The 45,853-nt window shown below is 70.1% G+C and carries 41 protein-coding genes and 2 pseudogenes (1 of these 43 only partly in view); 21 read left to right on the top strand and 22 right to left on the bottom strand.

Translation table 11 applies throughout. The features are described 5' to 3' along the window. Nucleotides 1-206: 206 nt before the first annotated feature. The 9 genes and pseudogenes from ltrA to ACFLIM_RS40455 all read left to right on the top strand — a co-directional run bounded on the left by ltrA (nucleotide 207) and on the right by ACFLIM_RS40455 (nucleotide 10,634). Nucleotides 207-1,448: a group II intron reverse transcriptase/maturase gene (gene ltrA / locus ACFLIM_RS40495; protein WP_393174296.1), complete on the top strand. Its 1,242-nt coding sequence runs from the start codon at nucleotides 207-209 to the stop codon at nucleotides 1,446-1,448. 585 nt (nucleotides 1,449-2,033) lie between these two features. After that, nucleotides 2,034-2,813: an IclR family transcriptional regulator gene (locus tag ACFLIM_RS40490; RefSeq protein ID WP_393174294.1), complete on the top strand. Its 780-nt coding sequence runs from the start codon at nucleotides 2,034-2,036 to the stop codon at nucleotides 2,811-2,813. Continuing rightward, nucleotides 2,810-4,114: an aspartate aminotransferase family protein gene (locus ACFLIM_RS40485; RefSeq protein WP_393174292.1), complete on the top strand. Its 1,305-nt coding sequence runs from the start codon at nucleotides 2,810-2,812 to the stop codon at nucleotides 4,112-4,114. Before ACFLIM_RS40490 ends, ACFLIM_RS40485 begins: the two co-directional genes overlap by 4 nt. Beyond that, nucleotides 4,111-5,154 carry an ABC transporter ATP-binding protein gene (locus ACFLIM_RS40480; RefSeq protein WP_393174290.1) on the top strand — a complete coding sequence of 348 codons (1,044 nt, stop codon included), beginning with the start codon at nucleotides 4,111-4,113 and terminating at the stop codon, nucleotides 5,152-5,154. Before ACFLIM_RS40485 ends, ACFLIM_RS40480 begins: the two co-directional genes overlap by 4 nt. A gap of 15 nt (nucleotides 5,155-5,169) precedes the next feature. After that, on the top strand, nucleotides 5,170-6,267 hold the full coding sequence (locus ACFLIM_RS40475) for an ABC transporter substrate-binding protein (RefSeq protein WP_393174288.1): 1,098 nt from the start codon (nucleotides 5,170-5,172) through the stop codon (nucleotides 6,265-6,267). A 13-nt stretch (nucleotides 6,268-6,280) separates the two neighbouring features. After that, the gene (locus ACFLIM_RS40470) at nucleotides 6,281-7,987 is read left to right on the top strand and encodes an ABC transporter permease subunit (RefSeq protein WP_393174286.1); all 1,707 of its coding nucleotides are present in this window, start codon (nucleotides 6,281-6,283) and stop codon (nucleotides 7,985-7,987) included. Then, a complete protein-coding gene (locus tag ACFLIM_RS40465; protein WP_393174284.1) occupies nucleotides 7,984-8,907 on the top strand; it encodes a succinylglutamate desuccinylase/aspartoacylase family protein in 924 nt (307 codons plus the stop codon). Before ACFLIM_RS40470 ends, ACFLIM_RS40465 begins: the two co-directional genes overlap by 4 nt. A gap of 238 nt (nucleotides 8,908-9,145) precedes the next feature. After that, nucleotides 9,146-9,350: pseudogene (locus ACFLIM_RS40460) on the top strand (helix-turn-helix domain-containing protein); the annotation flags it as partial. A 201-nt stretch (nucleotides 9,351-9,551) separates the two neighbouring features. Further along, complete coding sequence (locus ACFLIM_RS40455; protein ID WP_393174282.1) at nucleotides 9,552-10,634, top strand: hypothetical protein; 1,083 nt, start codon at nucleotides 9,552-9,554, stop codon at nucleotides 10,632-10,634. On the opposite strand, the gene ACFLIM_RS40450 is transcribed toward ACFLIM_RS40455, so the two are convergent. The 4 genes from ACFLIM_RS40450 to ACFLIM_RS40435 all read right to left on the bottom strand — a co-directional run bounded on the left by ACFLIM_RS40450 (nucleotide 10,624) and on the right by ACFLIM_RS40435 (nucleotide 13,413). Then, a complete protein-coding gene (locus tag ACFLIM_RS40450; RefSeq protein ID WP_393174280.1) occupies nucleotides 10,624-10,875 on the bottom strand; it encodes a hypothetical protein in 252 nt (83 codons plus the stop codon). The genes ACFLIM_RS40455 and ACFLIM_RS40450 overlap by 11 nt on opposite strands. Next, complete coding sequence (locus tag ACFLIM_RS40445; RefSeq protein WP_393174278.1) at nucleotides 10,866-11,033, bottom strand: hypothetical protein; 168 nt, start codon at nucleotides 11,031-11,033, stop codon at nucleotides 10,866-10,868. Before ACFLIM_RS40445 ends, ACFLIM_RS40450 begins: the two co-directional genes overlap by 10 nt. Nucleotides 11,034-11,113: 80 nt before the next feature. After that, on the bottom strand, nucleotides 11,114-12,085 hold the full coding sequence (locus ACFLIM_RS40440) for a phosphotriesterase family protein (RefSeq protein WP_393174276.1): 972 nt from the start codon (nucleotides 12,083-12,085) through the stop codon (nucleotides 11,114-11,116). After that, complete coding sequence (locus ACFLIM_RS40435; protein ID WP_393174274.1) at nucleotides 12,082-13,413, bottom strand: FAD-dependent oxidoreductase; 1,332 nt, start codon at nucleotides 13,411-13,413, stop codon at nucleotides 12,082-12,084. The genes ACFLIM_RS40440 and ACFLIM_RS40435 overlap by 4 nt, the downstream gene beginning before the upstream one ends. 94 nt (nucleotides 13,414-13,507) lie before the next feature. On the opposite strand from ACFLIM_RS40435, the gene ACFLIM_RS40430 reads away from it, so the two are divergent. Further along, nucleotides 13,508-14,701, top strand: coding sequence for a Gfo/Idh/MocA family protein (locus ACFLIM_RS40430; RefSeq protein ID WP_393174272.1), 1,194 nt, complete (start codon nucleotides 13,508-13,510; stop codon nucleotides 14,699-14,701). 66 nt (nucleotides 14,702-14,767) lie between these two features. Here the strand turns inward: ACFLIM_RS40430 and ACFLIM_RS40425 are convergent, their stop codons facing one another. Genes ACFLIM_RS40425 through ACFLIM_RS40395 form a run of 7 tightly spaced genes read right to left on the bottom strand, consistent with a single transcriptional unit; the run spans nucleotide 14,768 to nucleotide 22,214 of the window. Then, a complete protein-coding gene (locus ACFLIM_RS40425; protein WP_393174270.1) occupies nucleotides 14,768-15,685 on the bottom strand; it encodes a sugar phosphate isomerase/epimerase family protein in 918 nt (305 codons plus the stop codon). Next, nucleotides 15,682-16,848 carry a Gfo/Idh/MocA family protein gene (locus tag ACFLIM_RS40420; RefSeq protein ID WP_393174268.1) on the bottom strand — a complete coding sequence of 389 codons (1,167 nt, stop codon included), beginning with the start codon at nucleotides 16,846-16,848 and terminating at the stop codon, nucleotides 15,682-15,684. The genes ACFLIM_RS40425 and ACFLIM_RS40420 overlap by 4 nt, the downstream gene beginning before the upstream one ends. Beyond that, nucleotides 16,845-17,813 (bottom strand): ABC transporter permease, encoded by a 969-nt coding sequence (locus tag ACFLIM_RS40415; RefSeq protein WP_393174266.1) that lies wholly within the window; start codon nucleotides 17,811-17,813, stop codon nucleotides 16,845-16,847. The genes ACFLIM_RS40420 and ACFLIM_RS40415 overlap by 4 nt, the downstream gene beginning before the upstream one ends. Continuing rightward, complete coding sequence (locus ACFLIM_RS40410; protein WP_393174264.1) at nucleotides 17,810-18,796, bottom strand: ABC transporter permease; 987 nt, start codon at nucleotides 18,794-18,796, stop codon at nucleotides 17,810-17,812. The genes ACFLIM_RS40415 and ACFLIM_RS40410 overlap by 4 nt, the downstream gene beginning before the upstream one ends. Continuing rightward, nucleotides 18,796-20,280, bottom strand: coding sequence for a sugar ABC transporter ATP-binding protein (locus ACFLIM_RS40405; protein WP_393174262.1), 1,485 nt, complete (start codon nucleotides 20,278-20,280; stop codon nucleotides 18,796-18,798). The genes ACFLIM_RS40410 and ACFLIM_RS40405 overlap by 1 nt, the downstream gene beginning before the upstream one ends. Continuing rightward, nucleotides 20,280-21,368: an ABC transporter substrate-binding protein gene (locus ACFLIM_RS40400; RefSeq protein WP_393174260.1), complete on the bottom strand. Its 1,089-nt coding sequence runs from the start codon at nucleotides 21,366-21,368 to the stop codon at nucleotides 20,280-20,282. The genes ACFLIM_RS40405 and ACFLIM_RS40400 overlap by 1 nt, the downstream gene beginning before the upstream one ends. A 54-nt stretch (nucleotides 21,369-21,422) precedes the next feature. After that, complete coding sequence (locus ACFLIM_RS40395; protein WP_393174258.1) at nucleotides 21,423-22,214, bottom strand: sugar isomerase domain-containing protein; 792 nt, start codon at nucleotides 22,212-22,214, stop codon at nucleotides 21,423-21,425. 88 nt (nucleotides 22,215-22,302) lie between these two features. Between ACFLIM_RS40395 and ACFLIM_RS40390 the strand changes: the two genes are divergently transcribed. Beyond that, on the top strand, nucleotides 22,303-23,073 hold the full coding sequence (locus tag ACFLIM_RS40390; RefSeq protein ID WP_393174256.1) for a GntR family transcriptional regulator: 771 nt from the start codon (nucleotides 22,303-22,305) through the stop codon (nucleotides 23,071-23,073). On the opposite strand, the gene ACFLIM_RS40385 is transcribed toward ACFLIM_RS40390, so the two are convergent. From ACFLIM_RS40385 to ACFLIM_RS40375, 3 genes are read right to left on the bottom strand one after another with little or no spacing between them, the layout of a single operon-like run. Next, complete coding sequence (locus ACFLIM_RS40385) at nucleotides 23,066-24,013, bottom strand: ROK family protein (protein WP_393174254.1); 948 nt, start codon at nucleotides 24,011-24,013, stop codon at nucleotides 23,066-23,068. The two genes, ACFLIM_RS40390 and ACFLIM_RS40385, sit on opposite strands and share 8 nt — an antisense overlap. Then, on the bottom strand, nucleotides 24,010-24,702 hold the full coding sequence (gene deoC, locus ACFLIM_RS40380; protein ID WP_393174252.1) for a deoxyribose-phosphate aldolase: 693 nt from the start codon (nucleotides 24,700-24,702) through the stop codon (nucleotides 24,010-24,012). Before deoC ends, ACFLIM_RS40385 begins: the two co-directional genes overlap by 4 nt. A 22-nt stretch (nucleotides 24,703-24,724) precedes the next feature. Next, nucleotides 24,725-25,501: an SDR family NAD(P)-dependent oxidoreductase gene (locus ACFLIM_RS40375; protein ID WP_393174250.1), complete on the bottom strand. Its 777-nt coding sequence runs from the start codon at nucleotides 25,499-25,501 to the stop codon at nucleotides 24,725-24,727. A gap of 394 nt (nucleotides 25,502-25,895) precedes the next feature. On the opposite strand from ACFLIM_RS40375, the gene ACFLIM_RS40370 reads away from it, so the two are divergent. Next, nucleotides 25,896-28,511: an ATP-binding protein gene (locus ACFLIM_RS40370; RefSeq protein WP_393174308.1), complete on the top strand. Its 2,616-nt coding sequence runs from the start codon at nucleotides 25,896-25,898 to the stop codon at nucleotides 28,509-28,511. Between the two features lie 92 nt (nucleotides 28,512-28,603). Beyond that, the gene (locus tag ACFLIM_RS40365) at nucleotides 28,604-29,410 is read left to right on the top strand and encodes a class I SAM-dependent methyltransferase (RefSeq protein WP_393174248.1); all 807 of its coding nucleotides are present in this window, start codon (nucleotides 28,604-28,606) and stop codon (nucleotides 29,408-29,410) included. 250 nt (nucleotides 29,411-29,660) lie between these two features. Here the strand turns inward: ACFLIM_RS40365 and ACFLIM_RS40360 are convergent. The 4 genes and pseudogenes from ACFLIM_RS40360 to ACFLIM_RS40345 all read right to left on the bottom strand — a co-directional run. Next, nucleotides 29,661-30,413: pseudogene (locus tag ACFLIM_RS40360) on the bottom strand (ATP-grasp peptide maturase system methyltransferase); the annotation flags it as partial. Between the two features lie 32 nt (nucleotides 30,414-30,445). After that, on the bottom strand, nucleotides 30,446-30,922 hold the full coding sequence (locus tag ACFLIM_RS40355) for a LysR family transcriptional regulator (protein ID WP_393174306.1): 477 nt from the start codon (nucleotides 30,920-30,922) through the stop codon (nucleotides 30,446-30,448). Nucleotides 30,923-30,982: 60 nt separating this feature from the next. Then, on the bottom strand, nucleotides 30,983-31,825 hold the full coding sequence (locus ACFLIM_RS40350) for a methylenetetrahydrofolate reductase (protein ID WP_393174246.1): 843 nt from the start codon (nucleotides 31,823-31,825) through the stop codon (nucleotides 30,983-30,985). A gap of 314 nt (nucleotides 31,826-32,139) precedes the next feature. Next, nucleotides 32,140-32,415: a muconolactone Delta-isomerase gene (locus ACFLIM_RS40345; protein ID WP_393174244.1), complete on the bottom strand. Its 276-nt coding sequence runs from the start codon at nucleotides 32,413-32,415 to the stop codon at nucleotides 32,140-32,142. A 286-nt stretch (nucleotides 32,416-32,701) separates the two neighbouring features. On the opposite strand from ACFLIM_RS40345, the gene ACFLIM_RS40340 reads away from it, so the two are divergent. The 6 genes from ACFLIM_RS40340 (at nucleotide 32,702) to ACFLIM_RS40315 (ending at nucleotide 38,594) form a co-directional block, all read left to right on the top strand. Further along, nucleotides 32,702-34,345, top strand: a complete 1,644-nt coding sequence (locus tag ACFLIM_RS40340) for a sensor histidine kinase (RefSeq protein ID WP_393174242.1) — start codon at nucleotides 32,702-32,704, stop codon at nucleotides 34,343-34,345. A gap of 7 nt (nucleotides 34,346-34,352) precedes the next feature. Next, on the top strand, nucleotides 34,353-35,054 hold the full coding sequence (locus ACFLIM_RS40335) for a response regulator (protein ID WP_393174240.1): 702 nt from the start codon (nucleotides 34,353-34,355) through the stop codon (nucleotides 35,052-35,054). Between the two features lie 188 nt (nucleotides 35,055-35,242). Then, a complete protein-coding gene (gene desA / locus ACFLIM_RS40330) occupies nucleotides 35,243-36,643 on the top strand; it encodes a syringate O-demethylase (RefSeq protein ID WP_393174238.1) in 1,401 nt (466 codons plus the stop codon). A 25-nt stretch (nucleotides 36,644-36,668) separates the two neighbouring features. Next, the gene (locus ACFLIM_RS40325) at nucleotides 36,669-37,010 is read left to right on the top strand and encodes a hypothetical protein (RefSeq protein WP_393174236.1); all 342 of its coding nucleotides are present in this window, start codon (nucleotides 36,669-36,671) and stop codon (nucleotides 37,008-37,010) included. A gap of 3 nt (nucleotides 37,011-37,013) precedes the next feature. After that, entirely contained in the window at nucleotides 37,014-37,856 is an 843-nt protein-coding gene (locus ACFLIM_RS40320; protein ID WP_393174234.1) for a class III extradiol dioxygenase family protein, read from the top strand. Nucleotides 37,857-37,886: 30 nt separating this feature from the next. Beyond that, the gene (locus ACFLIM_RS40315) at nucleotides 37,887-38,594 is read left to right on the top strand and encodes an alpha/beta fold hydrolase (RefSeq protein WP_393174232.1); all 708 of its coding nucleotides are present in this window, start codon (nucleotides 37,887-37,889) and stop codon (nucleotides 38,592-38,594) included. A gap of 79 nt (nucleotides 38,595-38,673) precedes the next feature. On the opposite strand, the gene ACFLIM_RS40310 is transcribed toward ACFLIM_RS40315, so the two are convergent. Both ACFLIM_RS40310 and ACFLIM_RS40305 read right to left on the bottom strand, forming a co-directional pair. Further along, nucleotides 38,674-39,639: a phosphoglycerate dehydrogenase gene (locus tag ACFLIM_RS40310; protein ID WP_393174230.1), complete on the bottom strand. Its 966-nt coding sequence runs from the start codon at nucleotides 39,637-39,639 to the stop codon at nucleotides 38,674-38,676. A gap of 85 nt (nucleotides 39,640-39,724) precedes the next feature. Continuing rightward, a complete protein-coding gene (locus tag ACFLIM_RS40305) occupies nucleotides 39,725-41,185 on the bottom strand; it encodes an aldehyde dehydrogenase family protein (RefSeq protein WP_393174228.1) in 1,461 nt (486 codons plus the stop codon). 355 nt (nucleotides 41,186-41,540) lie between these two features. Here ACFLIM_RS40305 and mdlC point away from each other — a divergent pair, with 355 nt between their 5' ends. Then, a complete protein-coding gene (mdlC, locus tag ACFLIM_RS40300) occupies nucleotides 41,541-43,130 on the top strand; it encodes a benzoylformate decarboxylase (RefSeq protein ID WP_393174226.1) in 1,590 nt (529 codons plus the stop codon). Between the two features lie 161 nt (nucleotides 43,131-43,291). Further along, nucleotides 43,292-44,614 carry an MFS transporter gene (locus ACFLIM_RS40295; protein WP_393174224.1) on the top strand — a complete coding sequence of 441 codons (1,323 nt, stop codon included), beginning with the start codon at nucleotides 43,292-43,294 and terminating at the stop codon, nucleotides 44,612-44,614. Here ACFLIM_RS40295 and ACFLIM_RS40290 read toward each other — a convergent pair. Together ACFLIM_RS40290 and ACFLIM_RS40285 are read right to left on the bottom strand one after the other, a co-directional pair. Next, entirely contained in the window at nucleotides 44,611-44,928 is a 318-nt protein-coding gene (locus ACFLIM_RS40290) for a hypothetical protein (protein WP_393174222.1), read from the bottom strand. The two genes, ACFLIM_RS40295 and ACFLIM_RS40290, sit on opposite strands and share 4 nt — an antisense overlap. Nucleotides 44,929-45,019: 91 nt before the next feature. Then, nucleotides 45,020-45,853 carry the 3' portion of a hypothetical protein gene (locus ACFLIM_RS40285; RefSeq protein ID WP_393174220.1) on the bottom strand. It continues 423 nt past the right edge of the window, so 834 of the gene's 1,257 nt are visible here — the last part of the coding sequence; its start codon lies beyond the right edge, outside the window — the gene reads right to left on this strand; it ends in the stop codon at nucleotides 45,020-45,022.

Genomic DNA, 45,853 nt, shown 5'->3' with positions numbered 1-45,853 from the left:
CATGTTTGCTCACTGGAAATGGGTCTCGGGTGCCTGGGGACCAGGATGACAAGAGCCGTGTAAGTCGAGAGGTTTACGCACGGATCTGTGGGAGCCGGGAGGGGAGGTTCCTCCCGGCTACCCGACCCCGGTAACGCGGGTGGAGCGAAGGGGGCGGGTCATCCTGGTCTGTTTGGTGGTCAACCGGCGCTGCCGGGAGGAGTCAGGTGAGCGGACCGAAGTCGTTTGAGATTTCCAAGCACATGGTTTATGAGGCGTATCGGAGGGTGAGGGCGAACAAAGGTGTGGCGGGTGTCGACGGGCAGTCGATCGAGCAGTTCGAACAGGACCTGAAGGGGAATCTGTACAAGCTGTGGAATCGGATGTCGTCGGGGTGTTATTTCCCGCCGCCGGTGCGGATGGTGGAGATCTCCAAGCCGGGAGGTAAGGGGGTCCGGGTTCTCGGTGTGCCGACTGTTGCGGACCGGATCGCGCAGACGGTGGCGGCTATGGCCTTGGAACCGGAGGTGGAGAAAATCTTCCATCCCGATTCCTATGGGTATCGGCCCCGCAAGAGTGCGCTGGATGCGGTGGGGGCGTGCCGGGAGCGTTGCTGGCGGACCGACTGGGTGATTGATCTCGATATCAAAGGATTCTTCGATAATCTCGATCATGATCTGGTTCTCAAAGCGGTAGCCCATCACACCGACCAGAAGTGGATCTTGCTCTATGTGGAGCGATGGCTGAAAGCCCCGCTCCAACGGCAGGACGGCACCCTGGATGCCCGAGATCGCGGCAGCCCCCAGGGCTCGGCGATCTCACCGTTGCTCGCCAACCTGTTCATGCACTACGCGTTCGATGCCTGGATGGCCCGGGAGTATCCGGCCATCGCCTTCGAAAGGTACTGCGATGATGTGGTGGTCCACTGCCGTAGCGAAGCCGAAGCGCATCGGGTACGGCAAGCGATCGCGCGGCGATTGGACGAATGCGGGGGGTTGCAACTGCATCCCGACAAGACCCGCATCGTGTATTGCAAGGACGGCAGGAGGCGTGGCTCGTACGAACACACCTCCTTCGTCTTCCTCGGGTACGGGTTTCGAGTGCGGATGGTCCGGACGAAGCACGGAGTGTTCTTCTTCAGCTTCAACCCGGCCATCAGCGACGAGGCCGCCAAACGCATCCGCGCGCAAATCCGTTCCTGGCGGCTACACCGACGCAGCCGGGCAAGCCTGAAGGACCTGGCACACGAGATCAACGCTGTCGTGCGAGGGTGGATCAACTATTACGGGCGGTTCTATCCGTCCGCGCTGGTTCCCAGCCTCAACCGGATCAACGACTACCTGGTCCGGTGGATCGTGCAGAAATACAAGCGGTACCGCGGCCGATGGATGCGAGCGCGAGACGCACTGGGCAGGGCCGCAGCGCTCCACCCCGGGGGTTTCGTCCACTGGCAGCTCTGCCGGCCGTGACCCGCAAACGACCGGATGATGGGAGCCGGGTAAGCCGAGAGGCTTAAGCCCGGTTCTGCGAGAGCCGGGGGCTGAGATGCCTCCGGCTACTCACCAAGCCGCATGTGAGTACTCGTGGAGCACGCCGCCGAGCCGGTCTCGTCGGCATATGTTCAGGTCGATGATTCGCTCGGGATCCGTGATGGGATTTGGGACAGGACGCAGCGGGGCCGCTTGTGCCAGGGCTTGGTGGGCGCGGTGCTGGTTGTTCCCAGACCGTGGACGGCGCGACCTTGATGCCGAGCGTGGCAGCTCTCCGTGGACCCGCCGATACACTGCAGGCCGCCGGCGAGAAGGTGTACGTGAGCGCGGACACGTCGCCTCCAACGTCACCTCGCAACTCGGCGCCCAGCTCGCCATCGAGATGACGGCGCGCGCGGTGGAGAGCGCCGGTTACCTGCGTGAAGGGCCGCCTGGCGGCCTGAGACCGTACTTGCACATGGCGGGCATATGGGAGTAGTGGTTTGAAACGGGCATGTAACAGCTTGTTGCGAATTCCGGCCTGATCTTGACATCTCGATAGGGACGTTCCTAAATTGCCGTCCAATGAACGCAAAGACTGTTCCACTCAGTGGAACTGAGTCCCGAACCAGCTATCTCGCTCGACTGCTGGACGTGCTGGACGTCGCGGTCACCCATGACCACGCCCCCCTGCAACTCGGCGAGATCGCCACGGCGGCGGACGTTCCCCCGTCCACCGCGTCGAGGCTGGTCTCGCTCCTGGTTGAGCGCGGTTTCCTGGTGCAGATCAGCGGATCCGGCTACTCGGCAGGCCCCAGGCTGCTGCACCTGGCCGTGCGGACGCTCGACCAGGTGCACGCGGCCGACCGGCTGAAGGCGTCCGTAGAGGCGCTGGCCGAGCAGACCGGCGAAAGCGCGACCGCCGGGCTGCTGGTAGGCGATGAGATTGTGCTGGTGGCGCGGAAAGAGCCCGCGCACTCGTTGCGGGCCGTGGCACGCGTCGGTGACGTGCTCAACCCGTACACGTCGGCGATGGGCAAGGCCGTGCTGGCGATGCTGCCCGTCCAGCGGCAGCTCGAGATCCTGCGCACCGCGGTCGGAGACCAGGCCGAGCAGGCGCTGCGCGAGGTGGAGGCGGAGCTGGCGACCGCCTGCGCGGAGGGATTCGCCGTCGATGAGGAGAGTTACGCGATCGGCCTGCGGTGCCGCGCCACCGCGATTCTCGACCGGTCGGGGCACGCCGTGGGCGGCATCTCGATCGCGGGTCCTGCGGCGCGCTTCACCCGCGAGAACGCGAACGCCTGCGTGCCCGCGCTCCTGGCCGAGGCCAGGCGGCTCTCCCTGGAGATAAGGAGCAAAAGTTGACCACGTCGCAGGCGCTCTTCCAGCGTGCGAGCCGGTACGTGCCCGGCGGGGTGCATTCCAGCACCCGCTTCCAGGCGCCCCACCCCCTCTACTTCAGCCGGGCGGAAGGCCCGTACCTGTGGGACGTCGAAGGCGACCGCTACCTCGACTGCACCATGGGCAACGCGTCCGTGATGCTCGGCCACTCCCACCCGGACGTGGACGAGGCGGTCACGGCCGCGGTGCGCCAAGGGCTGACCACCGGGGTGGAAACCGAGGCCGCGGTGAACGCGGCAGAGCGGCTCGCCGGGATGATCCCGGATTTCGGCCGGGTCAAATTCGCCAACACCGGCACCGAGGCCCTGATGCACGCGCTCGCGATCGCCCGGCACACCACGGGCAGGGAGCGGGTGGCCAAGGCCGAGGGGGCCTACCACGGCTGGCTCGACCCGCTGTGGGTCTCGACCTGGCCGGCCCCCGACCAGCTCGGGCCCGCTGACCGGCCGGCGGCGCCGCCCAGCTCGGCGGGTCTGTCGCGGTCGGCCCAGGGCACCGTGGTCCTGCCGTTCAACGACCTGGCCGCCACCGAGCGGCTGCTGCGCAAGCACGCCTCCGACTTGGCCGCGGTCGTCGTGGAACCCATCCTCATCGACATCGGCTACATCCCGGCGACCGGCGAGTACCTCCGGCTGCTGCGCGACCTGACCGCCGAGCTGGGGATCGTGCTGATCTTCGACGAGCTGCTCACCGGCTTCAGAGTCGCCCCCGGCGGCGCCCGCCAGGTGTACGGGATCACCCCGGACCTGACCACGTACGGCAAGGCCATCGCCAACGGCTACCCGCTGGCCGCGGTCGAGGGCCGCGAGGACCTGATGGCCACCACCGACCCGTCGAAGGGCGGCCCGGTCGGCTGGGTCGGCACCTACAACGGCCATGGCACGGCGGTGGCCGCGGCGGCGGCGACCCTACCGCTGCTGGCCGATGGCTCGGCCCAGGCGTACCTGGACGTACTCGGCGCCCAGGTGCGGGAGGGCTTCGCCGAGCTGTCGCGCCGGTTCGGCATCCCCGCCGTGGTCGCGGGCGCGGGAGGCCACTTCCAGCCGTACTTCCTGACCGGCTCGCCCACCGGCTACCGCACCGCGATGGTCAGCCACGCGGCACGCTACGCGGCCCTGCACCGGGTCGCGCGCGAGCACCGCATCCTGCTACCCGCCAAGCCGCTGCTGCACGCGGCGCTCTCCACCGCGCACACCGAGACCGACGTCGCGGCCCTGCTGAAGGCGGCCGAGGAGGCGTTCGCGGAGATGAGGAGCATGACATGAACAGCAGCACGCCCGACGCGGAGCTCCGCGGCGTCCGCAAGGTCTACGACAACGGCGCCAGGGGCGTCGAGCAGGTGGACTTCACCGTGACCAAGGGGGAGTTCTTCTCCATGCTGGGCCCCTCTGGCTGCGGCAAGAGCACGACGCTGCGGGTCCTGGCGGGGCTGGAGGAGCCGACCTCGGGTGAGGTACTGATCCGCGGCGAGTCGATGCGGGGCCGTCCCTCGCACCGGCGGCCCACGAACATGGTCTTCCAGCGCCTGGCCCTGTTCCCGCACCTGACCGTGGCCGACAACATCGCGTTCGGGCCGCGGCTGCAGCGCAAGCCGGGCAAGCGGGTCGGCGAGATCGTCGGCTCGATGCTGGAGTTGGTGGGCCTGGCCGGGTTCGGCAGGAGGTACCCGGCCCAGCTCTCGGGCGGCCAGCAGCAGCGGGTGGCCATCGCCCGTGCGCTGGCCAACGAGCCGGCCGTGTTGCTGCTCGATGAGCCCCTGGGCGCGCTGGACCTGCGGCTGCGGGTGCAGATGCAGCAGGCGCTCAAGCGCATCCAGCACGATTCGGGCACCACGTTCGTCTACGTCACCCACGACCAGGTGGAGGCGCTGACGATGTCGGACCGGATGGCGGTGATGAATGAGGGCCGCATCGAGCAGATCGGGCTCCCGGCCGAGCTCTACCGGTCGCCCGCCACCACGTTCACCGCCACCTTCCTCGGCGACACGAACCTGTTCGAGGGCGACAGCCGGGGAGACCTGCTGGAGTCGCCCGGCATCAGCATCAAGGTCGCGGGCGGCGGGCGGGCGGTGTCCGTACGGCCCGAGCACGTCGCCATCGGAAAGGACCTGACGTGCGCCAACCGCTATCACGGGCGGCTCGAAGACGTGATCTTCCAGGGTGCGAGCACCCGCTATCACGTCCGGCTCACCTCCGGGGTCCTGGTGATCTCCGAGCGGCGCGAAGAGACCGGATCCCCCCTGGCCGTCGGCGATGACGTCGAAACCGGCTGGGACGTGGACGCAGGTGTCGTCCTCAACCAGTGAGGGAGTTAGATCGAAATGACCGCTATTTCACGACGCCGGTTCCTAGGCACCACAGTCGGAGCTGCCGGCCTGGCGCTCGCCACGGCCTGCGGCAGCGTATCCCCGAAGTCCACCGCGCCCTCGGCGTCGAAGGGCGGCAAGCTCACGCTGACCATGTTCGCCTTCCTCGGCGGCGACCTGGGCAAGATGCCCAAAGAGTTCGCCAAGGAGTACATGGCCTCCCACAACAACGTCGAGATCAAGATCTACGAGCAGTCGAACTCCGTCGGCTACACCAAGATGCTGGCTCAGAAAAAGGCCGCCCCCGACCAGCCGCTGGTCAACTTCGGCTTCTTCAACGCCCAGACCTCCATCCAGGGCGCCGACGACAAGATGTTCACCAAGCTCGACTACGCGGCGATGAGCAACGCGGCCGACATCGACGAGCGCTTCCGATACGACAACGGCATCGGCATCGGCATCGGGATCGATCAGCTCGGCCTGCTCTACAACAAGGACAAGATCTCCCAGGCGCCCGGTTCCTGGGCCGACCTGTGGAACCACGCCTACCGGGGACAGGTCTCGTTCTTCTCCTTCCCCTGGTACGCCGTCTACATGGCCGCCAAGCTGAGCGGCGGCGGGCTGGACAACATGGAGCCCGGCTGGGAGCTGTGGAAGCGCGAGGCCAAGCAGATCCGCCTGCTCGTGGAGTCCAACCCGCAGTACCTCAACGTGCTCAGCAACGGCACCGCGCCGCTGACCTCGTACTTCGCCGGGACCGGCCAGCAGTGGATCAACTCCGGCGCCCCGCTCTCGTACGTCGTGCCCAAGGAGGGCGCGATCCCGCTGCCGGTGAACCTCCAGGCCGTCGAGGGCCAGTCGCAGAGCCAGCTCGAAGCCATCCACGACATCATCAACGAGATGCTCTCGCCCAAGTGGTGCACCCGCTGGGCGGAGACCAGCGTCGAGGTGCCCGCCAACACCAAGACGGAGCTGCCGCAGAGCCTGGCCGGGCTGCCCGCCTTCAGCAAGGCGACCAGCGACGGGTTCCAGCAGATCGACTACACCATCGTGGGGCGCAACAACGCCGAGTGGCAGAAGCGCTGGGAAACCGACGTCGCCTCGAGCATTTGAGGGGCGCGGCGACATGCGCAGACATCGCACGGCATACCTGCTGGCGGCCCCCAGCGTCGTGCTGCTGGCCGGTGTGTTCGTCGGGGCCATGCTCACGCTGCTGGAGTACAGCTTCCACCAGTACCTGCCCGACGGCACCGACATCGCGGGCACCACCGTCACCTGGCAGGCGTTCCTAACCGGCGGCTACCACTGGCAGATTGTCAGGGAGACCGTCCTGCTGGGCCTGATCACCACGGTCGTCGCCGCCCTGATCGGCTATCCCACGGCCTATGCCCTGCACCGGGTACGGCGTTCTGGCTGGCGTTACGTCGGGCTGTTCATCATCTTCGCGCCGCTGCTGACGAGCGTCGTGTCCCGCACCTACGGCTGGGAGCTGATCCTGGGCGACAGCGGGGTGCTCAACAGCGTCCTCGGGACGATCGGGCTCGGCCCGGTGGAGGTGCTCTACCAGCGCGCCTCCGTGGTGATCGCGCTCGTGCACATCCTGCTCCCGTTCATGGTGTTCCCGATCACGCAGTCGCTCGGGCAGCTGGACCCGGCGTTCGGTGAGGCGGCAGGGGATCTCGGCGCGGGCTCGTTCCGGCGCTTCCTGAAGGTCACTCTGCCGCTGACCACGCCCGGCCTGATCGGCGGGGCGCAACTGGTGTTCGCGCTCTCGATCAGCTCGTTCTCCACGCCCAGCCTGCTCGGCGGCGGGCGGGTGAACGTGCTGGCCACCGAGATCTACGACAACGTCAACAACGTCGACTGGCCGATGGCGGCGGTCTCCTCGTACGTGCTGCTGGCCCTGGCCGTCGTCGCGCTCGGCGTCTTCGGCTGGCTGCAGCGCCGTGCCGGGCGGGCCGAGCAGGGCGGCGTGACGGCGGCGGGCGCCGCTCCGGCCGGCGCGCGCGGCTGGGGCGTCTGGCTCGCGGTCGTCTACGCGTTCGTGCTGCTGCCGCTGGTCATCATCATAATCAACTCGTTCTCTTCCGTCTCGTACGGTACGTGGCCGCCGCCGGGACTGTCGGTCAAGTGGTACGCCAACCTCTTCGAACAGGAAGGTCTGGGCGCGGCGACCTTGCTGAGCCTGGAGGTGGCGATCGCGGCCACGATCCTGGCCATGCTCATCGGTACGGCCGTCGCCGTGTCGCTGGTCCGGCACCGCATGCCGGGCCGCGGGCCGCTGCAGTCGTTCGTGCTCTCGCCCACCGTCGTGCCCAAGGTGGCCTTCGGCTTCGCCGGGTTCATCTACCTGCACAGGCTGGGCCTGTTCGGCGGGACCATCGGGCTCATCGTGACCCACACAGTGATGGTTCTGCCGTTCGTGGTCATCGTGGTGACCGCGGCGCTGATGCGGGCGGACGCCACGCTGGACTCGGCCGCCAAGGACCTCGGCGCCTCGCCGCTGCGGGCCTTCCGTCTGGCCACGCTGCCACAGATCAGGCCCGCGCTGATCGCCGCCGCCCTGTTCGCGTTCGTGGTCAGCTTCGACGAGGTCGACATGACCGTCTTTCTGCTCTCTCCCGACCAGAACACGCTGCCAGTCTGGATGTTCGTCTACATGCAGAAGTTCCAGGACCCGACGCTGGCGGCGCTGTCCACCCTGCTCATCGTTGCCGCGCTGGCGATCGCCGCGATCGTGGCGGTGCTGCTGGCCCGCTCCGGCGTCTTCTCCTCGCTGACCAACTCCGCAGAAGAACCCGTACAGAAAGTTAAGGAAGGAACCCCCGTATGACCGTCGAACAGATCCCGGTGACCACCCTGGCCAGCGGACACCGCCTGGAACTGACCGTGCGCACCTTGCGGGGCGCGTCCGAGGGCCCGCGCATGGTGATGTTCGGCGGCATCCACGGTGACGAGCCGATGGGGTCGGAGACGGTCCGCCGCCTCCTGGAGGCCATCGACCCGGCCGAGCTCACCGGCACCATCGTCGCGGTTCCCGTGGCCAACCCGTACGCGCACCAGGCGCTGACCCGCAACACGCCGCTCGACGGGGTCAACCTCAACCGCATCTTCCCCGGCTCCCGGGGCGGCAGCGTCACCGAGCAACTCGCCGCGGTGCTCTGCGAGATCCTGGACGGGGCCGACTACTTCATCGACTTCCACTCCGGCGGCAACTTCGCCACCGTGGAGTACGCCTACATCCACGACGCCGGCGCCGAGATGTCGCGGGCGTACGGCACGTCCCTGCTCTACCACGGCCACCCTTACATCGGGTCGGCCACCGGGTGGGCGCTGGACAAGGGCGTGCGCTGCATGGTCAGCGAGCTCGGCGGCGGCGGCCAGCGCATCGAGGAGTACCTCAAGCGGGGTATCGACGGCACGCGGAACGTCCTGCGCACCATCGGCATGCTGCCCGGCGAGCCGGTGCCCCCGCCGGCGGACCAGGTGATCGTCGAGACGCTGACCACGCTCAGCCCGTCCGTCGGCGGCACTGTGCTGTCGGACTTCGGCGCGGTGCGGCTCGGCGAGCGCGTCCCCAAGGGCACGATCCTCGCGAGGGTCGTCAGCCCGTACACCTCGGAGGAGCTCGAAGTGATCACCGCGCCGTACGAGCCGAGCATCCTGGTGCTCGGCCGCGAGCACCTGACCAACGTCGCCCCCGGCGACTACGGCTTCATGGTCGCCGACGGCGCCACCGCCAAGCCGGCCTGATCCCTGCCGCCGCTCGGCGGGTCACGCGCGATCTGTCGAGCGGCAGTTGCGCGGCCGCTACAGCGAGGATGTCCTTGTCCCGATCTCCCATCGGCAGCAATCGCAGCGCGGCGAAGGCATTCGTAACGGCGATATAGGCCAAGCGAAGGAGCACGGCCGATCATCCTGCCATGCCACACGCGGTTCCCCTCTCCTGGCGGGTGGAGATCACGCACGCCAGGAGAAGACCTACAAGGCCATGACCTGGGCGGATGGCATTATCGGCAGGCGCAGTGCCGAACGACGCTCCCGGTGGCGCAAGTTAGACCCGGCCCAGCAAGCTCTGCTGCTCCCGGTCCACCTGCGCAATGGCGGACACCTACGCCCGCCTGGCCGGCGGCTTCGCCATCGGCACCACCACAGCCTGGCGCAACATCCGCGAAGCCATCGATCTCCTGGCCGCCCCTGGCCGAAACCGCGCTCGTGCAGGCGATCCTCGTCCTGCAGCTCGTCGAAGAAGGCCGTTACCCAAGATGAAAGGGCTCAGAGTAGGCAGGGAGATCAGGGAGGGGAAGGAATTGCCCTGCTGAGGCTCCTTTTCGGCGATCATCATGTAGCTTCTGCCCATGACGCGGGGCTTGTCGAGGGCGATCAGGAAATGCCCGGTGTTGGTCCTGGCGTGCTTGGCGGCCTGCGCCTCCACCCCTCGGGCCGAGCGGCCGACTGCGGCGGCCGAGCAGGTCACAGCAAGCCCCGTTCAGAGCCGCTATGGCCCCTTCTCTGGACAGCCGCTCGGTCCCGGTAGCGGGATTCGTCTACTCGTCAGCGGCGACGGTCCGGCCGGCCTGGCCCCGGCAATACTGGATGTCGACACCGGCGCCTCGACGCCCGTCTCGGGCCTGCCGGATCTGGACCCGCGCGTCACCCTCTCGACCTTCGTCCACGGCAGACGCACCGTGATCGAGGTGAGCGGACCGGCGGTCAACCAAGGACGGCTGTACCTGCTCAAGGGCTACGAGGCACGGAAGCTGGCCACGGGCTGGTATGCGTTCCCCGCTTTCGACGACTCGGGCTTCTGGATCACGGACCAGCCGGTCTACGACGGTCCGTGCACGGTGCGGAAGCAGGCCGAGGACGGGAAGATCCTGCGTCGTCCCCGCTGGAGTTACTGCGGTGCGCTGCCGTTCGACGACACGCCGTACGGCCTGCACGCCAGGCACGGGGACGAGTCAATCCTCCTAGCTCATGACAGCCTGCGGAAGACCACCAGATACCCCCGGATTGTCGCGGCGACGTCGCAGGAACTTCTGGTGGAGCGACCGGGCAAGAAGCTCGCCCTGGTGGTCCCCGGCATCGAGAAGGAGCGGCCGACCGGCAGACCGACCGGCGCAGGCGAGGTCAACGACGGCGAGGTCAGCCCCGACGGCAGGTACATCGCTGTCCCGTTCCTCGCCCCCACCTCGGGGCCGCATGAGTATCTCGACGTCTGGGTGCTGGACACGAAGACCCTGGAATGGGCGCACGTGCCGTCGATGCCCGTGCCCGTCGACGTCAAGACCCGCAGGATGCGCTGGATGCCGGACGGGCGGCTGGTGTTCGCAGGCGCATTCGTCACGACTGCGGACGCCTATCCGCAGGAGGGCGGCTACGCCAGCATGATCGCCACCTGGAGGCCCGGCGAGCAGGTGCTGTCCCTCGGGCAACTCCCCGTGGACTGGCAGACCAGCCTGGCGATCATCATCCCGTAGGAAACGGGGCCGGTTCTCCACCGACGGGGGCGGTGCGCCTCCTGGGCTTGGCGGCATTGAGCCGCCCGATCACCGCGCGGGCCTGCCAGCGCAGCACCCGCACGTGATCCAGCCCCAGCAACGCCGCCGAGCGCCGGGTCGACCAGCCGCCTTCGCGGGACGCATGCGCGACCAGCTCCAGCAGACCGGCCTCGACGCTCGCATCGACTCGCGGCGGGACCAGGCCGGCGTTCAGCCCCAAAGCGATTTTCCCTGGTGCAGGTGGAACGCGACGGCCTGCTCGGTCACCGCGGCACGCAGCCGCTCGATCTCCTTACGGGCCAGCTCGATGGCCTCGGGGTTCTTGCCGGGACGGCCGACCGTCGAGGTCCCGGCGAGCGCGTCGAGAAGTATTGACACTCTTCAGGCTGCCGGCTCAGGAGCCGGGATTTTTTGGGCTATGTACCGTGTCGGAGCGGACGGGAACGAATGCGGAGCCGTTAGCGCGTGGATTCTCGCAGGACAAGGGCACGCGCCGGGTTGGTGACCAGGAGCCGCCGCAGGTCCGCCTCGTCCACGCCCCGCTCGCTCAGCAGGTCGCAGAAACCAGTGGCGAGCCAGGCCAGCCCCGGCCCGCCGCCGAGGCTGGACCACAGGTCGCGGCGCGCCCCGTCGGTGCCCAGCACGATCCGGTCGCCGTGGCCGTCCGCCAGCATCCACCCGACCAGCAGCGCGGTGTCCTCAGGCGTGCGCAGGGCCTGGTCGTACTCCAGGTACGCGCCGGTGTCGGCGATCTCCCTGTGGTAGCCGCGGTCGACGACCTTGTCCACGTGGGAGAGCAGGATCGCGTCCGCGGGGACGCCGTGCGCGGTCAGCGCCTCGATCTGGGCGAGTGCGCCGCGGCCCTGCTCGCAGTGCGTGAGCACCGGGGCGCCGGTGCCGAGGTGGGCGAGCGCGGCGGCCTCCAGCACGAGGCGGTCGCGGGCCGTGGGCCGCTCGGCGGTGGCGACCTTGACGATCCCGGCTCGATGCGGCGTGCGGCGCACGGCGGGGCCGGTGTAGTCGAAGGCGTCGATCCCGCCGAGCACGTCGGCGGAGAACAGCTCGGCCAGCTCACCGGCATCGAGCCGGCCGCTCCAGTGCGCCTCGCCGTAGTACCGGACGTGGTGCAGGCCGGTGGCCGCCACCACGTTGACTCCGGTCCTGGCGCTGACGGCGGCGAGCCGTACGGCGTCGCGGCCGGCCGCGCACGGCATCGCATCCACCATCGTGCCGACCCCCGCAGCGGCGCACGGGCCGACCTCGGCGACGGCCGTGTCCACGTCGTCGAGCAGGATGTGCGCGAAGGCTGCGGCGATCAGCGGGCTGTCCAGCACGAGATGCTCGTGGGCGTACACCATGCCGAGCCGGTCGGCCGGGACGTCCCCGAGCACGCATCGCACGACGGGCGCCCGACCCGCCGGGTCGTTCACCGCACCGCCTCCGCGCCCGCCTCCAGGAGCGCGCCGTCGCCGAGTAGGGTGTCGCGGACCCGCGGGTACGGCACCGCACGCACGTCGCCGCCCCCGGGTACGGCGAGCGCGGCGAGCGTGCCCGCGGCCTGGCCCATCGCCATGCACTGGGCCATGGAGCGGATGCTCGCGTGCGCGTCATGGGTGGCGGAGAAGCAGCGGCCGGCGACGAGCGCGTTGACCGCGTCCCTGACGACGAGGGCGCGCAACGGGACGCCCACCGCGGTTCCCTCGGGGAGGTAGACCCAGTTCGTGCCGGTGCCGGAGTGGTGGTCCTCGATGGGCGCCCCGCACAGCGCGACCTGGTCGTCGAACTGGTGGGCTTCGAGCACGTCCTCGCGGGTGACCCGGTAGTCGCCGTACACCCGCCGGGTCTCCCTGACGCCGATCTGGGTGCCGAGCGCGAACAGGGCGGCCTCGCCGTACCCGGGGACGCGGTCGGTGAGGAACCTGGCGTACTCCAGCGCCTGCCGTCGCCCGGCGATCTCCGCCTCTGTGAGGAAGGCGGGGTCGGTGACGTTGGCGCCGTCAACGGCCGAGTCGAGGCGGGTCATCACGGTGGCCACGACACCGGGGATCGGGGTGATGTGATCGCTGCCCTCCCGTCTGGGCAACGCGTAGCCGTCGAGTGCGGCCTCCTCCATCAGCCGGTGCAGGTCTTCCTTCCGGATCGCCCGCCGGGCGGCCGGGTCGACGTTGCCCATGCGGAACGTCGTGGTGAGCGTCTGCGCGGGAGCGAGGTCGCCGGCCTGCTCGTAGCCGAAGCCGGCGAAGTGGCAGACGTCGGCGTCGCCCGAGGCGTCCACGACGGCGGTCGCGCCGACCTGGCGGAGGCCGCCCTTGGTGGCGAGGAGCAGCGCCTCGATCCTGCCGTCGCGGACGAGCACGTCCTGGACGAAGGCGTGCAGCAACACGTCCGCCCCGGCCTCGGTGACCAGTCGCTCCCAGACCACCTTCAGGTGCTCGGCGAGATAGGTGACGCCGGTGCCGGCGCCGTAGGTGTTGGGACGTTCCACGACGGTGCCGAGCCTGCGCAACCCGTCCACGACGTCGTCGGGGATGCCGCCGACCACTTTGACGGCCCGCTCACCGGGTGTGTAGAAGCCGTAGAAGGTGTCCAGCACGGCCGTACTGGTGCCGCCGAGGAACGGCAGCTTCTCCAGCAGCAGGACGCGCGCGCCATGCCGGGCCGCGGCGATCGCCGCGCAGGAGCCCGCGGATCCGGAGCCGACGACCACCACGTCGTACGAGCCGAGGGAGGGCACCTCCCGATCAAGCGAGCCCCACAAACCAGACCTCCTCGCCGCCGAACGTCTTTTCACAGCCAATATGTCTAGACTACATTTTCGAGTTACTTAGACAACATTGGCAGGAAGGATAGCCATGACGCAACCTCATCGCATCACCATGCTGGGCACCGGGCTGATCGCCGACTTTTACACGATGACGCTGCAAGGCCGGCGTGGCCTCGATCGGGTTGCGGTGGCCTACTCCAGGTCCGAGGAGCGTGGCGCCGCCTTCGCCGACCGCTGGGCGATCCCGCACTGGACCACCAGCCTGAAGGAGGCCGTGGAGCATCCGGAGACCGACACCGTCGTCGTCGGGCTCCCCAACGACGCGCACGAGGAGGCGATCTCGCTGGCCGCCGCGGCGGGCAAGGCGGTGCTGTGCACCAAACCGCTGGCCAGGACGGCCGAGGAGGCGCGGCGCATCTTGCGTACGGTGGAGGACGCGGGCGTGTTCGCGGGCTACCTGGAAGACCTCGCCTACACGCCCAAGACGCTGAAGGCCGTGGAGTCGGTGAAGGCGGGAGCGGTCGGCGACGTGCTGTGGGTGCGCTCGCGGGAGACGCACCCGGGCCCGCACAGCGCGTGGTTCTGGGACTCCGGCAAGGCGGGTGGCGGCGCGATCGTCGACCTCGGCTGCCACTGCATCGAGATCATCCGGAGCTTCGCGGGCAAGGGCAACCGTCCCGTCGAGGTCATGTGCTGGAAGGACACCCTGGTCCACCCGATCGAGGCGGAGGACAACGCGATCGCTTGGATCAAGTTCGAGAGCGGGGCGATCGGCCAGTTCGAGGTGTCGTGGACCTTCCGCGGCGGTATGGACCTGCGCGACGAGGTGGCCGGCACCGAGGGGACGATCTGGCTGAACCACTTCCTGCGCACCGGTTTCGAGATGTTCACCGCCGGCGGTGAGAAGGGGTATGTCGCGGAGAAGGCGGAATCGTCGCACGGGTGGCTGTTCCCGGTGGGCGACGAGGTGGCCGAGCTGGGCTACGTCGACATGTTCGCCGACATGTTCGACGCGATGGACGAGGGCCACCGGCCCGCCGAGACCTTCTACGACGGCTACGTCGTCAACGCCGTCATGGACGCCTGCTACCGCTCGGCGGAGTCGCGCGCCTGGGAGCCGGTCGACCTGGAGTGGCGAGGCGGCCAGACGGCCCGCATCGGCAGGGAGCGGCGGGAGTACGACGGCCTGACCGTCATCAAGGACGAGCTGCTGCCGGACGGGCGGCGCAAGCTCATCCTCAAGGACGAGGCCTCGGGCCGGTTCGAGGACCGCGTGGTGTGACGACACTCGGCCCCCATCAGGACCGGGCCACCGCCGGCGACCGGGGCCGCCGGCGTTGGTACGGGCTCAGACCACCAGGGGGGCCAGCGTGTTGCGTGCGATCAGGAAGCCGCGCTTGACCAGCTCGTCGCTGCCCTCGAAATCCCGGTCCTCGTGCTCGACGCACATGACGTGGTCGTAGTCGGCCCGGTAGAGGGCGGCCACGAAGCGGTCCCACGGCACTTCTCCCAGGCCGGGGAGCCGGGGGATCTGCCAGCCCATGCCGGCCGACATGATGCCGCGCTCGTACAGGCCCTCGCGGTCGATCTCGAGGTCCTTGCCGTGCACGTGGTAGATGCGCGGGCCGAACTCGCGCACCACCCGCTCGATGTCGATCATCTGCCAGACGAGGTGGGAGGGGTCGAGGTTGAGCCCCAGCGTGTCACCGGGGATCGCGTCGAACATGTCCCGCCAGATCCGCGGCGCGTAGGCCAGGTTGTGGCCGCTCGGCCACTCGTCATGGCTGAAGATCATCGGGCAGTTCTCGATGGCGATGCGGATCCCGTGGTCCGCCGCGTAGGCCACGAGTTCGGGCCAGACCTCGCGGAACGCGGCGAAGTTCTGCTCCACGGTCCTGGTCTGGTCGGCGCCGATGAAGGTGTTGACGACCGGCACGCTCATCAGCGAGGCGGCGCGGATGAGCGCGCGCAGGTGGTCGTGAACGTGGGCGCGGTGCTCGGGATCGGGGTGCAGGGGGTTGGGGTAGTAGCCGAGCCCGGAGATCTCCACGCCCCGGCTCCGCAGGTCGTCGACGATGTCCTTGGCCTGCGAGTCGCCGAGCCCGGCGACGTCGATGTGCGAGACGCCGGCGTACCTGCGGGCCGCCCCCTCCTGCCGCGGCCAGCAGGCCACCTCCAGCATGCCGAAGCCGTTGGCGGCCGCCCAGTCGGCGACCTCGGTGAGCGGGCTCTCGGGGAACGCCGCGGTGAGCAGGCCGAGCCTCATTCTTTTCTCCTCTCGACGGATACCCAGCGGCCTTCCGCCGCGCTGCGCCGGATGGCCTCTTCTACGAACAGGCCCTCAAGCCCGTCCGCGAAGGTGGGGTAGGCGGGTCCGGCCGAAGGGCCGCCGGCGGCCACGTCCGCGTAGACCCGTTCGAACAGGCCGAGGAAGGTCTCCGCGAAGCCCTCCGCGTGCCCGCCGGGATAGTGTGCGACGCGTCCGGCGTCGGGCCCCAGCAGGGCGGGGTCGCGCCAGAGCTGCTCGTTGGGCCGGTCGCGGTGGCCGAGCCAGAGCTGCTCGGCGGCCTCTGAAGACCAGGCGAGCGACGCGTCCGTCCCGTCGACCTCCATGTTCACGGTGTTCTTCCGGCCCGCCGACACCTGGGAGACGGTGAGTACGCCGCGGGCGTCCCCGCCGTACCGCAGCAGCAGCCCGGCCGCGTCGTCGCTGGCCATCTCCACGACCTCTCGCTCGCCGGCGTGTTCGGGGGAGTGCGCGGCGGCGAAGGTCTCCACCGGACCGGTGGGACGACGCCGGTGCCGTACGAAGGTGTGCAGGTCCGCCAGGACCTCGGTCACCTCGAGTCCGGTGACGAAGCGGGCCAGGTCGAGCCAGTGGGAGCCGATGTCGGCCACCGCCCGCAGCGATCCGGCCTGGGCGGGGTCGAGCCGCCAGTTCCAGTCGGTGTCGCGGAGCAGCCAGTCCTGCAAATAGTGCCCGCTGACCAGGCGCGGCGGGCCGACCGCGCCCGCGCGGACCCTGGCGGCCGCCTCGTGCAGGACGGGATAGAACCGGATGTTGAAGCAGACCGCGTGGATGACGCCCGCCGCCCCGGCGGCGTGGAGCATGCGCAGCCCGTCTGCCGCGTCCATGGCGAGCGGCTTCTCGCAGACGACGTGCCTGCCCGCCTCGATCGCCGCCAGTGACTGCTCGGCGTGCAGGTGGTTCGGGCTCGTGACGTGGACGACCTGGACGGCGGGGTCGGCCAGCAGTTCCGCCAGGTCGCCGTAGACCCGGTCGACCCCCATCCGGCGCGCCTTCTCGCGCGCCCGCCCGGGGCTGGAACCGAGCACCCCGACCACCTCGACGCCCGCCCGGCGCAGCGCGTCGACGTGCAGCTCCCCGATGAAGCCCACGCCGATCACGGCCGCTCCCCGGCGCGTCACGTCTGCCCCGTACGCGCGCGGGAGGTGCGGACGTAGACCCAGGCCAGGACGAGCACGATCGCTCCGTAGAGCATCTGCTTCACCGACTCGTCGACGTTGAGGACGTTGAGCATCGTGTCCAGGATGCTGAGGATCAGGGCGCCGAGGATGGTGCCGGCGTAGCCGCCGGAGCCGCCGAGGATCGAGGTGCCGCCGATCACCGCCGCGGCGACGGAGGGCAGGAGGTAGGAACCGGCGAGCTGCAGGTCCACCGACCCGCCGCGGCCGCCGATGAGGATGCCGGCCACGGCGGCGAGCATGGCGCACGCGACGTAGACCGTGACCTCGACCGAGGCGACCCGCACACCGGCGAGCCTGGCCGCCCTGCGGTTGCCGCCGATGGCGTAGATCAGCCGCCCCAGGCCGGTACGGCGCAGCCCGAGGATCAGCAGCCCGCCCAGCAGCACCCAGACCAGCAGGTTCCATGGGATGGGCCCGATGATGGTGCCGCCGCCCAGCTCCTTGACGAACTCGGGCATGCGGGTGGCGCCTTTGAGAAAGGTCTGGCTGCCCACGGTGAGCACGCCGGTGAGGATGGCCGACATGCCCAAGGTCATGATCAGCGCGTTGATCCGGAACACCGCGATGGCCACCCCGTTGACCAGGCCGATCACCAGGCCGACCGCGAGCCCCTCAAGGATGGCCAGCGCGGTGCCGTCGGCGGCCCGGACACCGGTGACATACGCCGCCGCGGTCGCCGTCATGGCCACCGACAGGTCGATGCCCCCGGTGAGCATGCACAGGGTCTGGCCGCCGGCGATCAGCGCCAGCGGCACCGCCACCAGCAACGTGTTGCGGAGCTGCCCGACGCTCAGGAATCCCTGGTCGATCAGGCCGTTGGCCAGGACGAGCGCGGCCAGCACACCGGCCAGCACCAGCAGCGAGCGGTCCACCTTGGGCCAGGCGCGCGCCTGGGCGGTGGTCATGTCCCTTTCCTCTCTCTCCTGAGCAGCCCGCCGAGGAGCACGACGAGCACGATGACGACGCCCTTGACGGCCTCGCCGTAGGCGGGGTCCACGCCGCGGGCCAGCATGATCGCGGGGATCAGGTAGAGCGACCACACGGCCGTCACCGGGCCGAGCAGGCCGCCGACGCCGCCGGTGAGCGCGATGCCGCCGAGCACGATCGCCGCCACCGAGGTGAGCGTGGCGGTCATGCCGGCCGTGGCCCGCGGGTCGCCCCCGGCCGTGAACGCGGTCGCGGCCAGACCGCCGAGCGCGCACAGCAGCCCGCCGATCGCGTACGCCGTGATCCGCGTGCGCGCCGCGGGCACCCCCGCCAGGAACGCCGCCTCCCGGTTGCTGCCGAACGCGTAGACGCCGAGCCCGGCTCTGGTACGGCGGAGGACGTACCAGACGATCAACCCCGGCACCGCCAGACCGACCAGCGGGGGCCAGAACTCCGTGCCGCTGCCGAGCACCAGCGCCTGGAACTCCAGCGCGGTGCCGCCACCCGGGGTGGGCATGACGAGCAGCGCCAGCCCCGACCAGACGAAGCTCGTGGCCAGGGTCACGATGATGTCGGGCACCCCCGACTTGGCGATCACCAGGCCGGTGAGCGCGCCGAGCAGACCCCCGGCGGCCGTGGCGACGGCGGCGATCAGCAGGCAGGTGCCGAACGGCTGGCCCTCCATCAGGCGTGCGGACAGGCAGTTGAACAGCACCATCTGCGCGCCCACCGACAGGTCGATGCCGCCGCCGATCACGATGACGCCCTGCGCCAGGGTCAGATAGCCCAGGGCGAGCGTCGAGGTGAGCATGGTCTGGATCTCGAACGAGTCGAAACCGCCGCTCTGCGCCTTGACCGCCACCAGGAGCAGGAACGCGAGCAGGGCGGCTCCCGTCCAGGCCTGCCTGCGCGCCGTACGCGCCAGCGGTCCGGCGGTCGCCGCCGCCGTGGTGGCCTGCATCAGCCCGCCTCCTCGGTGTGGGCCAGCCCGTGGGCCGCGTTGAGCAACGTCGCCTCGTCGGCGTCGGCGGCCGGCATCTCGCCGGTCACCCGCCCGCCGTACAGCACCAGCGTCCGGTCGCACACCAGCGGCACCTCCCGTAGCTCGCTGGTGAACATCAGCACGCCTCGGCCGTCCCCGGCGATGCTGCGCAGCAGGGCGTAGATCTGGTGCTTGGTGCCGACGTCGATGCCCCGGGTGAGGTCGAAGCAGAGCAGCACGTCGAATCCGGCGACCACCCAGCGGCCGATGGTGACCTTCTGCTGGTTGCCGCCGGACAGCCGCCTGACCTCTTCCTGCGCCCGGGTGTCGATCTCCAGCCGCTCGATGGCCGCGTCCACCTTGCGGCGCTCGTCGTCCAGCGGGATCGGCCCCCAGCGCCGCGCGTGCAGGGGGAGGGCGAGGTTCTCCCGGATCGAGCGCTGCGGCAGCAGGGCCTCCTGCCGATCCGACGGCACCAGGACCACGCCGTGCCGTACGGCTTCGCGGGGGTGGCGGCCGGTCAGCCGGTGCCCGCGGACGGCCACCTCGCCCGCGGCCGCGCGCCGGTCACCGGCGAGCAACTCGAACAGTTCCTCCTGGCCCTGCCCTTCCAGGGCGACGACCCCGAGCACCTCTCCGGCGCGCAGGGTGAAGGAGACGTCCTTGAGCCGGCCGCCGTCGCCGAGGCCGGTGACCTCCAGCAGCGTCTCGCCCGCGGGCTGTGCGGCCGCGGACCCGGCGGCGGCCGGGACGGCTTCGACGGCCTTGTCGCCGAGCATGGCGGCCACGATGCGTTCCTCACCACCTTCGGCCACGACGTGCGTGTCGACGTCGTTTCCGTCGCGCAGTACGGTGGCCCGGTCGCAGATGTCCTGCACCTCCAGCAGGCGGTGCGTGATGAACAGGACCGAGCCGCCGGCCTCACGGGTCCGGCGCATCACGGCGAACACCCGCTCGGCGTAGTCGCTCGGGAGCGCGGCGGTGATCTCGTCGAGGACCAGCAGCGTGGGCCGGTGGGCGAGCGCCCGGGCCAGGTCGAGCATGCGCAGCAGCGGCAACGGCAGTTCCCCTGCGAGCGCCCCGAAGTCGGGCGGCGCCAGGTCCATCTCTCTCAGCCGGTCACGTACGGCGGCGGCGCTGGTCCCGGTCAGGCGCAGGTTCTCGGCGACGGTCAGGTCCGGGAGCAGCGCCGGGTCCTGAAAGACCGGTGTCACGCCATGGCTCCGCGCGTCGGCCGGCGACCTGAAGGCCACCGTACAGCCGGCCACCTCGATCTGGCCCGAGTCGGGGGCGAGCACGCCGGTGAGGACCTTCACCAGCGTGCTCTTTCCCGCACCGTTCGCGCCCAGCAGGGCGTGGATCTCACCCGGCCGTACGGCGAGGTCCACCGAACGCAGCGCCACGACCGGGCCGTACCGTTTGGCGATGGCCCGGGTACGCAGCGCGTCGTGCGTGTCGGCCATCACTCACCGGGGCCCTTGCAGGCGAACAACTGCTCGGGGGTGTAGTGGGTGTGCGGCTCGACGGTGACGCGGGCGCTGAAGGTGGCCTCCCTGTCCGGGAAGTAGTTGGCCGCCAGCTTGTCCTTCGCGGACTCCACGTCCCAGACCTCGGGGGCGAGGAAGGTCTCGCGCGGGACCTGCGCGCCGGAAAGGGCCTGGAGGGCGATCGAGGTGCCCACGCCGCCGATGGCGGCCGGGTTGGTCACCGCGGCGCCGACGAAGCCCTTGCCGTGCAGGCTGCTGATCTGGTTGATGAACTCGTTGTTGTCGGCGCCGACCACCGGGGCGTACGGCTTTTTGAGCGTCTCGAACGCCTTGACCACGGTGTAGTCGATGCCCGAGGTCCAGATCCCGTCGACCTTGTCCGAGGAGTTCAGCAGGTCGAGCGCCTGCTGGCCGCCCTTGGAGTAGTCCCAGCCGGTGTAGACCTCCTTGACCACCTTGACTTCGGGGTACTTCGCCAGCGCCTCGGTGAAGCCCTTGTGCCGGTCGTTGTCGGCGGGGGCGCCGGCGATGCCACGCATCTCGACGACGTTGCCCTTGCCGCCGATCGCCTTGGCGAGCCATTCGCCGCCGAGGCGGCCGTAGGCGACCTGGTCGTTGGCGACGACCAGCGCCTCGGGGGCCGAGACGGCCTGGTCGACCGCGACCACGATGACGCCCCTGGCCTTGGCCTGCTTGATCACCGGATCGAGCTTGGCAGGGTCGGAGGGGTTGACGATGATCGCGTTCACGCCCTGGGAGATGAGCTGCCGCAGATCGGCGATCTGCTCGGTGGGGCCGCCGTTCCGGTTCGCCACGACAACCTTGCTGACTTTACCGCTGGCCAGTGCCTCGGCCTTGACCGAACAGATCATCTCCTCTCGCCAGCCGTTGCCGACCAGTGTGTTGCTCACCCCGATGACATAAGAATCCTTCTGCTGCCCCGGGGCGTCGCTCGCGGCGGCTCCGGTGGCGGTGGTGTTCCCGCCGCCACCGCACGCGGTGAGCGACACCAGCAACGTGATGCCGCCGGCGAGGGCGCCGGCGCGGGTCATCCTCGGCTTCATCCGACCCACTTTCCCTTTCCTTCCGCGCCCGCCTGCGTCGGCGGGCGCGTTCTGTCACACCGGGTGCCCAGCCAGCGCCTGGGCGGCGCGTCGTCCGTGCTCGAGGTAGGCGGCCTCGAACAGTTCCCTCGATCGCTCAGGCCCGACGACGGCGGCCGAGGTGATGACCGGCATGGTGATCCCGCGCTCCAGGAGGAGCTGTGCGGTCTGTACTTTGATCTCGTTGACCACGGTCACGGCGGCGAGCGTGGAGCCCGGACCGACCGGGGTGTCCATCCCGTCCAGCGTCACCAGAGCGTCGCCGACCGGAACGTGGAGGTCGATGACGAGGTCGGCGTGGTCGAGCAGGCGGTCGCCGCTCGGGTGGCCGGAGGTGGAGGCGCGGGAGTTCTCCACCCCGGTCACGGCGATCACCTTCAGCCCGCGGGCGCGGGCGCCCATCGCCATCTCGACGGGGACGGCGGTCACGCCGCTGTTGCTGAAGACGATCATCAGGTCGTCGGCGTCAAGGTCGAAGTTGGCCAGGATCGCCTCGGCCAGACCTGGGACGCGTTCAATGAACATCGCCTGGCGCTGGCCGTTGGCACCGACGATCTGCGTGTGGTTCGTCATGGACAATTCGACGATCGGGTGGAAACCGGGGTAGGAGCCGTACCTCGGGAACATCTCCTCCACCGCCATGCGCGAATGCCCCGTGCCGAAGAGGTGGACCAGCCGGCCTGCGGCAATGGTCTCAGCGCACCATTGAGACACCAGCGAGATGTTCTCGCCCTCATGGTGCATCAGCCGTTCCAGCAATGCCTGAGCCTCATGGGCCCAGGCTCCGGCCACCTTTCCCGTCGGCATTCAAAGCTCCATACATATATAAAAAGTTGTCTAGATATTTCGTGTGGCCGGTACTCTATGCTTGGAGACCAGGGAGGTCAAGAGAGCTGTGAGCAACCGTCAGCCCCGAGACGAGTCCCGTGAGGCCCGCTACCAGGAGATCGAGCGCTGGCTGCGCGATCTCGTACTGCGCGGGTCGGCGGGTGACGCGCTGCCGTCGGAGTCCGACCTCGCCCAGCGCTTCGGGGTGAGCCGGATGACGGCGCGTCAGGCGATGCAGAATCTCGCCCAGGAAGGCCTGGTCAACCGGCGCCGGGGGTCGGGCAGCTATATCGCCCAGCTGCCGCTGCACCGCCGCGAGGGCATGCTGATGAGTTTCACCGACGACATGCGGCGCCGGGGCATGGTGGCGTCCTCGCGGCTGCTCGACGCGACACTGCGGCCGGCCACGGCCGGCGACCTGGAGGCGCTGCGACTGCCCGAGGGCTCGCGGGTCGTCGCGATCTCCCGGATCCGGCTCGCCGACGAGGTGCCGATCGCCGTCGAGCGCGCGGCGCTGCCCGCCGAATGCGCGGGCGTGCTCGCCGATGACCTGGAGAGCGGCTCCCTGCACGTGAGCCTGCACCAGCGCGGGTGGACCCCCGCGCTCGCCAGGAGCTGGATCGGCGCCCGCGTGGTCACCCCTGCCGAGGCGCGGATGCTCGACATGGCGGCGCGCGGCGCGCTGCTCATCGAACGGCGCATCATCTACGACCAGGACAACCAGCCCTTCGAGCACACCGAGACCGCCTACGTCGCCGAGCGCTACGTCATCGACGCGACGTTCGCCGCCACCGCACCGGGTGCCATGACGACAGCCGCCGCGCCCGCTCCTAACTGATCCGCCCGTTCTCGCCCTGCTTTCCGACCGGCCCGTTCTCGTCCCGCTCCAGCACCGCGAGGGCCGCGCCGAGCGCGCCCGCGTAAGTGCCGAGGACCGCCGGGAGCACGCGCACGTCCTCCGGCCTGCCGAGCGTGATCCGGCCGCGCACCTCGCGCTCCAGCGGGCCGAAGAGCGCGTCGCCCGCCGCCGCGACGCCCCCGCCGATCACTAAGGCGTCGGGCGCGAGCAGGGTGTACGCGTTGACCAGCGCGACGGCCAGCCAGCGGATCACGTGGTCCACGGTCCGCACCGCACGCTCGTCGCCGGCGCGCGCCGCCTCGTACACCTCCTCGACGCTCGATCGGCCCGACATGCGGAGCACCGCGGCGGAGCTCACCAGCGCCTCGGCGCAGCCGCGGTTCCCGCAGCCGCAGAGCGGCCCGTCCACTTGGAGCGTCTGGTGCCCGATCTCGCCGGCGTCCCCCGTCCCCATGTGCAGCCGCCCGCCGATGACGACGCCGCCGCCCATGCCAGTGCCGAGCGTCACGCACACCACCGTGTTCAGGCCGCGGGCGGCGCCGAGGCGCGACTCGGCCAGCGCGAAGGCCCTGGCGTCGTTGATCAGCACCACCGGCCGCCCTGCCGCCGTCTCCACGGGCCGGCGCAACTGCTTGCCAGACCACTCGCCGGGAATGTTCGGGATCAGCCGTGCGCATCCCGAGGCCGGGTCGAACCATCCGGGGATGCCCAGCCCGACCGCCGCCGCGCCGTACTCGCCGGTCACGGCGCGGGCCAGGGCCGCCACCCGGTCCACCACCGCGTCCGCGCCCTCATGGCCGTGGGTGAGGTGCGAGCGGCGCGACAGCACCCGGATCTCGCCGTCGGCGTCACGCTCGACCACGACGGTCTTGATGTTCGTGCCGCCCAGGTCGAGACCCGCGTAGCGGACGGCGGTCACGACCTGGCCCGCTCGCGGAAGTCGTCGAGGATGGCCGCCGTGGCGGTGGCCCCGCAGCGCGCGGCGCCCGCGTCCATGACGTCGAGCAGCGCGTCCAGCGTGCGCACCCCGTGCGCGGCCTTCACCTTCACCGCGGGCGACACCGACGCGGCCATCAGCCGCAGGTCCGGCAGGGTAGAGCCCGAGGGGGCGAACCCGGTGGAGGTCTTGACGTAGTGCCCGCCGGCCGCCTCCACGGCCTTGCAGGCGGCGACCTTCTGGTCGTCGGTGAGGTAGGCGTTCTCCAGGATGACCTTGACGATCCCGCCTTCCGCCGCCTCGACCACGGCGGCCACGTCCTCCTGCACCCGGGCAAGCTCGCCGGACCGCAGCCAGCCGATGTTGAGCACCATGTCGAACTCGGTCGCGCCGTCCGCGCGGGCCTGCCGCGTCTCGAACGCCTTGACCGCCGTGGCGGTGGCGCCGTGCGGGAAGCCGATCACCGTGCCGACCGCCACGCCGCCGCCCGCCAGCAGGCCGGTCACGAAGGGCACGTCGGCCGGGCGGCAGCACACCGACGCGACGCCGTACGCCGCCGCGACCCGGCACCCCTCCTCCACCTCGGCGAGCGTCAGCTCGGGGCGAAGGAGTGAATGATCGATCGTCTCGGCCACCTGCTCGTAGGTGTAGCCGCGAACCGTTGCCGTCACAAGATCTCCTTTTTCTCGGTACTCACGCCTCGGACACCGACCACCCGCCGTCCACGGCGACCGTCTGGCCGGTCACGCCTTCGGCCAGCCCGATCGCGCATACGGCCGCGGCCACCGCACCGGGCTCGATCATCCCGGCCGCCAGCGGCTGCTTGCGGCGGGCGTATTCCTGGATCACCGGGTCGTCCGCGGCCCGCCGCGCCATCGGCGTACGGACCAGACCGGGCGCGACCGCGTTCACGCGTACGCCGTCGGGGGCGTACGTCGACGCCAGCGTGGTGGCCAGCCCGCCGATCGCCGCCTTCGCCGCGGCGTAGGCGTGGGTGCCGAACAGATCGGGCGAAGGGCGGGTGGCGAGTACGCTACCGACGAGCACCAGCGACCCCCCGGTACGGCGCAACCGCCTGACCGCCTCGCGCGCGGTCAGGAACGCCGTGGTCAGGTTGAGCCGCAGCGTCTCCTCCCAGGCGTGCAGGGTGACCTCGTGGAGCGGCCCGTCACCGAACCGGCGACCGCTTCCGCCGGCCACCGCCACCACTAGATCCAGGCCGCCGAGTGCCTGGTCGGCGGCCGTGAACGCGGCGACGGCGGCGTCTTCCGCACGCAGGTCCGCGGCGTGGAATCCGGCCGACCGCTCGCCGAGCCGGCCGGTCAGCGACCGGCACTCGCCCGGGTCCAGCGAGACGACGAACACCCGATGGCCGAGGTCGGCCAGCCGGAGTGAGACGGCCGCGCCGATGCCGGTCGCGCCTGTCACCAGGCATCGCAGGGCGAGGGACGGGTCGTGTTGAGCTGACATCAGCAGAAGACTAGGGCACTCTTTACAACTCCGTCTACATCTCCCTAGATATGTCTATACAGCTAGTTTGGTGACCGATGAGAGTGCGCGTGTGCCAGGCCTGCAAACCTGTGCAAGCCGTATGGGGTGTCGTCAATCCGGTGAACCTATGTGGTCCCGCCGCACTACAGAGGTTGAAAGGTCGGGGTTTCACGGCGGCTCCGGCGTCATCCGTGACCGCGACGCGAAGAGCCCATGACGTCACCCGGACGGCTCGACAGATCCGGCAACGCCGGTCCCGATGAAACGACTACAGCCATCGTTGTATCTGCTGTTCCAGGTCATGCGAATCCTCCAGATACGCGGATCAGCGCTCTGCCGCTGTGCGGCCTGCGGGGCGTAACGTCGCGTTGTGATGGATCTGCTTGAGCGCTCGTCGCTGCTGGATGAGTTGAGCGGCGTGCTGGCCGCGACGGCGGCGGTCGGCCACGTCGTCTTGGTCGCGGGTGAGGCGGGCATCGGCAAGTCGGCGCTGGTCAGGCGGTTCACCGAGCGGCATTCGGGGGAGGCGCGTTTCCTGTTCGGGGCGTGCGATCCACTGCTCACGCCCCGGGCGCTCGGCCCGTTGCACGACCTCGGGCGCGAGGTGGGCGGCCGGCTGGCGGCTTTGCTGGCCAACGGGAGCCCGCGCGAGCACCTGTTCGCCGCGCTCCTTGACGAGCTGGACCAGCGGTCGCGGCGGCAGGTGGTCGTGGTCGAGGACGCCCACTGGGCTGACGAGGCGACCCTGGACCTGCTGGCGTTTCTGGGGCGACGGATGGAACGCATCCGGGCGCTGCTGATCGTCACCTATCGCGACGACGAGCTGGCGGTCGACCATCCGCTGCGTGCCGTTGTCGGCCGGTTGCCGCCGGATACGGTACGGCGCTTGCAATTGGAGCCGCTGTCCGAGGCGGCGGTGGCGGAGCTGGCCCGGCGGGCCGGCCGCCCCGCCATCGGGCTGCACGTTCTCACCGGCGGAAACCCGCTGCTGGTCACCGAGGTGCTGGCCGCTGGCGATGCCGGGGTGCCGCTGACCGTCCGCGATCTGGTGTTGGCGCGCGTCGCCGGCCTGCCGGCCGGCGCGCAGGAGATGGTCCGGCTGGTCGCGGTGGTACCGACTCGCGCCGAGCTGTGGCTGCTGGAGGAGGCGATGGGGCCGTGGCCGGCAGCGGTCGACGCCGGTGTGGCGGCCGGGCTGCTGATCGCGGGCTTTGACGCGATCGGGTTCCGTCACGAACTGCTGCGGCGGGCGGTGGAGAGCTCGCTGTCGGCCCTCGGCCGCCGGGAGCTGAACCGCCGGGTGCTGAAGGTGCTCACGAGCGCCCCCGAGCGGGGAGTCGACGTCGCCCGGCTGGTGCATCACGCGCACGAGGCCGGCGACATCGGGGCCGTCCTTCGGTACGCGCCAGAGGCGGCTCGGCAGGCGGCGGCCGTGGCGGCCCACCGGGAGGCCGTCGGGCACTACCGGGCGGTGCTGGCGCACGCCGAGCGGCTGCCCGTGGCGGTCCACGCGGAACTGCTGGAGGGGTACTCGGTGGAGTGCTACCTGTCAGGGTTCTCCGCCGAGGCGGTCTCGGCTCGCCAGGCCGCCGTGGGTCTTCGGGAGGCCGCCGGCGAGCGGGAGCGGGTCGGTGCGGGCCTGCGCTGGCTGTCCCGCATGCATTGGTGGGACGGGAACCGGCACGGGGCGGAGGCGGCCGCCGCCCGCGCCATCGCCGTGCTGGAAACCCTGGAGCACGGCCACGAGTTGGCGATGGCCTACAGCAACCAGGCGCAACTGGACATGCTGGCCAACCGGACGACGGCGGCGACAGGCTGGGCCGAGCGGGCGATCGAGATGGCCCAGCGGCTGGGCGACCGGGAGACGCTCAGCCACGCCCTGACCAACATCGGTTCGGCCCGGATCCTCGATTGCGACCCGGTCGGCCGGGCGGACCTGGAGCGGGGGTTCGAGGTGGCGGTCGCTGCCGGGCTGGAGGACGACGCCGCCCGCGCCCTCTGCAATCTGGGGACGCTCAGCGCAGAGATGCGGGATTATCGTCACGCCCGCCAGGACCTGGACCGAGGGCTCGCCTTCGTCCAGGCGCACGAGCTGGCCGGATACGTCCAGCACCTGCTGGGGCACCGCGCTCGCGTCCGGTTGGACCAGGGGGATTGGCTCGGTGCCGAGCAGGACGCGTGGGCGGCGCTGGCCGAGCGGGTGGCGGGCGGCGCCCGGATGGTGGACGGTCTGGTGCCGCTGGGCCTGCTGCAGGCCCGCCGTGCCGACCCCGCTGCGGCTGCGACCCTGCAGGAGGCGACCGAACGGGCTTTCGCCACTGTCGAGTTGCAATGGACCGCGCCGGTGGCCGCGGCCCGAGCCGAGCACGCCTGGCTGCAGGGCGACGACCACCGGATCGCCGAGGAGGCCACCGGTGTGTTCGAGCGAGCCGTACAGGCGGCTCACCCGTGGTTCACTGGAGAACTGGCGTTCTGGCTGTGGCTGGCGGGCGCCCTGCCACAGACCCCGGCGGTGGTTGCCGAGCCCTACCGGCTGCTGCTGGCCGGCGAGTGGCGCGCGTCCGCCGACGCGTGGCAGGAACTCGGGTGCCCGTACCAGCGGGCCTTGGCGTTGGCCTGCGGCGACCGGGACGAGGCGCTGTTGGAGGCGCTGGCGCTGCTGGATGGCCTGGGGGCCAGGCAGGCGTCGCTGCGGTTACGCCGCGATCTTCGGCGCCGCGGCCACCAGCGCATCCCCCGCGGGCCGATCCGGGCCACCGCAGCCAACCCGGCCGGCCTCACCGCCCGGCAGGTCGAGGTGCTCGGGCTGCTGGCCGAGGGGTTGACCGACGCCGGGATCGCCGCCCGGCTGTCGCTGTCAACCAAGACCGTCGGTCACCACGTCTCGGCGCTGCTGGCCAAGCTTGGCGCCGCGTCGCGGCACGAGGCCGTCGCGGCCGCCCGCCGGCTCGGGGTCGTCCCGGCCAAAGGTAGGGAGCCGGACGGCTAGAGGTAGGGATACGCTCCCGATTCCCCTCCGGGAGACCGGTCCTAGCGTTGTGCTGGCCGACCTCACAGGGAGGTCGCGATAGGAGGAGCGCCATGGACATCGCCACCATCAAGCAACGGCAGCAGGCAGCCTGGGCCGCGGGTGACTACGCGGCCGTGGGAACCCGGCTCCTGCTCACGGCCGAGCTGCTGTGCGAGACCGTGGACCTGCGCGCCGACGAGCGGGTCCTGGACGTGGCATGCGGCAACGGCAACGCCGCCCTGGCCGCGGCCCGCCGGTTCTGCCAGGTCGTCGGCGTCGACTTCGTCCCCGCCCTGCTCGACCGGGCCCGTCGGCGCGCCCACGCCGAAGGGCTGGATGTGACCTTCCAGGAGGCCGACGCCGAGGCCCTGCCCTTCCCCGACGCCTCCTTCGACGTCGTGGTGTCGACCTGCGGCGCCATGTTCGCCCCCGACCAGGAGCAGACTGCCAGCGAACTGCTGCGGGTCTGCCGGCCAGGCGGGCGGATCGGCATGGTCAACTGGGTTCCCGACAGCTACGTCGGTGAGCTGTTCCGTACCATCGGCCGCTACCTGCCACCCCCGCCGGGGCTGCAGCCGCCGGTGCTGTGGGGCAGCCCGGACCGGCTGCGCGAACTGTTCGGACCCGATGCGACCATCTCGGCTCCGCAGCGGAGCTTCCGGTGGCGGTTCCCGTCGGCCGAGCACCAGGTGGAGTTCTTCACCACCCTGTACGGCCCGGCCAACCGGGCCGTCGCGACGTTGGGGGCGGACCGCGCCGCCGACCTCAAGGCCGAGATGCTCGACGTGGTCAAGCGTTTCAACGTCTCCGACGACAACACGCTGGTGCTCCGGATGGACTACCTGGAGGCGGTCATCCACAAGCCCGCGACGTCGTGATGGCGGTCGCCACCCAGACGAGGTGCTACCAGGCCGAGGCCTGGCACGTGCGGCTGCTGGAGGTGGTGGTACCGGGGCCGGTCACTGAGCGCCTTGGCACGGCCGCGCGGGTCGCGGGCGTGGTTTTGGGCGCGGGCGATCATTCCGGAGCTGAGCCCCCCGCCGGAGGCATGATTAACTCTGCCCAATCCGAGGGCACGCAGAAACGCCCGGCTGGCACGCAGGCAACCGGGCGCTCTGATGGCAGGCGCTAAGCGGGCAGCTCCCAACTAGGCCCGTCAGGATCGCCGAGCCACACCCATTGCTTCTCGGGCGTCACGGTGAGTCCGAAGCCGGATTGGTGCGGCTGTCCGGTTTCCCGCCACGTCTCGATGGCCTCTTCGACCTCGTCCCACAGTCTGACTCGACCGTGCTGATGCACCGTCCACCCGCCTCCGGGCTCCGGCCGGGTATCGGCCCGCGAGCCGGTGCCTACATCGATGAGGAACGTGGCGTCTTCGCCCCAAGAAACCTGCGCTTGTGGAACGGCGAGTTGGGCGACCCACAGGGCGGTCCCGCCCTGGAGGATCGAGGGATCGATTCTCGTCTTTCGTGTGTCCCCAATGCCTCTCACCAACGGAGGGCGTGGAGGAGGCAGATGGGAGCGGGCGGTCATGAAGTACAGGTCATCTTCGAGGAAACGACCGCTCGCCGTGCCGTCGCCAGCCACGGTGAGGTGAGCGAACGCGGTCTCGCCCATCCATCCAGACATGGGGGTGGTGATGGTCCCTCCGGCGCGGACCTGTTGCGGCCACGCCGGGGGGATCGTGCGAACGGAGCATGTCGCGATGAGCCGATCGTATTCGGCGTTCTCCGCGTACCCGTAGAGGCCGTCTCCTACCGCCAGCGTGGGGGCGTAGCCCGCCCCGATGATCGCGTCATGGGCGCGAGCGGCAACCACCGGGCCATACTCGATCGAGAAGACAGCGTCGTTTCCGAGCCGCTGACACATCAGCGACGTTGAGTAGCCCGTGCCCGGCGTAGAAGGTGCCGACGCTACCTCAGCCTTGCCGCATCGCCCGACTGGGGATGATCATGCTCAAGCTGTGTTCTGTTGGAGCAGCCGGCGCGACTGACGAAGTGCCGAATGCAGAGCTGGCCAGTAGTGGGCATGAGGGCGACTCCGAGACCGGCCTGGACCAGCCGCTTCTGCGCGGTGAGGCTGTCGATGTGGGTGATCGAGGGGTCCACCAGCCCGCACGCCGGCAGCTGGCGTTCGAGGAGGTGGCCGAAGGAGTCGGGCTGGCCCCGCTCGGGCGGAAAGCCAAGCCACCTCTCGTCCTGGAGCACCCGCAGGTCCGGCAGGCGGCGCGCGGCAGGAGCGCCCTGCCCGGTGAGCAGCACGCGCCGGCCGGTCCGCTCGAACAGCACAGCCCCCAGCGACTGCTCCAGCTCGCGGATCCGGCGGCTGATCGCGGGCTGGGACCGGTTGAGCTTCCTGGATGCCCCCGTGAACGCGCTCGCCGCCTTGATCCAGCCACACGTCGGCGGCGTTCAGCTCGGTGATGGTGGCGACGAGTTCGCTCTGGGCGCTCATCGTCTGACTGCGCTCGTTTCCCCGATTCGGGCCAGCATCGTGCGTCGCCAGGACTCGGTCTGCTGTAGTTCGTTGAACGTGAAGAGGTGGAAGCCCCGCAGGTTGTTGTCCGGCTCGGGGATGCGAGGGGCCAGGCGCTCGAACAACCGGTTGGGGCTGTATCCGCCGGGCAGGAAAAAGCGCCACAGCAGGCTCTTTTGCTTCTTCAGGAAGCGGGCTGACTGGCCGAGACCGAGACCGGCGGAGATGCGTACCAGCTTCTGGCGGTTGACGGCTCCGGGGAGACCGACCCGGATCGGTAACTCGATGCCGCGTGCCTTGAGTTGGCGGGCCCAGGCGGTCGTCGTGTCCGCGTGGAAGCACAGTTGGGTGACGACGTGGGTGGCGTACCTGGCCTTGAGCTCGATGGCGCGGTCGATCAGCTCCTGGCTGATGCCGCCGTGGCCTTCGGGATAGCCGGCGATGCCGATCCGCCGGAAGTGGTGTCCGGTCGCCTCGAGGACCTCCAGGAGCGAGAGGGCATCGGGGAACCTTCCTGCGGGTTCGGCGACGTCGCCGGCGATCACGAAGATACCGTCGACTTCGGCATCCCGTAGTTGAGCGACGATGTCCGTCAGCTGCCGCTCGTCTTTGACCAGACGCGCCGCAAGATGGGGTGACACCGAATACCCGTGACCAGCCAGGCGCTGGGCCAGGTCGAGGGTGGGTGCCAGACCTCTGGCCGCGGTGGTGATGATCGTCAGCGCGATGGTGCGCGGGACGTGGGCGAGAACCGACTCCTCCGCGTTCTTGAACGGCAGGATCTCGTAGCTGATGGTGTTCAACGCTTGGCTGAGCACTTGCCGGCGCGTGGGCGCCGGACCCGGGTGGGCGATCGCTTCGGCCGGACTTTCTGACGGCATCGTGAGTGGGACCTTTCATCCGGGCGAACGGACCGTGCTCGTGTGCCTGCGGTCAGGCGGTCGCGGTGCAGGTACGGTGGGCAGGCCGGGCGGGATGCCGAGCACCGGGCTGCTCAACCGACACTAGGGATCGACGTGGCCCGGGGAACGACGCGGATGACGGCACTGACGATTGCGCCCGGTCCTAGCCGGAGTGCGACAAGTGACGTAGGGCGGGTGCCGCGGACAGCGCAGCCGGAGCCGAGGGATGGTCAGGATTCCTGCGGGTGGGTGGCCAACGGCTCGACCGTCACATCCATCCAGGCGAACTGCGGCAGCGACGCCAGCGCGTCATGCAGGACCGTGGCGTCGGGAGCCTCCCAGAGGCCGACGACCGCGCGCCGGCCGGGCACCCGCCAGAGCCGTTTCAAGAGCCCGTCCTGACGAAGCCGCATCGCCCGCGCCCGCTCGGCATCCCGCAGCTGCTTGCGCTCCGCGTCGCTCATGCTGTCAGGCAGACGGGTCTCGAAGCGGACCAAGAACTCCATCGCAGCCTCTCCATGTGCCTGTCGGCTCGTGGCCAGCTGGTGCCGATGTCGGGTGACCGGTCAGGACATCACGCTGACCGGCCGAACACTCATTGTCCGCCGGTGGACGGCCGGCCGTGATGGGACGTCCGGCCTCGCTGCCGCGTATTTCGCGGAGCCACCGGCTACGTCAAATGTCGTGTTCTGTCCGCCCGTCGCGGCCGAAGTAGTGCCGCCGCACTCGAACAGAGGCATCATAGGGTCACGTGCCGTGCCCCCGCCGCATCCAGCGAGGAGGACGTCAGTAATGGTGGACGATGTCAGGCCCGGGCAAACGGGTCGGGCCCCGCCGACGACCACGCCGCCGGCGGGCCGAGATGCGATCCCCGTTTTCGACGCGAGCACATTGCTGGAGCAGACGCCGGACGGTCTGGCCGTGATCAGCCCGGACGGCCGCTTCGTCCAGGCGAATCCGGCGGCGCTGTCGCTCTGCGGGCTCGATCCGGCCGAGGTCGCCGGTGCCGCGTCCCCGTTTCCGCCGCACCACGCGGGTGCCCTGCACGAGGACACGGAGACCGAAGCGGTCACCGTGTGGGAATCGGCCTCGGGGTCACGCCGGGAATTCGCGTTCCGGATCAGGCAACTGACCGATCGCGGCGAACGCCTCGTTGCCTTCCGGGACGTCACCGAGAGCCGACGGCACCAGCGCCGGCTCGCCGCGATCGCCAGTGCGGCCAGCCGGGTCGCCGCCAAGCGGTCGTTGAGCAGCACCCTGGATGCCCTGGCGAAAGAGGTGCTCGAGGCCGACGCCCTGGCCAGCGTGCAGATCCTGACGGTCAACGCCACCAGCGAACGTTTCCAGGTCATGGGGATGGCCGGATTCGGCCCGGCGGCGAACTTTTTCGACCTCCTGGTGGAGTGCCGCGAAGCCGGCGCCGACCTGCGGATGATCGACGCGTTCACCTCTCGTGAGCCGGTCGTCGTGCCGCACCGGTACGCGACGATCATGTCGGATCCTGCGTGGGAGCCGTTGAGAGAGTACATGCGGTCTCCGGAATGGGACTGGTTCGCGAGTGTGCCGCTGATGGTGCGCGGAGCGCCCGTCGGCATCCTCAACGCCTTCTTCGCGCCCGGCCAGGAGATCGGCGGGACCGCCCTGGACTTCCTGCTGGCCATGGCCGAACAGGCGGCGCAGGCCGTGGACTACGCCGCCCTGCTGGAGCGCGAGCGGGAGGTCGCACGACGGGAGGAGCGGCAGCGCCTGGCGCGGGACCTGCACGATTCCGTGGTCCAGCAGGTCTTTTCGATGGGCATGCAGGTGGAGTCCCTCGGCATGTTGTCCGGGCGGGACACCGTCGTCGACTCGGCGTACGTGATGCGGGTGGCCGGGGAGCTCGGACACATCTCCAAGGCGGTCCTGAGCGATCTCAGGGCCATGGTGACCGACCTGCACCCCACCGCCCTCGCCGACCAGGGGTTGTCCGCGGCACTGGCCGCCCTCGCCGAGTCGACCATGGGCCGCACGGGCCTCGACGTGCGGATCTCGATCGCCGATCCGCACCACGAGCTCGACGACCTGGAGGCGGAGCTCCGGGAGGACGCCTACCGCGTGATCGCGGAAGCGTTGCACAACAGCGTCAAGCATTCGCACGGCTCTCTCGTCACGATCACCCTCGGGCTGACCGTACGTGGCACGCAACGATGGCTGACGGGCGAGATCGCCGACAACGGACGCGGCCTGCCGGCGCAGAATCCGGACCTGCCCGGAGAGGAGGGCGGCTTCGGCATGACGGCGATGACGGAACGTGTCAGCCGATGGGCGGGCCATCTCACCGCCCGCTCCAGCCCCGGCGACGGGACCGTCGTGCGCTTCGTGCTTCCGCTGCCGGCCTCGCTGCCGACGGGACTCCATCGGGAATCGACCGCGAGCGAACTGCTCTCCGAACGCTGAGGACCTCATGACCGTCCAGCCGGATATCAACACCATCGGAGTCCTGGTGGTGGATGACCACGCCGTGGTTCGACGTGGCGTCGTCGCGTACCTCGAGGCGCTGGAGAACGTCGAGGTCGTCGGTGAAGCCGCCAACGGACGCGACGCACTCGACCGCCTGGAGTCGCTCAAGGTCCAGCGCCAGGCACTGCCACGGGTGGCGTTGATGGACCTGATCATGCCGGAGATGGACGGGGTCGAGGCGACGGCCGAGATCGCCAGGCGGTTCCCGACCGTCCGGGTGGTCATCCTGACCAGCTTCGGCGAGGTCGAGCGCATACACGCCGCGCTGGAGAACGGCGCCGCCGGCTACCTGCTCAAGGACGCCGGGCCGTCCGAGGTCGCCGCGGCGATCTACGCGGCGGCCAACGACGACGTCTTCCTGGATGCCGCCGTTGCGCGGCGCCTGGCCCAGAAGATGCGGTCCCCGCACAGCGGCGTCGCTGGTCTGACCAGCCGGGAGCGGGACGTGCTGGTCCTGATCGCCGAGGGCTGCTCCAACCGTGAGATCGCCGCCAAGCTGGTGATCAGCGAACGCACGGCGCGCACGCACGTGAGCAATCTGCTCGGCAAGCTCGGGCTGCGCTCGCGCACTCAAGCGGTCCTCGCCGCCATGCGCGAGGGTCTGGTCGATCCGCCGAGCGCACAAGGCCGGTCGCGGTTTCGCTGACGGTCACGGGCTCCGCCCGCCGACTACGTCACTTGTCCTAGACGCGCTAGGACAGACGACCCTGTAAGAGCCGTCAATTGCGTAATCCGCGGCACGGTATCGGCTGCGTAACATCCAGGCAGGTCGCGATGATCCGCGCGTGCCAACACGTCAACGCTTCGTGAGCAGCCCAGCCAAGGAGAGGCGCGATGACCGGCAAGAGCTTGCAGGACGTTCTCAACGGCGTTCAGACCAACCCGGCGGACTATCTGCGCAATCTCCCCGCTGGGCCGAATGTCTATCCAGGCGTCCCGCCGGAGTACACGAACTGGCGCGACGAGCAGCACGCCTGGCAGCACACGTGCGTGCTGTTCAACCAGTCGTACCACATGGCGGAGTTGCTGGTCGAAGGGGCCGACGCGGTGAAACTGCTGTCCCATCTGGGGGTGAACAGCTTCGCCAGGTTCCCCGTCGACACCGCGAAGCAGTTCGTGCCGTGCACCTATGACGGCTACGTCATCGGCGACGGCATCCTCTTCCACCTGGCCGAGAACACCTTCAACCTGGTCGGGCGCATTCCCGCACTGAACTGGGTGCGTTTCCACGCCGAGACCGGCGGTTACGACGTCGTGACGACACTCGACGAGCGCTCGGCGGCCCGTCCGGATCCGTTCAACCGCACGTCGTACCGCTACCAGATCCAAGGGCCGAACGCGTCTCAGGTGATCGAGAAGGTAACCGGCCGGCCCGCGCCTCAACTGAAGTTCTTCCACATCACGACGATCACCATCGCGGGCCGGACGGTCCGCGCGCTGCGCCACGGCATGGCCGGACAACCGGGATACGAGTTGTTCGGGCCGTGGGCCGAGGGAGAGGAAGTCCATCAGGCGCTGGTCGACGCCGGTGCGGAGTTCGGCATGCGACTGGCCGGCGGGCGGGCCTACTCCACGAACACCTTGGAGTCGGGATGGATCCCCTCGCCCCTCCCGGCGATCTACACCGGCGAGGCGCTCAAGGGCTATCGCCAGTGGCTGACGGCCGACAGTTACGAGGCCAACGCCTCCATCGGCGGCAGCTTCGCATCGGACCGCATCGAGGACTACTACCTGACGCCATGGGATCTCGGTTACGGATCCTTCGTGAGGTTCGACCACGACTTCATCGGCCGCGAAGCACTGGAGGCCATGGCCGACGGCCCGCACCGCAAGAAGGTCACGCTCGCGCTGGACAACGCGGACTTCCTCAAGGCCGTCGGCTCCCAACTCGACCGCGGGCAACCGGCGAAATGGTTTGAACTCCCGTCCGCGGTCTACTCGATGCACCCGTACGACCTGGTCAAGGCGCACGGTGCGCCCGCGGGAATTTCCACGTGGATCGGCTACACCTGGAACGAGCGCAAAATGCTGACCCTGGCGATGCTGGACGCCGAACACGCGCACCCGGGTGCCCAGGTGTCGCTGGTGTGGGGAGAGCCGGACGGCGGCACGGGCAAGCTCACCGTCGAGGACCACGGCCAGTTCGAAATCGCCGCCACGGTGAGCCCGGTTCCCTACGCGGAGGTCGCGCGCAAGGTCTACGCCGACGGCGGCTGGCGGGCGGCCACGACGTGACGTTCCTAGGACCAGGGAGCAACGCATGGACGCGGACAGTATACCCGACACGCCCCTCCTCGACCGCGACCACCGGCTTCGCGGCTACCGGATCAACAAGATGGCCATGGGGCTGGGCGACCCGGCCAATCGGGCGGCATTCAAGGCCGACGAGCGGGCCTACCTGGACCGCTTCGGGCTGAGCGAGGAGGAGAAGAGCGCGGTGCTGAGCCGCGACTGGCGGGAGATGGTGCGCCTCGGCGGCAACCTCTTCTTCATCCTGAAGATCTCCGCGGTCGATCCGGTCCGCATCACCGAGATCGGCGCCCACCAGGCCGGCATGGACCACGAGACGTTCCTGCGGGACCGGCTCGGGAAGAAGGTGTGAGACGTGGCGATCATCGTCGGGGGACTGGGCACCTCGCACGTTCCCTCGATCGGCGCGGCACTCGACAAGGGCCTGCGCGACACGCCCGAATGGAAGCCGTTCTTCGACGGCTATCTACCCGCCCGGGCATGGGTCCGCGAGCAGCGGCCCGACGTCGCGGTCGTGGTCTTCAACGACCACTACAACGCCCTGTTCCTCGATCGCGTGCCCACCTTCGCGGTCGGTTGCGCCGCCGAGTACCGGCCCGTGGACGAGGGCTGGGGGCCGCGCGCCATCCCTCCCTTCGAGGGGGCGAGCCACTTCGCCTGGCACCTGGTCGACACCTTGGTGGAGCACCGGTTCGACCCGGAGATCATCCAGGAGATCAAGGTGGACCACGGCCTGCAGGTGCCCATGGAGCTGTTCTGGGGCAGGCCGTCCGACGCGTGGCCGGTGCGGGTCGTGCCCATCTTCGTCAACGTGCTGCAGTACCCGATCCCGCTGCCCGACCGCCTCTACGAACTCGGCAAGGTGCTCCGCCGGGCGATCGAGAACTACGACAGCGACGAGAAGTTCGTCGTCCTCGGAACCGGCGGCCTGTCCCACCAGCTCCAGGGCGCACGTGCCGGATTCGTGAATCCGACCGCCGACCGGCAGTTCCTCAGGGACATCGCCGAAGATCCCGGCAAACTCGCCGGCTGGAGCCGGGAGCGGTACGTCGAGACCTTCGGCGGTGAAGGGGCGGAGGTCATCATGTGGCTGGTCATGCGCGGCGCGCTCAACCGCGACGTCGTGGTCAGGCACCAGCACTACTTCGTGCCCGCCTCGATGACCGGAGCCGGAATGATCGTCCTCGAGAACGCCTGAAGTCGTCGACCCGTACGGGATGGTCTCCACATGAACACGTTCGTGCTGCTCCACGGCGCGTGGCAGGGCGGCTGGGTGTGGCAGCGGGTGGCCCCGCTGCTGCGCGCGGCGGGCCACGAGGTCCACACCCCGACGCTCACCGGGGTCAGCGACCGCGCCCACCTGCTGAACCCGCAGATCGGGCTCAGCACCCACATCCAGGACGTCGTGGCGCTCGTCGAGGCCCACGACGCCCGGGACGTCGTGCTCGTCGGGCACAGCTACGCCGGGCAGGTCGTCACCGGCGTCGCCGACCGGATCGGGGAACGCCTGGCGAAGCGGATCCACCTCGACGCCTTCGTCGGCGACGACGGGGAGGCCGCGATCGACCTGCTGCCCGCCACCGTCGCCGAGCACTACCGGGAGTCGGTGTCAGGTCCGGGGTTCGGCTGGCTCATCCCGGTACGCTCGCTGAGCGTCCTCGGAGTCACCGAGGACGCCGACCTCGACTGGCTCACCCCACGGCTCACCCCGCACCCGTGGCTCACCTACACCGAGCCGCTGCGGCTGACCGGCAAGGGCGAGCAGGTGCCGGCGGCGTTCATCGAGTGCACCGACTGGATGCGGGTGTTCACCCCGCAGGCCGAGCGCGCGGCCGCCCGCGGCTGGCCGGTACACGAGATCGCCACCGGCCACGAGGCGATGGTCACCGCACCGGACCAACTCGCGGCAGTGCTGCTGCAGGTCGCCGCGGCATGACCGGCGCCCGGCCCCCACCGCCGCGGCGCCGGCGGCGGTCCGAGTAGCGTGGCCGTCCCGTGCGCCTGTGCTGTGCTCGTCAGCGAGAGCCGACGGCCTGGGCGGTGACGACATTGCGCAGGGGTTTGCCCTCAACGAGGGCTTGCAGGTTCTCGGTGATGAGGGCCTCGGCGCCCAGCGGTCGTCCGCCGGCGGCGTGCGGGCTGATGATCACGTCGGGTTCGTCCCACAGGGGCGAGTCGACGGGCAGTGGCTCGGTCTCGAACACGTCGAGCGCGGCGCCGCCGAGCCGCCCGGCCCGGATGGCGGCGAGCAGGGCGTCGGTGTCCACGGTGTTGCCGCGCCCGACGTTGACCAGCCACGCGTGCGAGGGCAGGAGAGCGATCCGGGCGGCGTCCAGGGCGTGGTGCGTGTCGCTTGAGGACGGGAGGATCATGATCAGTACGTCGGTCTCGGGGAGCTCGCGGGGCAACTCGTCCACGGTGATCACCGGGTGGCCAGCACGCTCTCCGGAGGTGCGGGCCACGCCGGTGACCTGCGCGCCGAGCGCCGTCAGGAGTGGTGCGAGGGTGGCGGCGATCGAGCCGAACCCCCAGATCAGCACCCGGGCGCCGCGTAGCGTGCGGAAGCTTCCTGTCGTGGCGATCGGCTGGATGCCGCCGAGCTCGCCGGCCCAGCGGTGGCCGATCGCGGCCCGCGTCAGGCGGTGCAGCCGGCGCGCGGCGGCCAGCACAAGGGCGAGGGTGTGCTCGGCGACGGGACCGTCGTGCAGCGAGCGGCCAGAGGTGATGACGACGTCCGGCGCGAACCCCGCCGCCAGCACCTGGTCGGGTCCGGCGGCCAGGGTCTGCACCCAGCGCAGTGAGTGCAGCCGACGGGCCGCGTCCCGGAGCATGTCGGCTGGATTTCCCCAGGCCACGAGCACCTCGGCGTCCGTCGCGTGGGCTGGGATCGGCTCGCGCGGGTCATAGCGGACAATCGTAAAGTCATCGGGTAGGCACAGGTCCAACGGGATGCTCGTCGGGAGCAGGATCTTCAGGCGCATCGAGTTCCCCGTCAGTGTCCGGCGCTTCTTGGTCCGCTGTACATCGTAGGTGGCGAGCCTGCGGCGTCGTCGAGCTGCGTGGTGTTCACGCCGGGGCGGTCACCACGTGAGTTTCGGTGAACTCCAGAAGCCCTTCCGGTCCCATCTCCCGGCCCACTCCGCTCTGCCGGAAACCGCCGAACGGAGCCCGGTCGTCGCAGGCGGAGGCGTTGGCCTGGTTGATCCATGTCGTCCCGGTACGCAACCGCCCGGCGACGGCGGTGGCGCGGTCGAGATCGGGCGACCAGACCGACGAGCACAGGCCCGACCACTCGGTGTTCAGACGGTCCACGAGGGAGTCCAGGTCGTCGTAGGCCAGGATGGGCAGGGCCGGGCCGAACTGCTCCTCGGTGACCACTCGCAGGTCCCCGGCCGGATCGAGGACCAGCGCGGGGCGCAGGAAATGGCCGCCGGCGGCGACGGCGGCCTGGTCCGCACTGCCGTACTCGCGGACTTCCGCGCCCTTCGCCCGGGCCTGATCGAGCATCTCCTGGATGATGTCGCGCTGCCGTGCGGTGTTCAGGGGACCCATCGTGGTCCGGGAATCGAGGCCGTTCCCCACTCGCTGGCCGTCCAGTGCGGCGCCCACAGCGTCGACCAGCTCCGAATATCGCGGCCGGGGGACGTAGACCCGTTTGACCGCCATGCACACCTGCCCGGTCGTCATGAAGGCAGCGCCTGCGAGGGCTCCCACCGTGCTCTCGTCCAGCCGGACATCGTCGAGCAGGATCGCCGGGTCGTTTCCGCCGAGTTCGAGGGTGACCCTGGCCAGCGACTGGGACGCCAGCGACATGATGGCCCGCCCGGCGGCGGTGCTGCCGGTGAACACGATGTGTTGCACGCGAGGGTCGGTCAGCAGCGGCTGGACCGCGTCGTTGGCGCCGGTGACGACGTTCAGCACCCCCGGCGGCAGCACCTGTGCCATCACCTGGAGGGTCTGCGTCATCGCGAGTGGCGCGGTGGGCGGCGGCTTCACCACGGCCGTGTTCCCGGCGATGAGCGCGTACGGCAGGCTCGCCCCGAGGATGGCCAGCGGCCAGTTGAACGGCACGATGACGGTGACCACACCCGCGGGAACGCGGTGGATCCGGGTGGCGAAGGGTGGGGCCGGCAGTGTGGTCAGGGTTTCGAAATCCGCGGCCAGCGCGGCGGCGACGCGGGAGCGTCCCTCGAAGACGGCCAGGTCGATCTGCGACTCCTGCAGGGTCTTGCCGTTCTCCCGGGTCAGGATCTCCGCTCTGGCGGCTGCCGAGCCGGCGAGCGGTTCGAAGGCCGCGAGCACGAGTTCGGCTCGCTCGGCCGCGGACCTGGCGGCCCAGTCGGCGAAGGCCCGTTGAGCCGCGGCGACGGCACGTTCACAGTCCTCAGGAGTCGCCGCCGCCGTCCGGCCCACGACGGTGTCCGGACGGCTCGGATCGTGGACCGGAATCGTCTCCGCGGTGGTGACGGTCTCGCCGCTGATGACAAGACCTGTCACCAGGTCGGTGGAGGACATCCCAACGGTCATCGAGATCGCGGCATGGACACTCAGTGTCCAGGTCGCTCCCTCCCTTCACGCTGCGTACGGCGGTGCCGGCGCCATGCCGCACCACCACGAGTACCGGCCGGCCCGAGCCTTCGGCTGGGCGTGTCGCCACGAACGCTATAGCGCCCCGCGGAACGGGTCTTCGCCACAATGACGGCCTGGATCGGCCAATTCGGCAGGGTCGACTACGACAAATGTCTCGCTCAGCCGGTAACCAGCGAAGAAACCGCGACATTTGACGTACGCGCTCGGGGACAACCGTCCGGGGGCGGAACCGCGCGTCGATGACATGTTGGCAAGAGGCCACGTCCCGGCTGTGGACCTTGGAGGGCACTACATGCCGACTGTGCGCGAGACCGCCTACGACCTGCTGCGTATCTGGGGGCTGACGACCGTCTTCGGCAACCCCGGGTCGAATGAGCTGCCCTTTCTGAACGGCTTCCCACCGGACTTCCGCTATGTGCTCGGGCTGCACGAGGGGGCGGTCCTGGCCATGGCCGACGGCTACGCACAGGCCGCCGGTCGCCCGGCGCTGGTGAACCTGCACTCGGCCGCCGGGCTGGGCAACGCGATGGGCAACCTGGCCAACGCCCGCGCCTCCCGGACGCCGCTGGTGGTCACCGCCGGCCAGCAGGCACGGGCCATGATCGGGCTGGGCACGGTGCTCGCCGAGCCGGCCATGACCCGCGTACCCGAGCCGCACGTCAAGTGGGCGTACGAGCCGCCGCGGCCGCAGGACGTGCCGCGCGCCCTGTCGCAGGCGTTCCACCTGGCCACGCTGCCCCCGGCGGGTCCGGTGTTCGTATCCCTGCCTCTTGACGACTGGGCGCAGGAGGTGGACCCCGACGAGGTGGCCCGCCTGGCCGCGCGGCGCGTCGGCGCCGCCGGCGCGGCGACCCCGGAGGTCGTGGCGGAGCTGGCCGGCCGCCTGCGGCGGGCGCAGGCGCCGGTGCTGGTGGTGGGCCAGGAGGCGGACGAGGAACACGCCTTCGACCTGGTGGTCGCGCTGGCCGAGCGGCTGCGGGCGCCGGTGTGGACCGCGCCCACCCCGCCGCGCTGCCCGTTCCCCACCCGTCACCCGTTGTGGCGGGGCGTGCTGCCGCCGAGCATCGCCGGCGTCGCCGAGCGCCTGATCGGCCACGACCTGGTGCTCGTGCTGGGCGCACCTGTCTTCCGCTATCACGCCTACCGGCCCGGTCCGTGGCTTCCTGCGGGTACCGACATGATCGCGGTGGGCTGCGACCCGGAGGCGGCGGCCAGGAGTGCGTTCGGGGACGCGCTCGTCGCCGACGTCGGGGTGGTGGCCGGCCAGTTGCTCGACGCGTTCCCCGATCCGTGCGCGCGGCAGGCGCCCGCGCCCGTGCGGCGGCCCGACCTGCCGCTGGAGGAGGCGGCGCCCTTCACCGCCGGGGCGGTGTTCGCCCTGATGGCACGGTCCCTGCCCGGCGACGTCCGCCTGGTCAACGAGTCGACCTCGAACACCTCCCAGTTCTGGGAGCACCTCGACCTCGGCCGCCCGCGCAGCCTCTTCTTCCCGGCCGCGGGCGGGCTCGGCTTCGGGCTGCCCGCGGCGGCCGGGGTGGCGCTGGCCGACCCCGGCCGGCCCGTGGTGGCCGTGCTCGGCGACGGCGCGGCCCAGTACGGCGTCGCCGGGCTGTGGACCGCGGCCCAGGAGCACCTGCCCATCACCTTCGTCGTGTTGCGCAACGGCACCTATGGCGCGTTGCGCGGCTTCGGTGTGGCCGGCGCCCCCGGCGTCGACCTGCCCGGCCTGGACATCGTACGGATCGCCGAGGGCTACGGCATGCCCGCGCGACGCGTGTCCGACGGGAAGGAACTGGCCGCCGAGCTGGCCGATGTGACGCGGGACCGCGGGCCGCGGCTGCTGGAGGTGCCGATCACGGCCGAGACCCGCCCGCTGGGGTGACACCTCCCGCGAAATACGACAGATGACGTAGACGGGCCCGCCACAGCAGACCATGACGGGCGGTCGCAGCCGGTCTACATTATGTGCAGCTGTGAGACTTCCGTAACACAGAGAGGTTTTCAGGGACACCCCCGCCCTCGGCCTGTCTTAGGAGCATCACTGTGGCTGCAACCCCCGCCACCAGGCAACCTTCGAAGAAGGGCATCTTCGCGGCCAGCTTCGTCGGTACGTCGATCGAATGGTACGACTACTACATCTTCGGCACCGCCGCGGCGCTGGCGTTCGGCAGTCTGTTCTTCCCGAAGTCCTCCAGCACGGCCGGCACCCTCGCGGCCTTCGCCACCTTCGCGGTCGGATTCGTCGCCCGGCCGGTCGGCGCCGCGATCATCGGTCACTTCGGTGATCGGATCGGCCGCAAGTCGATGCTGATCCTCACCCTGGTGCTGACCGGCGGGGCGACCTTCCTGATCGGCGTGCTGCCCACCTACGCCGCCATCGGCATCGGTGCGCCGCTGCTGCTGGTCGTCCTGCGGATCGTGCAGGGCTTCGGCGTGGGCGGCGAGTGGGGCGGCGCCATCCTGATCGCGACCGAACACGCCTCGCCGCGCCGCCGCGCCGTCTACGGCAGCTTCGCCCAGTTCGGCGTGCCGATGGGCGTGCTCACCTCGAACCTGGCGTTCCTGGCCGTCTCCGGCCTGTCCGACGACGCCTTCCTGTCGTACGGCTGGCGTATCCCCTTCCTGCTCAGCCTGCTGCTGGTGATCCTCGGCATCGTGGTCCGCAGCCGGCTGCAGGACGCGCCCGAGTTCGAGCGGGTCAAGCAGCAGAACGCCGTCAGCAAGGTGCCCTTCGCCGAGCTGGCCCGGCGGCAGCCGCGCAACCTGACGCTGGCCAGCCTCGCCTCCATCGCGCCGCCCGCGGTCGGCTACACCGTGATCGTCTACATGCTCACGTACGGCACAACCGTGGTGGGCTTCGAGCGCAGCACGTTGCTCACGCTGATCCTGCTGTCCACCGTGGCGTGGATCGGCACGATCATCGCGTCGGCGGCCCTGTCCGACCGGTTCGGCTCCAAGCGGCTGTACATCCTGGGCGCGCTGACCGCCGTGCTCTGGCCGCTGCCGATGTTCGGCCTGGTCAACACGGGCAACGCGGGGCTGGCGCTGCTGGCGTTCATCGTGGCCGCGGTCGTGCAGGGCATCATGGCCGGCGCCCAGGGCGGGCTGTTCACCGAGATCTTCGACGTGCGCTACCGATACAGCGGGATCTCCATCGCCTACCAGCTCGGCGGCATGATCGGCGGCGCGCTCACGCCCATCGTGGCGACCACGCTGTTCGAGGCGTACCGGTCCTCGACCGCGATCGCCGTCTATGTGGCCGCGTTGTCGCTGGTCAGCCTGGTGTCCGTGCTCGGTGTCCGGAAGATCGCCATGCCGGAGGCGGAGCCCGCAGAGCCCGCCGGGACGTCAACGTCTTCCAGCTAGCGAAGCTGCCGCCCCGCATCACCGCGTTCTCCGGGGGAACGCGGTGCGGTTAGTACGCGTAGTGCACGACTGTCCCTGACCCCGTTCACGTGGTGTGGGATCTGCGAGCGCTTGCCGCCGTCGGCCTGGTCACTGATGAGCGGGTGGCGCAGGCTGGGGTGGACCCAGCTCGACCGGCTGCCTTGTGCGTTCGCGCCGCCACAGGCCATGTCGAGGGACTCCCGCACGAGCGTGGTGTGGTTGGTCAGCGAGACGGTGCAGCCGACGATTGCCCGAGAGTAGACGTCGACGAAGCCGACGTAGACGTAGCCCATTCGGCAGAGATCCGGGCCCGCGCGTCGGCGCGTACCTCGGCGGCGAACCCGCTGCCGCTTGGGCTGCCGGAGCTGAGGCTGTAGATCGGCGTCAGCGGTCGGCGGCCGTGGCGAGGTCGTCGGGGGCGCCGGGGCGCAGGCGTCCGAGCACCGTGCCGAGGGCCGCGCCGCCGACCGCACCCACAGTCCAGAAGACGATCATGACGAGGAGGAACTCCGGACGCAGTACGTCGAGGACTGCCGACTGCCACGTCGGCGGCACGGCGTCACCGGTGCTCAGGTAACCGGCCTGCTGGTGCGCCCAGACCACGGCCTCGGGAATGCCGACGGCGAGCACCGCCACCAGAGCAGCGAGCCCGGCCAGGGCTCCGACGCGCAGCCCTGAGCCGAAGGATCGGTCGCGCCAGGCCGTGGCGAGCGCGACGGCGAGCAGCAGAACGCTCGGGATGGCCATCCAGAAGCCAAGTATGCCGCCCTGGTCGTGCGCCAGTGACCAGCGTGAGGCGGCGAACGAGCCACCCGCCACGACAACGGCCACCCCGGCGGCCCACACCCACGCGCCGTGCGGCGGCCCCGACCGCAGCGCGGCCCACGCCCCGCCGAGGGCGAACCTGCGGCGCTCGGCCGGCGGGTCGATCGCCGCGAGCTCAGCCCGCAGCGCGGCACCCCACGCGGACCGATTCTTGGGCAGGTCGGTGGTGGCCAGGTCGATCAGGAGCTGCCAGACGTCGCGTACCGCGTGCTGACGACCTGCGCTCTGGGCGCGGGCGCCGAGTGCGGCTCCGAGGACGGGCCACGGCAGGGCCCAGATCAGCGCGGCGAGGAAGACCTCGAACGGTCCCAGCAGGTCGCCGCGAGCGAGAATCACGACGGCGGGGAGCCTGTCGGGCTCCGCCAGGTAGGTGGCGCGCAGCGGCAGGTGCGC

Origin of the sequence: Nonomuraea marmarensis (assembly GCF_043197025.1) — a bacterium.
Lineage (GTDB): Bacteria > Actinomycetota > Actinomycetes > Streptosporangiales > Streptosporangiaceae > Nonomuraea > Nonomuraea marmarensis.
The sequence above is the reverse complement of the archived record's forward strand: the minus strand, read 5'-3'. Positions and strand labels throughout refer to the sequence as shown.

Coding starts and splice junctions, on each gene's coding strand:
- ACFLIM_RS40325 (WP_393174236.1), top strand. CDS start 36,669: ATGGACGCGGACAGTATACCCGACACGCCCCTCCTCGACCGCGACCAC.
- ACFLIM_RS40400 (WP_393174260.1), bottom strand. CDS start 21,368: ATGAAGCCGAGGATGACCCGCGCCGGCGCCCTCGCCGGCGGCATCACG.
- ACFLIM_RS40340 (WP_393174242.1), top strand. CDS start 32,702: ATGGTGGACGATGTCAGGCCCGGGCAAACGGGTCGGGCCCCGCCGACG.
- ACFLIM_RS40345 (WP_393174244.1), bottom strand. CDS start 32,415: ATGGAGTTCTTGGTCCGCTTCGAGACCCGTCTGCCTGACAGCATGAGC.
- mdlC (WP_393174226.1), top strand. CDS start 41,541: ATGCCGACTGTGCGCGAGACCGCCTACGACCTGCTGCGTATCTGGGGG.
- ACFLIM_RS40290 (WP_393174222.1), bottom strand. CDS start 44,928: ATGGGCTACGTCTACGTCGGCTTCGTCGACGTCTACTCTCGGGCAATC.
- ACFLIM_RS40335 (WP_393174240.1), top strand. CDS start 34,353: ATGACCGTCCAGCCGGATATCAACACCATCGGAGTCCTGGTGGTGGAT.
- ACFLIM_RS40470 (WP_393174286.1), top strand. CDS start 6,281: ATGCGCAGACATCGCACGGCATACCTGCTGGCGGCCCCCAGCGTCGTG.
- ACFLIM_RS40395 (WP_393174258.1), bottom strand. CDS start 22,214: ATGCCGACGGGAAAGGTGGCCGGAGCCTGGGCCCATGAGGCTCAGGCA.
- ACFLIM_RS40465 (WP_393174284.1), top strand. CDS start 7,984: ATGACCGTCGAACAGATCCCGGTGACCACCCTGGCCAGCGGACACCGC.
- ACFLIM_RS40365 (WP_393174248.1), top strand. CDS start 28,604: ATGGACATCGCCACCATCAAGCAACGGCAGCAGGCAGCCTGGGCCGCG.
- ACFLIM_RS40310 (WP_393174230.1), bottom strand. CDS start 39,639: ATGCGCCTGAAGATCCTGCTCCCGACGAGCATCCCGTTGGACCTGTGC.
- ACFLIM_RS40315 (WP_393174232.1), top strand. CDS start 37,887: ATGAACACGTTCGTGCTGCTCCACGGCGCGTGGCAGGGCGGCTGGGTG.
- ACFLIM_RS40475 (WP_393174288.1), top strand. CDS start 5,170: ATGACCGCTATTTCACGACGCCGGTTCCTAGGCACCACAGTCGGAGCT.
- ACFLIM_RS40490 (WP_393174294.1), top strand. CDS start 2,034: ATGAACGCAAAGACTGTTCCACTCAGTGGAACTGAGTCCCGAACCAGC.
- ACFLIM_RS40425 (WP_393174270.1), bottom strand. CDS start 15,685: ATGAGGCTCGGCCTGCTCACCGCGGCGTTCCCCGAGAGCCCGCTCACC.
- desA (WP_393174238.1), top strand. CDS start 35,243: ATGACCGGCAAGAGCTTGCAGGACGTTCTCAACGGCGTTCAGACCAAC.
- ACFLIM_RS40370 (WP_393174308.1), top strand. CDS start 25,896: ATGGATCTGCTTGAGCGCTCGTCGCTGCTGGATGAGTTGAGCGGCGTG.
- ACFLIM_RS40405 (WP_393174262.1), bottom strand. CDS start 20,280: ATGGCCGACACGCACGACGCGCTGCGTACCCGGGCCATCGCCAAACGG.
- ACFLIM_RS40375 (WP_393174250.1), bottom strand. CDS start 25,501: ATGTCAGCTCAACACGACCCGTCCCTCGCCCTGCGATGCCTGGTGACA.
- ACFLIM_RS40410 (WP_393174264.1), bottom strand. CDS start 18,796: ATGCAGGCCACCACGGCGGCGGCGACCGCCGGACCGCTGGCGCGTACG.
- ACFLIM_RS40305 (WP_393174228.1), bottom strand. CDS start 41,185: ATGACCGTTGGGATGTCCTCCACCGACCTGGTGACAGGTCTTGTCATC.
- ACFLIM_RS40480 (WP_393174290.1), top strand. CDS start 4,111: ATGAACAGCAGCACGCCCGACGCGGAGCTCCGCGGCGTCCGCAAGGTC.
- ACFLIM_RS40430 (WP_393174272.1), top strand. CDS start 13,508: ATGACGCAACCTCATCGCATCACCATGCTGGGCACCGGGCTGATCGCC.
- ACFLIM_RS40415 (WP_393174266.1), bottom strand. CDS start 17,813: ATGACCACCGCCCAGGCGCGCGCCTGGCCCAAGGTGGACCGCTCGCTG.